Annotated in this window: 52 protein-coding genes and 3 pseudogenes (1 of these 55 only partly in view); 14 read left to right on the forward strand and 41 right to left on the reverse strand. The window is 72.6% G+C overall.

Features of this window, described 5'->3' with window-relative positions:
• Position 1 precedes the first annotated feature (1 nt).
• Together IF09_RS43885 and IF09_RS0134965 are read left to right on the forward strand one after the other, a co-directional pair.
• Positions 2–151: a response regulator transcription factor gene (locus tag IF09_RS43885; protein WP_078613495.1), complete on the forward strand. Its 150-nt coding sequence runs from the start codon at positions 2–4 to the stop codon at positions 149–151.
• Between the two features lie 47 nt (positions 152–198).
• Positions 199–906 carry an SDR family NAD(P)-dependent oxidoreductase gene (locus IF09_RS0134965; protein WP_030302819.1) on the forward strand — a complete coding sequence of 236 codons (708 nt, stop codon included), beginning with the start codon at positions 199–201 and terminating at the stop codon, positions 904–906.
• A gap of 179 nt (positions 907–1,085) precedes the next feature.
• Here IF09_RS0134965 and IF09_RS0134970 read toward each other — a convergent pair whose 3' ends face one another.
• Positions 1,086–2,162: an alpha/beta fold hydrolase gene (locus IF09_RS0134970; protein WP_030302821.1), complete on the reverse strand. Its 1,077-nt coding sequence runs from the start codon at positions 2,160–2,162 to the stop codon at positions 1,086–1,088.
• Positions 2,163–2,280: 118 nt separating this feature from the next.
• On the opposite strand from IF09_RS0134970, the gene IF09_RS0134975 reads away from it, so the two are divergent.
• Positions 2,281–3,009: a TetR/AcrR family transcriptional regulator gene (locus IF09_RS0134975; RefSeq protein WP_051833456.1), complete on the forward strand. Its 729-nt coding sequence runs from the start codon at positions 2,281–2,283 to the stop codon at positions 3,007–3,009.
• A gap of 4 nt (positions 3,010–3,013) precedes the next feature.
• On the opposite strand, the gene IF09_RS0134980 is transcribed toward IF09_RS0134975, so the two are convergent.
• The 11 genes from IF09_RS0134980 to IF09_RS0135035 form a co-directional block, all read right to left on the reverse strand.
• On the reverse strand, positions 3,014–3,238 hold the full coding sequence (locus tag IF09_RS0134980; RefSeq protein WP_030302825.1) for an acyl-CoA carboxylase epsilon subunit: 225 nt from the start codon (positions 3,236–3,238) through the stop codon (positions 3,014–3,016).
• Complete coding sequence (locus IF09_RS0134985) at positions 3,235–4,884, reverse strand: acyl-CoA carboxylase subunit beta (RefSeq protein ID WP_030302827.1); 1,650 nt, start codon at positions 4,882–4,884, stop codon at positions 3,235–3,237. The genes IF09_RS0134980 and IF09_RS0134985 overlap by 4 nt, the downstream gene beginning before the upstream one ends.
• Positions 4,885–5,187: 303 nt before the next feature.
• A complete protein-coding gene (locus IF09_RS0134990; protein WP_030302829.1) occupies positions 5,188–6,021 on the reverse strand; it encodes a 4'-phosphopantetheinyl transferase family protein in 834 nt (277 codons plus the stop codon).
• A gap of 86 nt (positions 6,022–6,107) precedes the next feature.
• Positions 6,108–7,859, reverse strand: coding sequence for an acyl-CoA dehydrogenase family protein (locus IF09_RS0134995; protein WP_030302831.1), 1,752 nt, complete (start codon positions 7,857–7,859; stop codon positions 6,108–6,110).
• A gap of 191 nt (positions 7,860–8,050) precedes the next feature.
• Positions 8,051–8,950 carry an acyltransferase domain-containing protein gene (locus IF09_RS0135000; RefSeq protein WP_030302833.1) on the reverse strand — a complete coding sequence of 300 codons (900 nt, stop codon included), beginning with the start codon at positions 8,948–8,950 and terminating at the stop codon, positions 8,051–8,053.
• Between the two features lie 326 nt (positions 8,951–9,276).
• Entirely contained in the window at positions 9,277–11,418 is a 2,142-nt protein-coding gene (locus IF09_RS0135010; protein WP_030302834.1) for a condensation domain-containing protein, read from the reverse strand.
• A gap of 138 nt (positions 11,419–11,556) precedes the next feature.
• Positions 11,557–12,513 (reverse strand): aromatase/cyclase, encoded by a 957-nt coding sequence (locus tag IF09_RS0135015; RefSeq protein WP_030302836.1) that lies wholly within the window; start codon positions 12,511–12,513, stop codon positions 11,557–11,559.
• Positions 12,514–12,590: 77 nt separating this feature from the next.
• A complete protein-coding gene (locus IF09_RS0135020) occupies positions 12,591–13,550 on the reverse strand; it encodes an aromatase/cyclase (protein ID WP_030302838.1) in 960 nt (319 codons plus the stop codon).
• Positions 13,550–14,368, reverse strand: coding sequence for a 3-oxoacyl-ACP reductase FabG (gene fabG / locus IF09_RS0135025; RefSeq protein WP_051833460.1), 819 nt, complete (start codon positions 14,366–14,368; stop codon positions 13,550–13,552). The genes IF09_RS0135020 and fabG overlap by 1 nt, the downstream gene beginning before the upstream one ends.
• The gene (locus IF09_RS0135030; RefSeq protein WP_063607467.1) at positions 14,365–16,182 is read right to left on the reverse strand and encodes an FAD-dependent oxidoreductase; all 1,818 of its coding nucleotides are present in this window, start codon (positions 16,180–16,182) and stop codon (positions 14,365–14,367) included. Before IF09_RS0135030 ends, fabG begins: the two co-directional genes overlap by 4 nt.
• Positions 16,183–16,241: 59 nt before the next feature.
• Entirely contained in the window at positions 16,242–17,834 is a 1,593-nt protein-coding gene (locus IF09_RS0135035) for a class I adenylate-forming enzyme family protein (protein WP_030302845.1), read from the reverse strand.
• Between the two features lie 157 nt (positions 17,835–17,991).
• On the opposite strand from IF09_RS0135035, the gene IF09_RS0135040 reads away from it, so the two are divergent.
• Positions 17,992–18,453, forward strand: coding sequence for a nuclear transport factor 2 family protein (locus tag IF09_RS0135040; RefSeq protein WP_030302847.1), 462 nt, complete (start codon positions 17,992–17,994; stop codon positions 18,451–18,453).
• Positions 18,454–18,712: 259 nt separating this feature from the next.
• Here the strand turns inward: IF09_RS0135040 and IF09_RS45210 are convergent, their stop codons facing one another.
• The 8 genes and pseudogenes from IF09_RS45210 to IF09_RS0135070 form a co-directional block, all read right to left on the reverse strand.
• Entirely contained in the window at positions 18,713–19,075 is a 363-nt protein-coding gene (locus IF09_RS45210) for an FAD-dependent monooxygenase (protein WP_051833462.1), read from the reverse strand.
• Positions 19,063–19,641 (reverse strand): annotated as a pseudogene (locus tag IF09_RS45215) (FAD-dependent monooxygenase); the annotation flags it as partial. The gene IF09_RS45210 and the pseudogene IF09_RS45215, both read right to left, overlap by 13 nt.
• 136 nt (positions 19,642–19,777) lie before the next feature.
• Positions 19,778–19,885 (reverse strand): annotated as a pseudogene (locus IF09_RS48140) (FAD-dependent monooxygenase); the annotation flags it as partial.
• A 4-nt stretch (positions 19,886–19,889) separates the two neighbouring features.
• Entirely contained in the window at positions 19,890–20,153 is a 264-nt protein-coding gene (locus IF09_RS0135050; RefSeq protein WP_030302849.1) for an acyl carrier protein, read from the reverse strand.
• A gap of 46 nt (positions 20,154–20,199) precedes the next feature.
• The gene (locus IF09_RS0135055; RefSeq protein WP_030302851.1) at positions 20,200–21,471 is read right to left on the reverse strand and encodes a ketosynthase chain-length factor; all 1,272 of its coding nucleotides are present in this window, start codon (positions 21,469–21,471) and stop codon (positions 20,200–20,202) included.
• On the reverse strand, positions 21,468–22,733 hold the full coding sequence (locus IF09_RS0135060; protein ID WP_030302853.1) for a beta-ketoacyl-[acyl-carrier-protein] synthase family protein: 1,266 nt from the start codon (positions 22,731–22,733) through the stop codon (positions 21,468–21,470). The genes IF09_RS0135055 and IF09_RS0135060 overlap by 4 nt, the downstream gene beginning before the upstream one ends.
• Positions 22,730–23,500 carry a thioesterase II family protein gene (locus tag IF09_RS0135065; protein WP_051833465.1) on the reverse strand — a complete coding sequence of 257 codons (771 nt, stop codon included), beginning with the start codon at positions 23,498–23,500 and terminating at the stop codon, positions 22,730–22,732. The genes IF09_RS0135060 and IF09_RS0135065 overlap by 4 nt, the downstream gene beginning before the upstream one ends.
• Positions 23,501–23,677: 177 nt before the next feature.
• Positions 23,678–24,499, reverse strand: coding sequence for an AfsR/SARP family transcriptional regulator (locus IF09_RS0135070; protein WP_030302856.1), 822 nt, complete (start codon positions 24,497–24,499; stop codon positions 23,678–23,680).
• A 245-nt stretch (positions 24,500–24,744) separates the two neighbouring features.
• Here IF09_RS0135070 and IF09_RS41120 point away from each other — a divergent pair, with 245 nt between their 5' ends.
• The gene (locus IF09_RS41120; RefSeq protein ID WP_234321268.1) at positions 24,745–25,824 is read left to right on the forward strand and encodes an AfsR/SARP family transcriptional regulator; all 1,080 of its coding nucleotides are present in this window, start codon (positions 24,745–24,747) and stop codon (positions 25,822–25,824) included.
• Between the two features lie 65 nt (positions 25,825–25,889).
• Here the strand turns inward: IF09_RS41120 and IF09_RS0135080 are convergent, their stop codons facing one another.
• The 8 genes from IF09_RS0135080 to IF09_RS0135115 all read right to left on the reverse strand — a co-directional run bounded on the left by IF09_RS0135080 (position 25,890) and on the right by IF09_RS0135115 (position 34,367).
• Positions 25,890–26,795 carry an MBL fold metallo-hydrolase gene (locus tag IF09_RS0135080; protein ID WP_030302861.1) on the reverse strand — a complete coding sequence of 302 codons (906 nt, stop codon included), beginning with the start codon at positions 26,793–26,795 and terminating at the stop codon, positions 25,890–25,892.
• A 196-nt stretch (positions 26,796–26,991) separates the two neighbouring features.
• Positions 26,992–27,813: a 4'-phosphopantetheinyl transferase family protein gene (locus IF09_RS0135085; protein WP_030302863.1), complete on the reverse strand. Its 822-nt coding sequence runs from the start codon at positions 27,811–27,813 to the stop codon at positions 26,992–26,994.
• Entirely contained in the window at positions 27,810–29,711 is a 1,902-nt protein-coding gene (locus IF09_RS0135090) for a polyketide synthase (RefSeq protein WP_030302865.1), read from the reverse strand. Before IF09_RS0135090 ends, IF09_RS0135085 begins: the two co-directional genes overlap by 4 nt.
• A 33-nt stretch (positions 29,712–29,744) precedes the next feature.
• A complete protein-coding gene (locus IF09_RS0135095) occupies positions 29,745–30,620 on the reverse strand; it encodes a phosphopantetheine-binding protein (protein WP_051833468.1) in 876 nt (291 codons plus the stop codon).
• Between the two features lie 33 nt (positions 30,621–30,653).
• Positions 30,654–31,358, reverse strand: a complete 705-nt coding sequence (locus IF09_RS0135100; RefSeq protein WP_158710140.1) for a ScbR family autoregulator-binding transcription factor — start codon at positions 31,356–31,358, stop codon at positions 30,654–30,656.
• An 88-nt stretch (positions 31,359–31,446) separates the two neighbouring features.
• On the reverse strand, positions 31,447–32,310 hold the full coding sequence (locus tag IF09_RS0135105; protein WP_030302870.1) for an AfsR/SARP family transcriptional regulator: 864 nt from the start codon (positions 32,308–32,310) through the stop codon (positions 31,447–31,449).
• 313 nt (positions 32,311–32,623) lie between these two features.
• Positions 32,624–33,274: a ScbR family autoregulator-binding transcription factor gene (locus tag IF09_RS0135110; protein WP_234321269.1), complete on the reverse strand. Its 651-nt coding sequence runs from the start codon at positions 33,272–33,274 to the stop codon at positions 32,624–32,626.
• Between the two features lie 418 nt (positions 33,275–33,692).
• Complete coding sequence (locus IF09_RS0135115) at positions 33,693–34,367, reverse strand: ScbR family autoregulator-binding transcription factor (RefSeq protein WP_037636883.1); 675 nt, start codon at positions 34,365–34,367, stop codon at positions 33,693–33,695.
• Between the two features lie 160 nt (positions 34,368–34,527).
• Here IF09_RS0135115 and IF09_RS0135120 point away from each other — a divergent pair, with 160 nt between their 5' ends.
• Complete coding sequence (locus tag IF09_RS0135120; RefSeq protein WP_030302876.1) at positions 34,528–35,469, forward strand: NAD-dependent epimerase/dehydratase family protein; 942 nt, start codon at positions 34,528–34,530, stop codon at positions 35,467–35,469.
• On the opposite strand, the gene IF09_RS0135125 is transcribed toward IF09_RS0135120, so the two are convergent.
• Positions 35,396–36,715, reverse strand: coding sequence for a cytochrome P450 family protein (locus tag IF09_RS0135125; protein WP_063607468.1), 1,320 nt, complete (start codon positions 36,713–36,715; stop codon positions 35,396–35,398). The two genes, IF09_RS0135120 and IF09_RS0135125, sit on opposite strands and share 74 nt — an antisense overlap.
• A 281-nt stretch (positions 36,716–36,996) precedes the next feature.
• Here IF09_RS0135125 and IF09_RS0135130 point away from each other — a divergent pair, with 281 nt between their 5' ends.
• A complete protein-coding gene (locus tag IF09_RS0135130; protein ID WP_030302880.1) occupies positions 36,997–38,019 on the forward strand; it encodes a ScbA/BarX family gamma-butyrolactone biosynthesis protein in 1,023 nt (340 codons plus the stop codon).
• 224 nt (positions 38,020–38,243) lie between these two features.
• Here the strand turns inward: IF09_RS0135130 and IF09_RS0135135 are convergent, their stop codons facing one another.
• The 4 genes from IF09_RS0135135 to IF09_RS0135150 all read right to left on the reverse strand — a co-directional run bounded on the left by IF09_RS0135135 (position 38,244) and on the right by IF09_RS0135150 (position 42,623).
• A complete protein-coding gene (locus IF09_RS0135135) occupies positions 38,244–38,633 on the reverse strand; it encodes a DUF6009 family protein (protein ID WP_030302882.1) in 390 nt (129 codons plus the stop codon).
• The gene (locus tag IF09_RS0135140) at positions 38,630–40,072 is read right to left on the reverse strand and encodes a DNA primase family protein (RefSeq protein ID WP_418953097.1); all 1,443 of its coding nucleotides are present in this window, start codon (positions 40,070–40,072) and stop codon (positions 38,630–38,632) included. The genes IF09_RS0135135 and IF09_RS0135140 overlap by 4 nt, the downstream gene beginning before the upstream one ends.
• A gap of 101 nt (positions 40,073–40,173) precedes the next feature.
• A complete protein-coding gene (locus IF09_RS0135145) occupies positions 40,174–41,286 on the reverse strand; it encodes a bifunctional DNA primase/polymerase (RefSeq protein ID WP_030302886.1) in 1,113 nt (370 codons plus the stop codon).
• A 482-nt stretch (positions 41,287–41,768) separates the two neighbouring features.
• Entirely contained in the window at positions 41,769–42,623 is an 855-nt protein-coding gene (locus IF09_RS0135150; protein WP_051833472.1) for an alpha/beta fold hydrolase, read from the reverse strand.
• A gap of 117 nt (positions 42,624–42,740) precedes the next feature.
• Between IF09_RS0135150 and IF09_RS0135155 the strand changes: the two genes are divergently transcribed.
• The 3 genes and pseudogenes from IF09_RS0135155 to IF09_RS43895 all read left to right on the forward strand — a co-directional run bounded on the left by IF09_RS0135155 (position 42,741) and on the right by IF09_RS43895 (position 44,595).
• Positions 42,741–43,193, forward strand: coding sequence for a MarR family winged helix-turn-helix transcriptional regulator (locus IF09_RS0135155; RefSeq protein ID WP_030302890.1), 453 nt, complete (start codon positions 42,741–42,743; stop codon positions 43,191–43,193).
• Positions 43,194–43,256: 63 nt separating this feature from the next.
• Positions 43,257–43,892, forward strand: coding sequence for a VOC family protein (locus IF09_RS0135160; RefSeq protein WP_030302892.1), 636 nt, complete (start codon positions 43,257–43,259; stop codon positions 43,890–43,892).
• Between the two features lie 87 nt (positions 43,893–43,979).
• Positions 43,980–44,595 (forward strand): annotated as a pseudogene (locus IF09_RS43895) (IS5 family transposase).
• Between the two features lie 113 nt (positions 44,596–44,708).
• Here IF09_RS43895 and IF09_RS0135170 read toward each other — a convergent pair.
• Positions 44,709–46,061 carry an AMP-binding protein gene (locus IF09_RS0135170; protein WP_030302894.1) on the reverse strand — a complete coding sequence of 451 codons (1,353 nt, stop codon included), beginning with the start codon at positions 46,059–46,061 and terminating at the stop codon, positions 44,709–44,711.
• Between the two features lie 176 nt (positions 46,062–46,237).
• On the reverse strand, positions 46,238–47,593 hold the full coding sequence (gene gdhA, locus IF09_RS0135175) for an NADP-specific glutamate dehydrogenase (protein ID WP_030302897.1): 1,356 nt from the start codon (positions 47,591–47,593) through the stop codon (positions 46,238–46,240).
• Between the two features lie 227 nt (positions 47,594–47,820).
• Here gdhA and IF09_RS0135180 point away from each other — a divergent pair, with 227 nt between their 5' ends.
• Entirely contained in the window at positions 47,821–48,315 is a 495-nt protein-coding gene (locus tag IF09_RS0135180) for a DUF1772 domain-containing protein (protein WP_030302898.1), read from the forward strand.
• A gap of 21 nt (positions 48,316–48,336) precedes the next feature.
• On the opposite strand, the gene IF09_RS0135185 is transcribed toward IF09_RS0135180, so the two are convergent.
• Positions 48,337–48,864, reverse strand: a complete 528-nt coding sequence (locus IF09_RS0135185) for a DUF1772 domain-containing protein (protein WP_063607469.1) — start codon at positions 48,862–48,864, stop codon at positions 48,337–48,339.
• A 113-nt stretch (positions 48,865–48,977) separates the two neighbouring features.
• Here IF09_RS0135185 and IF09_RS0135190 point away from each other — a divergent pair, with 113 nt between their 5' ends.
• Positions 48,978–49,475, forward strand: a complete 498-nt coding sequence (locus IF09_RS0135190) for a GNAT family N-acetyltransferase (RefSeq protein ID WP_030302901.1) — start codon at positions 48,978–48,980, stop codon at positions 49,473–49,475.
• An 8-nt stretch (positions 49,476–49,483) separates the two neighbouring features.
• Here IF09_RS0135190 and IF09_RS0135195 read toward each other — a convergent pair whose 3' ends face one another.
• The 3 genes from IF09_RS0135195 to IF09_RS0135205 all read right to left on the reverse strand — a co-directional run bounded on the left by IF09_RS0135195 (position 49,484) and on the right by IF09_RS0135205 (position 51,670).
• Positions 49,484–50,488: an AraC family transcriptional regulator gene (locus tag IF09_RS0135195; RefSeq protein WP_030302903.1), complete on the reverse strand. Its 1,005-nt coding sequence runs from the start codon at positions 50,486–50,488 to the stop codon at positions 49,484–49,486.
• A 40-nt stretch (positions 50,489–50,528) separates the two neighbouring features.
• Positions 50,529–51,368: an NAD(P)H-binding protein gene (locus IF09_RS0135200; RefSeq protein ID WP_030302905.1), complete on the reverse strand. Its 840-nt coding sequence runs from the start codon at positions 51,366–51,368 to the stop codon at positions 50,529–50,531.
• Between the two features lie 86 nt (positions 51,369–51,454).
• Positions 51,455–51,670 (reverse strand): DUF4287 domain-containing protein, encoded by a 216-nt coding sequence (locus tag IF09_RS0135205; RefSeq protein ID WP_030302906.1) that lies wholly within the window; start codon positions 51,668–51,670, stop codon positions 51,455–51,457.
• Positions 51,671–51,883: 213 nt separating this feature from the next.
• Here IF09_RS0135205 and IF09_RS0135210 point away from each other — a divergent pair, with 213 nt between their 5' ends.
• Entirely contained in the window at positions 51,884–52,438 is a 555-nt protein-coding gene (locus IF09_RS0135210; RefSeq protein WP_030302908.1) for a flavoprotein, read from the forward strand.
• A gap of 7 nt (positions 52,439–52,445) precedes the next feature.
• Here IF09_RS0135210 and IF09_RS0135215 read toward each other — a convergent pair whose 3' ends face one another.
• Positions 52,446–52,952, reverse strand: coding sequence for a DinB family protein (locus tag IF09_RS0135215; protein ID WP_030302909.1), 507 nt, complete (start codon positions 52,950–52,952; stop codon positions 52,446–52,448).
• Between the two features lie 295 nt (positions 52,953–53,247).
• Positions 53,248–54,504 (reverse strand): cation:proton antiporter, encoded by a 1,257-nt coding sequence (locus IF09_RS0135220; RefSeq protein WP_051833477.1) that lies wholly within the window; start codon positions 54,502–54,504, stop codon positions 53,248–53,250.
• A gap of 340 nt (positions 54,505–54,844) precedes the next feature.
• On the opposite strand from IF09_RS0135220, the gene IF09_RS0135225 reads away from it, so the two are divergent.
• On the forward strand, positions 54,845–55,470 hold the 5' portion of the coding sequence (locus IF09_RS0135225) for a ScbR family autoregulator-binding transcription factor (protein ID WP_030302912.1). Its footprint extends 49 nt past the window's final position; 626 of the gene's 675 nt are visible here — the first part of the coding sequence; the start codon lies at positions 54,845–54,847; its stop codon lies off the right edge, out of view.

The raw sequence follows: 55,470 nt of genomic DNA on the forward strand, positions 1-55,470 counted from the left end.
CATCGCCGCCGGCCGCACCTACCTGCAGACGGCCCGCCACATGGGACTCTCCAAGCACACCGTCGACGCCTACCTCCGCCGCATCCGCGCCAAGCTGGGCATCAACAACACCGCCGAGCTCACCCGACTGGCCATCTCCATGGGTCTGTGACCTCCTGGACAAAGAAACAGGAACGGCTGAACGGAAACTGGAGCGGCATGACGGGTGGCGAACGCACCGTCTCCTTGGTCACCGGCGGCAACAGGGGCATCGGACGGGAGGTGAGCCGGCAGCTCGGCGCGCTCGGACACACCGTCCTGCTGACCGCCCGCTCCCTGCCCGCCGCCGAGGAGGCCGCGGCGGAGCTCCGCGCCGAGGGAGGGGACGTCCACCCCGTGGCCCTCGACGTACGGGACCGGGCGAGCGCCGAGCGGGCCGCGCGCGAGACGGGCGAGCGCTTCGGGCGGCTCGACGTCCTGGTCAACAATGCGGCCATCGCGTACGACACCTGGCAGCGCGCCGTGACGGCCGACCTCGACGTGGTCGCGGAGGCCGCCGACACCAACCTGTACGGCCCCTGGCGCACCACGCAGGCGTTCCTCCCGCTGCTGCGGGCCGGCCGGCACGGGCGGATCGTCAATGTCAGCAGCGAAGCCGCGTCCTTGACGAGCATGGGCGGCGGGACCCCCGCCTACACCGCCTCCAAGACCGCCCTGAACGCCCTCACCCGCATGCTCTCGGCCGAGCTGCGCGGCGACGGCATCCTGGTCAACTCCGTCTGCCCGGGCTGGGTCGCGACCGACATGGGCGGCCCCGGCGGCCGTCCCCTGCGGGAGGGCGCGGCGGGGATCGTCTGGGCCGCCACCCTCCCGGACTCCGGACCCACCGGCGGCTTCTTCCGCGACGGCCGTCCCCTGCCCTGGTAGCGGACGACACCCCCCTAAGGGCTGTTCCCGTAATCCCCGGCGGGCGCACGACGACAGCTACGGCGCCTCGCTGCGTTGTCGGAACGTCCGCATACGCCCAGTATGCGGACGCCCCTCCGCCTTGCGATGCACCGCATCTGACGCCGTGCGCTGATCCGCCGGGGATTACGGGACAGCCCCTAAGCCCGCGCGGCCTCGGCCAGCACCGGCCGGACCCGGGTCAGCATCAGCTGCAGGAACCGGTCCGGGTGGCGGAACGACGCGAAGTGGCTCGCGTCCTCGATCAGCGCGAACTCCTTGGCCGGGGCCTCGACCTCGTCGAAGAACGCCCGGGCGCGCCCGGCCGGGGTGATGACGTCCCGGTCGCCCTGGAAGATGAAGAACGGCAGCTCGAAGCGGGTGCCGTCGGCCCGGTCGTCGAACGCGGCCAGGGCGGGGGTGAGCTGCGCGGAGAACTTCATGCCCGCGAAGTACTGCCCCAGCTCGCGCAGCGAGTGCAGCGGCGAGAACCACAGGGACCCCAGCACGACCCTCTTGAGGGTGTCGAGCGTCAGGGGATCGGAGGCCACGGTCAGCTTGTCGTACGCGGCCCTCTGCTCGGCGGTCACCCGGTGCGGGTCGCTGCCCGTCTCCGCGACCGCGGCGGCGTCCTTGTGTCTGCCGGCGGCGCGCAGCCGGGCCAGCAGCGCCTCGTGGACGGAGGTGTCGCGCCCGGCGTCCAGGATGTTCTGGTCGGTGCCGACGTAGGCGGAGTACAACTCGGGGTGGCTGCGGGCCAGGCGCAGGCCGAAGACGCTGCCGAGCGAGCTCCCGACCAGGACGACCCGCTCGGCGCCGAGCCGCTCACGGGCGTACCGGGTGACTTCGAGGGCGTCCTCGTACAGCCGGGCGAAGCTCATCTCGCCCTGGCCTGCGGGACCGGAGCGGCCGAAGGTCTTGCCCGCGCCGCGCATGTCCCAGCGCACCACCGTGAAGTGCTCCTCCCAGGACCGGGTGCGGGTGGCGAAGACCGAGTGGGAGGCGCCGGGGCCGCCGTGGATCTCGACCACCACCGGGTTGGCCGTGTCCTCGCCGCGGATGGAGATCCACTGCTCGATGCCGCCGATCCGGACGAAGCGCTGTTCGTCGATGCCGCGCGGGCTGTCGATGCGCAGGATCCGGGCGTTGTCGGCGCGGCGCAGGGCGCGGTGGCCCAGCAGGCCGGCGACGGGCGTGGCGAGGAGGGCGGCGGAGGTGGCGAGGACGGTGGCGAGCATGGTGACCCCTCACGACGAGAACTGTGTATGCAATAAGCGATTTCGTTTATGTTATATACAGTTCCAGGGCGTGCCGTCAACGGGTCCGGTACGCGAGCGATCCGAGGAGCGGGGCCGCATGGCCAGGAACAGGGACGAGAAGCGCGATCCGGCGGTCAGCCTGGCGCTCCTGTGGGGCGAGCAGGAGCAGCCCAGGCGCGGCCCGAAGCCCTCGCTGAGCGTCGTGCGCATCGTGGACACCGCGCTCGCCATCGCCGATGCGGAGGGGCTGGACGCGCTGTCCATGCAGGGCGTCGCCGCGCGCCTGGGCGTGACCACCATGGCCCTGTACCGCTACGTCCCCGGCAAGGCCGAACTGACCGACCTGATGGTCGACGCCGCCTTCGGACCGGCTCCCGACGTCACCGACGTGCCGGGGGGCTGGCGTCCGCAGCTGGACGCATGGGCGCGTGCGTGCTGGGAGCAGTACCGGCGCCGGCCGTGGATGGTGGCCGCCACCGGGATGCGCCGGCAGCTCATGGGACCCCGTCAGCTGGCCTGGCTCGACTCCGCCTTGGCCGCGCTGTCGGGGACGGGACTCCCGTACGCACAGCAGCACGCGGCCTTCCTGCTGGTCATCGGGCACGTCCGCAGCCTGGCGCAGCAGCTCGTCGACGACGACGAGGAAGGCCGTCAGGAGTGGAACCGGCTCACGGCGGACGTGTGGAAGCGGCACGGCGACCGGTTCCCGGCACTGACCGCGGCCATCGCGGGCGGAGCCTTCGCCCCCCGCGCGGAGGATCCGCTCGAGTTCGGGCTCGAGCGGATCCTGGACGGTGTCGCCGCGCTGATCGGGAGCGGGGGGTAGGTGCCTACGAGGCCCAGGCGCCCGGCGCCGTGAAGGACGGCCGGGGGCGCAGGGGCAGCTTCTCCACCCGGCCCTCCGCCTGCGGGGCCTGCGGCGGCGGGGCCTGCGCCTCGCGCCGGAGCCGGGAGGCGAGGAGCACGGCCAGCGCCGCGACGTCCTCCGCCGTCGGGTTGCCCTTGGTGATGCGCATCGCCGCCAGGGCCAGGGCGGTCCTGTCGTCGGCGGTCACAGCGGGAGGTTCCCGTGCTTGCGGCTCGGCAGCTGGGCGTGCTTGGTGCGCAGCATGTCGAGGGTGGAGATGAGGCGCGTGCGGGTATCGGCCGGGTCGATGACGTCGTCGACGAGGCCGCGTTCGGCCGCGTAGTACGGGTGCATCAGCTCGGCCTGGTACTCCTTGATCTTCTGCGCGCGCGTGGCCTCCGGGTCGTCCGAGGCGTTGATCTCGCGGCGGAAGATGACGCTGGCCGCGCCTTCCGCGCCCATGACGGCGATCTCGTTCGAGGGCCAGGCCAGGGCGACGTCCGCGCCGATGGAGCGGGAGTCCATGACGATGTAGGCACCGCCGTAGGCCTTGCGCAGGATCAGGCTGATGCGCGGCACGGTGGCGTTGCAGTACGCGTACAGGAGCTTCGCGCCGTGCCGGATGATGCCGTTGTGCTCCTGGTCGACGCCGGGCAGGAAGCCGGGTACGTCGATCAGGGTGACCAGCGGAATGCTGAACGAGTCGCAGAACTGGACGAAGCGGGCCGCCTTCTCGGAGGCGTGGATGTCGAGGACGCCCGCGAGGTGGGCCGGCTGGTTGGCGACGATGCCGACGACCTGGCCGCCGAGGCGGGTCAGGGCACAGACGACGTTGCGGGCCCACTGGGCGTGGACCTCGAAGTAGTCCCCGTGGTCGGCGATCTCCTCGATGACGTCGCGGATGTCGTACGACTGCGTGGGCTTGCCCGGGACGATGTCGAACAGGCGCTCGCAGCGGCGGTCCACCGGGTCCCCGAGGTCGCCGGCGGGGGCGGACTCGCGGTTGTTGGAGGGCAGCAGGGACAGCAGGTGGCGTACGTCATCGAGGCAGCTCTGCTCGTCGTCGTACGCGAACGCGGCCACGCCCGAGGCCCCGACGTGGCTGTCGGCGCCGCCGAGGTCCTCCATCGTGACGGCTTCACCGGTGACGGTCTGGACGACGTCGGAGCCGGTGATGAACATCTGCGAGGTGCCCCGGACCATGAAGACGAAGTCCGTCAGGGCGGGCGAGTACGCGGCGCCGCCCGCGCAGGGCCCGAGGATGACCGAGATCTGCGGGATGACCCCGGAGTTGCGGACGTTGCGCTGGAAGATGCCGCCGTAGCCGGCGAGCGCGGTGACACCCTCCTGGATGCGGGCGCCGGCGCCGTCGCACAGGCCCACGACGGGGGCCCCGACCCCTTCGGCCAGGTCCATCAGCTTGTGGATCTTCTCGGCGTGGGCCTCGCCCAGCGCGCCGCCGAAGATGCGGAAGTCGTGGGCGTACGCGAAGACCGTACGGCCGTGGACCTTCCCCCAGCCGGTGACGACCCCGTCCGTGTAGGGCTTCTTGTCCTCCAGGCCGAAGCCGGTGGCGCGGTGCCGGCGCAGCTGCTCGACCTCGCTGAACGTACCTTCGTCGAACAGGAGCTCGATGCGTTCGCGGGCGGTCAGCTTGCCCTTGGCGTGCTGGGCGGCGGTGGCCCGTTCGCCGGGGCCGGCCTCGGCCAGCGCGCGGACGGCGTGCAGTTCCGCCGTGCGCTCGCGCAGGGACGCGAAGCGGACGCCGTCCTCGTGGTGACGGGCGGAAGGCGCAGTGGGCCCGTCGTCCGGTGCGAGCACGCTCTCCAGTGGTCTTTCCTCGACGATGCTCATACGGGCCCTTTCGACACAGAGGCACCGGGTCCGGCCGGTGTCGCGTCGTCCAGCATCGACCGCGGTGCTACAGCCCGGCTCGAATTCCGTACGGGCCGCCCGCGCCGCGGGCCGGGCGGGGGCCCGGACATGCCTGTGCCCCGCTGCCCGGGCGTGGGTGTTCGGGCAGCGGGGCAAGAGGAGCGGCATGCTCCCGGCCGGGGGGTGGACCGGTGGCCGACCGCAGGAACGACTCTCCTCCGCAGACCTCGGACCCGCCTACAGCGCCGGTGTGGCAGCGGTGGTGCCGCTCGCGGTCCGGTGTCAGGCCCGGTCGAGGAGGCCTGCCACCGTCGTCAGGAAGCCCTCGTCGAGCATCGTGGAGACGGCCGTGTCACGCGAGGTGTTCAGGCCGGTGTCGTGGCAGGCGATGCTGACCAGGTAGCGGTCGAGCACCGGATACGTGCCGAACGCCCACTCGCCGCCGGCCGCGGGGGTGCCGTCCGGGGCGAGCAGGCCCGCGTCGCCGCCGCTGCCGGTCTCGAAGCCGAACTCCGAGAAGCCCAGCCGCAGTCCCTGGCCGAGCGCCTTGGTGTAGGCCTCCTTCAGGGTCCACAGCCGCAGCATCGCCGCGGGCTGCTCCGCCTCGGGCAGCGCCGCGAGTTCGGCCTGCTCGGCGGCGGTCAGCACCTGGTCCTGCAGGAGCTGCAAGGAGAGCCTGCGGTCGACGGGTTCGGTGTCGATGCCGATCCTGCCGGTGCGGCTGATGCCGACGGCGATCAGGTCGTCGGTGTGGGTCAGGCTGACGTCGATCTGGTCGAAGCCGCGCAGGTACGGACGGCCGCCGATCTTGTACGCGAGGTCCAGGTCGGCGGGGTCGACGCCGAGCGCGGCCGCCGCCGTGTACTTGACCGCCAGCCGGGAGGCGACGAAGCGGTACCGGATCGTCGGGTCGACGGTCTGCCGGTAGCGCAGCCAGTCCCGGCCGAGCAGCGGGCGCAGCGCGGGTTCCGCGAGCGCCGCGGTGAGCCACTCGCCCCAGGTGGTGAACACCGAGGCGTTCCCGCGCAGGGCCATGCCGTCCTCCACCTCCTGCCAGGGACCGGCCGGCCCGGTGACGTGGACCGGGGTGGTGATGCGCTGCGCGCCTTCCGTCATCGGGCTGTCCTTCCCTGGTGCTGGATGTGCTGGACGTGCTGGACGGTGAGCAGGCAATGCCGTGGTGCCGTGCCGGGGCGGCTGGGTCACTGCGCGAGTTCCGTCGCGTCGAGGTCGCAGCTGCGGCCCGAGCGGTAGCGGCGCATCAGCTCCTCCAGCACCTGCTCGCGGCAGCCGTCGGGCAGCTCGGGCACGGGGATGCCGAGCCGGCCGCCGAGCCGGGAGAGCGCGAGCACCGCCCAGGCGGGGGCGGCCAGGAAGGGATCGCTGCCGTCCTGGCCCTCCCAGGTGCCGAGGACCGAGGCGGCCGCGAGGACCAGGGCGTAGCGGTCGCTGAGCACGCACAGGGCGGGGTCGGACAGGGCTGCGGGAGTGCCGTGGGCGGGGATGGCCCGGCAGCGTTCGCGCAGGGCGCGCAGTTCGGTGACGAAGCCCTCGGCGAGGTCGGCGAGGACGGCCAGCTGGCCCCCGACCCCGCGCACCCCGGCCAGCCGCGCGGCGGACTCGACGAGCGATGCGGCGAGGAAGTCGCCGCCGTCGGCGATGCCGAGCAGCCGGTAGTCGAGGGCGGGCAGCGCGGCCCCGGTGCGGAACAGCTCCGGCGGCGGCTCCTCCTCGCGGAACCACGCGCGTTCGGCGAGGGTGCGCAGCTGGGGGACGATCACGGCCTGGCAGGCGGCGGTGCCCGCGTGCCCGAGGCCGGCCACGGGCAGATCGCGTCCGAGCTTGTCGAGGGCGCCGTACGCGGGGGTGCCGCGCTGGTAGCCGCGGGAGCCGAGGACGGTGGCGAGTTCCTCGAGGTCCTCCCGCAGCAGGTCGGGGACCACGTACTTGACGGCGGCGGCGAGCACATGGGTGCGGTCGGGCAGCAGGCTCAGGGCGCGCAGGGCGACGGTGGCCATGCTGTCGCAGGCGAGCATGTCGGCGAAGACCCCGGCGAGCGGCTTGTGCCAGCGGCGGGCCAGCGGACGGCTGCGGCCGGTGGTCGCGGACCGTACGGCGGAGTGCAGCACGGTGTCGACCGCTGCGACGGCCGTCGAGGCGATGACGCACCGGTTGACCTGGTACGTGCGCAGGGCGAGGGCCACCCCTTCGCCGGGGCGGCCGACGAGCGCATCGCCGGGGACGGCGCAGTCGGTGAACTCCAGCCCGGAGAACAGGTTGCCGCGCATGCCGGTGGTCGGGACCCGGGGCAGGTGGTTGATGCCGCGGAGTCCGGCCGGGTCCACGAGCAGCACGGAGTGGCTGTACGGGCTGCGGGCCTGGTCGGTGCGCGCGTAGACGACGTACGCCTGGGCGCGGGCGGCGTTGATGATGACGTCCTTGCGGCCGTTGAGCTCGTAGCCGCCGCCCGGTGCGGCGCCGGCGGTGAACTCGTCGCGCAGGATGTCGTTCGCGTGCGCCATCTCGTGGTGGACGATCGAGGCGCGGCCGCCGCCGAGCAGCAGGTCGGCGGTGAACCGGCGCTGGGCCTCGGTGCCCGCCGCCCAGACCGCGGAGGTGGCGAAGAGCGAGGTGATGCCGAAGCCGAAGCCGAGGGCGAGGTCCCGGCGGAAGACCGGGCGCAGCACCTTGGCCAGGTGGTCGGCGCGGGTGAGCCGGCCGCCGTACTCGACGGGCACGAACTCGGCTCCGAGCCCGGCCTCCATGAGCAGCTGCTCGGTTGCCTCGGGCGGTTCGCGCCGCTCGTCGGCGGCGAACAGGGCACCCAGCCCATGCGGGTTGGCGGGGTCGTACGGGTCGCCGAGCTGCGCCTCGAGCCGCGCGGCGCGGCGCAGCGGGGCGATGGGCTCGGCATGTCGGGTGGCGGGGTCCGCGTGGATCTCGGTGGTGGCCATGGTCGCGGGATCAGCTCCTTCGTCGCGGGACTCGCCGTTGCTGGTGGTCCGGGGCTGGTCCGTCCGTGTGCACGGGTGTCCGGGCAGCCCCTAGCCTCACGGGGATCGCTCGACAGTCGCTCGAGCCTTCGTACAGCCGGGCACGGGAGTTGGCGGAAACCGCCGGGAGCGGCGGCTTCCGGCGCCCGGCCTCAGGCCGGCGGGGTGGCCTCGGCGAAGACCCTGGGCCAGGAGATCGGGTGGCCGTGGTCGTGGAGGCGGCCGAGGGAGGCCAGCACGGAGTCCACTTCGCTGCCGAGGGCGGTGCTGCGCGCGTCGGGTCCGCAGGGGTGGGCGCGGGGGAATCCGGCGGCTTCGAGGGTGCTCTGCGCGGCCGCGGGCGAGGGTGTCGCACGGGCCTGGTGCAGGAAGTGTCCGGCGGTGAGGGCCCGCTCACCGGGGCGGGGACCGAGCAGGTCGCCGGTCGTCGTGCAGATCAGGGTGAGGCCGGGCGCGTTGACGCGGCAGCTCTTGGCCACCCGGAGGAACCGCTTCTCGGAGGCGGCGCGGGCCTTGAGGGGTGCGTCTGCGGGGGCGAGCCGTCCGCGGGCGACGACGAGGCGCGCCGCATCGTCCAGGTCGAGCGCGCCGGCCAGGTAGGCCGCGGAGATCTCGCCCGCCGCGTGTCCCGCCACGGCCCGCGCCTGCATGCCCCAGGACTCCCACACCCGGAACAGGGCGACCTGGTAGGCGAACAGGGCGGGTTCGGCGAACGCGGTCTCCCGGATCAGGGCGGCGTCGACCCCCTCACGGGGGGCGAACACGACGGCGGCCAGCGGCAGGGGCAGCCAGAGGTCCAGAGCCTCGGCGACCTCGTTCCACGCGGCGGCGAAGGTGCGGAAGGTGCCGTAGAGGTCCCGGCCGAGGCCGGGCAGCAGCGGGCCGTGCGTGGTGAACAGGACGGCCTGGTCCGCCGCCCCGCCCGCAGGTGCACCGGGCGCAGGGCCGGCCCGGCCGGCCGGGCGCGGAGCGGAGGAGGAGCGTCCCACGGCCCTCGGCGGCGCGGCACCCAGTCCTGCGAGCAGGCTGCCCGGGGAGCGCTCATCGGACACCGGGCACCGCCTCCGTGGTCGCGCGGCGGTCCTTCGGGGCAGGGCACTCGTCGGTGTCACCGTGCACGGTCCGCTTGTTGAGGAAGGTCACCATGGTCGTCTCCTCGGCTCTGCTCGGGGTGTGGGGCAGCGGGGTGCCGCCGCCCGGGGGTGACGACTGCTGTGCACACGGTCCGCGGTGGGGCTCAAGGAATCTTCGAACGCCGCTCGAGAAATCCCGCAGGAACGGCACGGGGCCGACGGACCGGAGCGTGCCACGGCCGCGCGGCCGGACCGGGGCGCCGCTCCGCTCCGTGCGCCGACTGGCCCTTGGACACGCCCGGCGTTCAGCCGGGCTGGCCGGCCGCGGCCTCCAGGGTGCGCGCGAGGTCGCGCGCCGAGGCGGAACTCCCGTCCGCCGTGCCCGCGATGGCCACGAGCGGAGGCAGCCAGCCGTGGGCGGCGATGCGCTGCGCCACCTCGTACGCGACGCTCCCGCCTCCGGAGAAGCAGCCGAGGAGCAGCGGTTCGCCGGCCGCGAGCGCGGGTCGCACCGCGGCCAGGCAGGCCGCCGTATCGGCCGGCGCAGTGACCGTGGTGAGCGCTTCCGGGCCCGGATAGGCCTGTACGAGGGCGTCGTAGCAGGCCTCGGGCGCGGCGGGCGGCGGTACGAGCAGGATCGTGCCGGCGTCGGGCCGCGCGGCGGCGCGCAGCGTGCGCAGTCCGCCGCCGGGCGGGACCGGGGCGGCCGCCACGGGCCCGGGCAGGGGCAGGCCGGCCAGGATCTGCAGGGCCTCCCCGACGCTGGTCGTGCCGTCGACGAGGCCCGGGAACTCGCGCAGCAGCCGCGCGGTGCGGGCGAGCACCGCGGCCGCTTCGGGATCCGCGATCCGGGTCCGGTCGTTGACCGCCGTCAGCACCAGGGCGCCCTCGGCGTCGTGGTACGCGCTGATGGCGATGGGCTGGGGCGTGTGCGGGCCCACGGCCTGCGGGAGGTCCACCCGGACGCCCTCGGCGTCGAGTTCGGTCCACAGCGGGTCCCGGCCGTCCGGGGCGGGCGGCGGGCCCTGTGGGGCCTCGAAGGCGACGATCGAGTCCGTGAGTTCGTCGGGGACGGCCCGTCCGCTCCACTGGTGGACCTGGCCCGCCGAGACCCATTCGTACGCGGCCGCGCCCAGGGCCCGGTCGCGCAGGTCGGCCAGCAGCCGCTCCATCGGGGCCGCGGGGTCCACGTCGACGTGGACGGGCAGCGCATTGCGCAGGGGGGCCGGGATGCTCGCGGCGCCCTCCAGCGCGATACCGCGGCCGGAGACGGCCATGCCGAACGCGACGGGCGCGGGTGCCGGGCCCGATCCGCCGTCCCGGTACAGCAGCAGCGCCCAGGCCGCGTGCAGCGCGGTGCTCTCGGTGGCGCCGAGCCCGGCGGCCCAGTCACGCAGCCGGGCGGCCTCGTACGGGGTCAGCCGCTGGTGCGCGAGCCCGTGGCCCCAGCGGGCCCCGTCGCCGGCCGGCAGCCCGGCCGCGGCCGGGCCGGGCAGGGTGCGGGAGCCCACCGGGGGCGTGGCGGCGGACCAGAAGTCGCGGGGCGGGGCGAGGTCCTGGTCGCCCAGCCAGCGCAGGTGGTCGCGCACATCGGGGCGGCGCTCGCCGCCGGTGGTACGCCCCTCGGCCAGGTAGGCGCGGTAGAAGGCGCGCAGCAGCAGGCGCACGCTCCAGCCGTCCAGCATGGCGTGGTGGTAGGTGAGGACGATGCGGGTCGGGCCGGCGGGTCCGGCCTGTTCGTCCAGGAGCGCGATGCGCAGCAGCCCGGGCCGGTGCAGGTCGAAGGCGCGCAGCCGCTCGCTCACCAGCAGGGAGTGCCAGTCGGCGGATCCGTGGTGGTGGCGGACGAGCTCCGGCGAGGCCTGCCGGTGCACGGCGACGCGTGGGGCGGTCCCGGGGCCGTCCGTGCGGGCGCGGTCGGTGAACGCGGCCCGCAGCACCGGCTCCTGCAGGAAGACGGCCTGCCAGGCGGCGTGGAACCGCCCGGTGTCCAGCGGCCCGTACCAGCGCCAGTGCAGCTGCTCGACGTGCAGGCCGGCGCCGGGCCGGCCGGTCAGGACGTCGAGGAGCACGTCGCGCTGGCGCGCGCTCGCGGGGAGTCCTCCCGCCGGGTGTACGGCCGCGCTGTCGAAGGGGCCGGGTGTGGCCTGCCCGCCGGATTGTTCCGGGGCCGGGCCCTCCCACGCGGTCCGCAGCGCCTTCGCCTGCGCGGGCGTCTGCCGCGGCCGGGATCCGGGGGCGGTCAGCAGATCGGCCACCGTGCCGGCCGGGGAGTGCTGCGGGGGCAGGTGCAGGGTGTGGTGCGTCGCCGTGTGGCGGCGCAGGGTGGGGGTGCCCGCAGGCAGCGCGGTGAGGGCCGCCGCGAGGGCGTCCTGATCGAGGGGACCGCGCAGGTCCAGCGCCGGGGCGAAGCCGGGCGCGATGACCACGGTCATGGAGACGCTCATCCACTCCCCCTCGTCTCGGCGGCGCTCGCCGGGCGGCGTCACAGTTCAAAGGGGTCGAGTATGCGTGGCACGCCCACGTTTCGCTGACGCGCCGCTGACACGCCGCCGGAGTCCCGCCGGAGCACCGCGGGCAGGCGGCTACAGCGTGCGGATGGCTGTCTCCGCGTACCGCTTGGCGAGGTTGAGGGTGGCGGTGCTGTTGCGGCCGAGCGCCTCGCGTACGTACGTCCTGGCCTGCGCGAGGTCGGCGCCGGGGCCCAGGACCGGCTCGACGGCCTCCTCCCGCAGCAGCACGCTGTGCTGGGAGACGGCGGTGACCCCGGTCTCGTCGGGGATCAGCGACCACTCGCCGGTGTGCGCGGTCATCAGGGCCGGGGTCGCGGTCTGCTTGTAGACGATGCGGCCCGCGTGCGGGAAGCACACCCGTACGGACTCCGTGGTGTGCACCGCTCCGTCGGAGGTCACGGTGTCCATGCTCAGCAGCTGGACACCGGGCTCGTCCTCGGTGACGACGACGCGGGAGACGTGGGGGACGCGCTCCGGCCAGTCGGCGACCCCGTAGAGGAACTGGTAGACCAAGTCGGCCGGCCCGTCGATGCGTACGGAGTCCTCGAAGGACAGCATCAGGCCGTCGAGCCTGGTCCAGCGCTCCGCGGCCTCCTTCAGCTGCGCCAGCTCGGCGCGGCTGTTGGTGTCGGTGGCCTCCTTGGTCCAGGCGACGTCCGCGGGCCGGTCGCCGGCGACCGCGAAGTCGTGGAGCAGCGTCAGCCGCGAACGGTCGGTGCCCCGCGGCTCCACGATCCAGCTGCCGCCCATCGCGACGACGGGGGCGGCGGGGACCTCCTGGCGGAAGTCGATCCGCAGCCGGGGGGCGTCCAGGGTGCGGCGCGAGAGCCAGGACCTGACGCTCCCGTTCGCGGTGACCCACATGTGGAAACGGTCCCGGGAGCCGTCGAAGTCGAGCCGTTCGACGTGGATGCTGGGCGGAATGAACAGCGGCCACTGCGTCGTGTCCGCGATCAGACCGTAGACCACGCCCGCGGGCGCGTTCACATCCACGGCATAGGACGTCCGGTGCACTTGCTGGACAGACATCACCACACCCTTCCCTCACGCTTGGGTACAGAGTCTGTCCGCGACCGCCGGAGTCCGGCTCGAGAGAGCCTGGAGGCTCAGCTCGCGAGCGCCGACTCCGCGTGCTGCTTGGCGTACGTCATGGTCGCGGTGCTGTTGCGGCCCAGCGCCTGGCGGACGTACCTGCGGGCCGCCGCGAGATCGGCGGCGGCGCCCAGCACCTGGGTGACGGCCTCCTCGCGCAGCACGACGCTGTGCTGCGAGGTGACCGTCGAGCCGTAGGCGCCGCCGGTGACCGTCCACACGCCGGTGTGCGCCGACATCAGCGCCGGGGTGCGGGTCTGCTTGTAGACGATGCGGCCGACCGCCGGGAAGCACACCCGCACCGATTCGGTGGTGTGCGCGGAGCCGTCGGCGGTGAGCGTGTCCATGGCCATGACCTGGACGCCGGGCAGCTCCGCGGGCTCGGTGAGCTCCAGCCGCGAAACGTGCGGCAGCAGCTCCGGCCACTGCTCGGCCCGCTCCAGGAACGCGTAGACCAGCTCCGGCGGGGCGTCCACGTCGACGCGGTCCTCGAAGGACATGACGAGCTCGTCGAGCTTGCCCCAGCGCTCGCCCAGCTGCGCCAGGTTCGCCAGCTCCGCACGGCTGTTGGTGTCGGTGGCGCGCTCGACCCACTCCACGTCCTGCGCCCGGTCGCCCTCGACCGAGAAGTCGTGCAGCAGCGTCAGCTTCGAGCGGTCGGCGCCCAGCGGCTCGACGATCCAGGTGCCGGTCATCGCCGACAGCGGGGCCGCGGGGATCTCCTGGCGGAACTCGATGCGCCGCGCTGCCGCGTCGAGCACACGGCGCGAGGTCCAGGACTTGACCTGGCCGTTCGCCGTCGCCCACATCCGCAGCCGCTCCTGCACGCCGTCGAACGCGAGGCGTTCCACGTGCACGTTGGGCGGGAAGTACAGCGGCCACTGCACGGCGTCCGCGATCATTCCGTAGACCAGGCCCGCGGGGGCGGCCACCTCGGTCTCGTGCACGGTACGGTGCACCCGCTCGGCCGCCATCAGAAGTTCCCCAGTCCGCCGCAGACGTTCAGCGCCTGCGCGGTGACGGACGCGGCGAGGTCCGTGGTCAGGTAGCCGACCATGGCCGCCACCTCCTCCGGGGTCGCGTAGCGCCCCAGCGGGATCTTCGCCTCGAACTGCTCCTGCACGTCCTCGGTCGTGGTGTCCCAGGCCGCCGCGTAGCCGGCCCGAACGCGCTGCGCCATCGGCGTCTCCACGTAGCCGGGGCACACCGCGTTGACCGTGATCCCGGCCGGGGCCAGCTCCTTGCCGAGGGCCTTGGTGAAGCCGACGACGGCGTGCTTCGACGCCGAGTACGGGGCGCCGAGCAGGACGCCCTGCTTGCCCGCCGTGGAGGCGATGTTGATGATCCGGCCGTAGGGGGCCCCGGCCAGGCCGCCGTTCTTGAGCACCTCCCGGGTCAGCAGGAAGACGCTGTTCAGGTTGGTGTCGATGACGTCGTACCAGAGCTCGTCGCTGATGTCGGCGGTCGGACCGCCGCCGCTGCGCCCGGCGTTGTTGACGAGGACGGAGATCGGGCCGAACTCGGCGACGGCGGCGGCCACCAGCTCCGCGATCGCCTCGCGGGAGCGGACGTCGGCGGCCAGACCCGAGACCTCGAGGCCCTCGGCGCGCAGCTCCTCGACGGTCTGCCTGACGGTTTCCGCGGTCCGCGCGCACAGGAACACCCGGTGCCCGCGCCGGCCCAGGTCGCGTACGACCGCCAGGCCGATGCCGCTCGTGCCGCCGGTGACCAGGGCGACCGGCTTCTGCGGCGCCGCCTGCGGCTGCGCTGACGGTGTGGTCGGTGTGTTCAACGTGTCCCCTCCAGTACCCGTGGTGAGGTCTCGACCGTGTCGCGGAGCTCTGGAGACGTGGTGGAAGCAGGGTCGAGGAGCGGTACGGACGAGCGGGTTCCGTAGGACGCGCCGACTGTCCCGGCCGCCGCCTGCGGTGCGGACACCCGGGGTGCGCGCACCGCTTCGCGGATCACGTCGGGCAGCGCGGCGGGCGCGCCCAGCGGTGCGAGGGCCCGCGCGAGCCCGCGCCGGGTCAGCTCCGTGCCGCTCGCGGCGATGTAGCCGTCGGGCCGGATCAGCACCCAGCCGCCCGGCCCGAGGTCCAGCGAGCGCCGCAGCAGCCCGTTCGGGTCGGGCAGCGGGGCGGGACCGCCGCCGAGGCCGTCGCCCGCGGTCCGTACCGACAGCCACGCGCCGTGTGCGGCCGCGGCGGCCGCCGCGACCCGTCCCGCCTCGCCGGGCTCTTCGTGCGCCGCCCACACCAGGGACCAGCGGGTGTCGCGCAGTTCGGCGCGCAGCGCCTCGGAGCCGGGGTCGTCCGGGTGGCGGCCGGCCGCAGCGGCGGCGCGCGAGCCGGCAGGCACTGCCATGAGCGGGTCGGCCGTGGTCAGTGGGGACTCGGGGTAGGACAGCAGCAGCCCGGACATGCCGCCGAGCACCTTGCGCTGGATGGCCCGGCGCAGCGGCCCGATGTTGCGTACGAAGGTGAAGGCGATCGGCAGCCCCACACCGGCCATGGTGTTCTTGAACTGCACCAGGAAGGTGGCCTTGCGGACGGAGCCCAGCAGCTTCTTGCCGATGGGGACGCGCTCCTGCCCGTACGTGGCGAGCAGTTCGCGGCCCGCCTGCCCCAGGGCGGCCATGGCGAGCTTCCAGGCGAGGTTGTAGGCCTCCTGGATGCCGGTGTTCATGCCCTGTCCGGAGGCGGGGCTGTGCACGTGGGCGGCGTCGCCCGCCACGAAGCAGCGGCCGTCGTGCATGCGGGGCACCATGCGCTGCTGGAAGGTGAAGACGGAGGTCCAGTCGGGTTCGGCGACCTGCACCGGGCGGCCGAGCCCCGTGCTGAGCTTCTCCGAGAACCGCTCCGCGGCCTCGCGCGGGGACTCCGGCCGGCCGGCGGGGGCGGTGTCGAGCAGCCGCCAGTACCCCTCGCGCTGGTACGGGACCATCATCATGGCCTGGCTGCCGGTGTGGGCCCAGTAGATGGTGTCCGGCGGCAGGTCGAGGGAGACCGCCGCGTCGGCCAGCGCCCAGGTCTCGCTGGACTCGCCGAGCAGCGGGAGCCCGAGCTTCTTGCGCACCGTGCTGTGGCCGCCGTCGCAGCCGACCAGCCAGGGCACCTCGTACTCCTCGGTGGAGCCGTCGGCATGCTCGAGGCGGGCGCGTACGGTGTCCCGGTCCTGCTCGAGGGAGGTCAGGCGCACGCCCCATTCGACGCGGACGCCGAGCCGTGCGACGGCCTCGCGGAGCACTTCCTCCGTCTCGGTCTGGCCGATGACGAGGGTGAACGGGAACCGGGTGGGCATCGAGCGGTAGTCCGCCTCGAGCCGGACCAGGCGCCGGCCGCGCGCGAACATCGTGAAGGCCCTGTTCCTGCGGCCGCGGGCGAGCAGCCCGTCCACGAGGCCCATCTGGTCGAACGTCTCGAGCGTCCGCGGGTGGACGGCCACCGCCCGGCTGGTGGGGGCCGGGCCGGGGGCGCCGTCCACGACGCGCACGCGCAGTCCTCGGCGGGCCAGTTCATGGGCGGCGGTCAGGCCCACGGGGCCCGCGCCCACCACGAGCACGCGGGGGGACCCGGCCGTGGGGGATGTACCGGCGTTGGTCGCCACAGTGGTCGCTCCTCTGGTCGTACGGGATGTGGTGCGCGGGCCGTGCGGGCGGGGCGGTCTCACGCCGCCGTCTCCGCCTCGGCCCGGCTGCGCAGGGTGTGGCGCAGGGTGCGCCGCTCGGGCTTGCCGACGTGGTTGCGCGGCACGGCGTCGATCACTTCGACGCGGCGGATCTGCTCGAACCAGTTCAGGCTCCCGTTGGCGCGCTCCACGACGGAGTCGATGACGTCCAGGAGGCCGGGGGCGGTCGGGTCGCGCAGCACGATGCCGGTCCAGACGACCGCGCCGTGCACCGGGTCGGGCCAGCCCGCCGCGATGCACTCGGCGACGCGCGGGTCGGCGCCGACGACCCGTTCGACGGCGGTGGGCGAGACGAGTTCGTTGTCGTACTTGAAGACGTCGCCGAGGCGGTCCACCAGGAACAGTTCGCCGTCCTCGCTGAGGTAGCCGACGTCCCCGGTGGAGAACCAGCCGTTCTCGTCGACCGGCGAGGCCGCGCTGTCGTCGAGGTAGCCGGCCATCAGCTGGGGACCGCGGACCTGGACCTCGCCGGTGGCGTAGACGTCGAGCGGGGTCCGCGCGGCGACGTGGACGATGCGGCATTCGGTGCCCGGTACGGCGGGGCCCACGGAGCCGCTCTTGGGGTGGTGGGGGTCCTGGCAGTGGGAGAGCGGGGAGAGTTCGGCCAGCCCGTAGCCCTGGATGACGGGCACGCCGAGGCTCTCGCGCAGGGCGCGGGCGGCGCTGGGGGACAGGGCGGTGCCGCCGGAGAGCACGGCGGTGAGGCGGCGCCCGGCCGGGAAGTCGTCGGTGAGCCGCTCGTCCTGGGCCAGCGCGTGCAGGCGGGCGGGCAGCCCGTAGTAGTGGGTGGCCTCGGCCTGCGCCGCGACGGCGAGGGAGGCGACCGGGTCGGGGTCGGTGCACAGTACCTGGCAGGCGCCCGCGTAGACCCCCGAGTTGAGGTGCATGGTGTGGTAGAGCGGCAGGTGGTTGAGGGTGACCGAGTCGCTGCCGAGGTCGTGCGCGGCGGCGGTCTGGGCCGCGTTCGCCACCAGGTTGCGGTGGGTGAGCCGGACGCCCTTGGGGCGGCCCGTGGTGCCGGTGGTGAACTGGATGCACGCGTCGCCGTCGAGGTCGACGGGGCCGGGCAGGGCCGTCCGCTCCAGTGCCGAGTCCAGGGCCGCGGCCAGCGGCAGGGCGTCGCCGGGGACGATCCCGTCGGGCGCGTCCGTCACCACGACGGAGCGCAGGTCCGGCAGCTGGTCGCCCAGTTTGATCAGCAGCTCGGCGGTGGCGACGGGCACGAAGGCCACTTCCACGGCGGCCGTCCGCAGGACGTGGACCAGGCCCGTCTCCTTGATCAGCGGGTTGACCAGCACGACCGTGTTCCCGCTGCGCACCGTCCCGTAGTAGGCGGCGGCGAAGACGGGGTCCAGGACGTTGGCGACGCCGATCCGTGCGCCGCGGCGGCCGCACGTGTGCTCCAGGTAGGAGGCGAAGCGGTCGGCCTGGCTGTCCAGTTCGGCGAAGGTCACCGTGCTCTTGACGCCGGTCCGGGTCGCGGTACAGATCGCCCGGCCTGCAGGGTCGCGGACCGCCGCCCGGCGCAGCAGGCCGTCCAGCGGGAGTTCCGGGTACACGAATCTCGGCATGATGCTGTCCTCCTGGCTCCCGAAGGGGCGGCCGCGGCTGCGGCGGCACCCCTAGACCCTGTTGGCCCAGCCTGGGCAGGAACGCTTGAGGAGTCTTCGAAGAATGCTCGATCTGCGCCGCAGAAGCTGTTCGGGAACCGAAGAACGGAGTCCCGCGATGACCGCGACGATCGCCACCGAGGCGTCCCCCCGCCCGCCCCAGGGGCGGGAGTTCGGCCTGCTGTACGCGGAGGTCCAGCAGTTCTACTCCCGCCAGATGCAGCTCTTCGACTCCTTCGAGGCCGAGCCGTGGGCGCGGACGTTCACCGAGGACGCCGTGTTCGACGTGCCGACGCTGCCGGCGCCGGTGGTCGGCCGCGCGGCCCTCGCCTCGAACGTCCGGCGCAACGCCGAACTCCATGCGACCAGCGGTGAGCGGTTCCGGCACTGGCTCGGCATGCTCGACGTGCAGCCGCAGCCGGACGGCTCGCTGCACACCCGCAGCTACGCCCTGGTGTACCTGACCCCGCGCGGCGGTGAGTCGAAGGTGCACCGGGTGTGCGTGATGGAGGACGTGCTGGTCCACGCGGCCGGCACCTGGCAGGTCGCCCACCGCCTGGTCACCCGCGACGACCTCTAAGGGCTGTCCCGCAATCCCCGGCGGGCGCATGACGCCGGCTACGCCGCCTCGCCGCGTTGTCGCAACGCCCGAATACGCCCAGTATGCGGACGCTCCTCCGCCTTGCGATGCACCGCATCCGACGCCGCGCGCTGATCCACCGGGGATTACAGACAGCCCTTAGCGGGTGCCGTCGAAGTCCCGTCCTGCAGATCGGGCAGGACGGTGAACAGGTCGGTGCGGACCCCGGCCGGGTCGGGGCCGTGCGCGAACCGCCGCGTCATCCTCGCGCCGAACGGGGCGCGGGTGACGATCCCGCCGCGCGGGCCCGCAGCAGCGCTGCGGCCGGCGGCCCCCCGCCGAACACCGCCCGGCTCTGCACGACCTGCATCCGGTGCACGGCCGAGGCCGCCGGGGCCCGCCGCTCCCGATAGGCGGCGAGCCGCTGCGCGGTGGGCTCCCCCGCGTGCAGCGCGGCCACGAGTACGGGGTGCAGCGCGGCGGCGTCCTGCAGGGCCGGGTCGATGCCCCGGGCGCCGAGCGGACCGTGCGTGTGCGCGCTGTCGCCGACGAGGACGAGCCCGTCGCGCACCCACTCCCGGGCGGGCGAGGCGGACACGTCGAGCACGGTCAGGCCGGCCATGGAGCCGGGCCGGGCGTGCAGCAGCCCGGCCGGCTCCCGCCGGTTCTCCCCGATGCCGCGCCCGGCGGCGCGGGCCCCGCCCCGATCCGGTCGGGGTGGGTGTCGTGGACCAGGACGGCGCTGTCCGGCCCGCGGTGCACCCGTACCCGCCCGGTGGCCCGGGGGGGTGCGTGCAGCGAGAACCGCACCACGTCGCGGGCGAACGACGTGCGGCCCGCGTCGATGCCCGCGAGGGCACGCGTCTTGGAGGACCGGCCGTCGGCGCCGACGACCACGGCGGCCCGTACGGTGACCCGCGCCCGGTCGGGGCCGTGCACCACAGCTCCCTCGCAGGGGCTGCCGGGCCGCTTCTCCGGGAGCGCGGCGATCCGGTGCCCCTCGAGAGGGATGAAGCCGGGCAGCCTGCGGCAGGCGGCCAGGAGTTCCTGCAGCACGTGCGGCTGCGGGAGGGCGAGCAGGTGGTCGTACGGGGCGGGCAGGCGCCCGTAGTCGATGTCGAGCAGCACCTGCTCGCGCTCGACGACCTGGACACCGCGCAGGCTCGCCGCCCCGCGGGCCGCTGCTCCGGCGAGGACGCCGGGCTAAGGGCTGTCTGTCCCGTAATCCCCGGTGGATCAGCGCGCGGCGTCGGATGCGGTGCATCGCAAGGCGGAGGAGCGTCCGCATACTGGGCGTATTCGGGCGTTCCGACCCGGTGGAGCGCTCGACGAGTGGCACGCGGATGCCGGAACGCAGCAGCATGAGCGTCAGCGCGAGCCCGGCGGGGCCGGCGCCTATGACGCAGACGTCGGTGTCGAGCTCTTCACCCACCGGCTCAGACCGCGGCCCGGGCTGCCAGCATCTCGTTGACCATGGCGAGGTAGCGGCGCGGGGTGTCCGCGTCGTCGAGGCCCTCCTCGTCGAGCAGGACGTCGTACTCGCGCTCGATGTATCCGGTGGTCTGCAGGACGGCCAGCGAGTCGTAGCCCAGCTCGAACCAGCTCAGGTCCAGGACGTCGCCGTCGAGGTCGACGCCCTCGTCCTCGCCCGCGCACTCGCGCAGGATGCGCTTCAGGTCGTCGAGTTGCAGCTGTTCCATGGTCTCCCTCTGTTCTGGCGGGTGATGTGAGTGGGGTGGGTGCGGGTCAGGCGCCCGCGGCGCGGACGACGACGGCGGAGTTGAAGCCGCCGTGGCCGCGGGCCAGTACGAGCGCGGTCCGCAACGGCATCCCCAGGGCGGGGCTGGCCGCTCCGGTGACCAGGTTCAGCGGGCAGTCGTCGGCCGGGATCTCGGTCCCGGTCGTCGGCGGGATCACCTGGTCGCGCAGGGCGAGCAGGGCGGCGGCCACGTCGAGGGCCGCGCCGCCGGCGGCGAGCCGCCCGGTCATCGACTTGGGCGCGGTGACGGGCACCCCGCGCGGGCCGAACAGTGCGGTGATCGCCGCCGCTTCGGCGCGGTCGGCGCCGCGCTCGCCCGCCGCGTCGGCGAAGACGACGTCGACCTCGTCGGGGTGCACGCCCGCATCGGCGAGGGCGAGCTCCGCGGCCACGCCGAGCCGGGAGGTCCCGTCGGCGTCGAAGGTTGCGGCGTGCCCGGCGATGCTCCCGTAGACGCGGGCGCCGCGCCGGCGGGCCTCCTCGGCGCCCTCGAGGACGAGGAGGGCTCCGCCCTCGCCGGCCACGTGGCCGCTCGCATCCTGGGAGAAGGGCAGGTAGGCGCGGGCCGGGTCCTCCCGGTCGGTGAGCCCCCCGCCGGCCAGGTAGGCGGCCCAGCCCCAGGAGCACAGCGCGGAGTCGAGGCCGCCGGTGACGACGAGCTCGGCGCCCTTGCGGATCTGGCGGCGGGCGTGGGCCATGGCGTCGAGGCCGCCGGCCTGCTCGGAGACGATCACTCCGGAGGCTCCGCGCAGGCCGTGCCGGATGGAGATCTGGCCGCTGTTGACGGCGTAGAACCAGGCGAAGGACTGGTACGCCGAGACGTGCTGGCCGCCCTTGCTCCACAGCGCCTGGAGCTCCTGCTGGCCGAAGTCGAAGCCGCCGAAGGAGTTGGCGGTGACCACGCCCGCGGCGTAGTCGGGCAGCTGCGCGGGGTCGGCCCCGGCGTCGTCGAGCGCCTCCTTGGCCGCGGCGAGCGAGAGCCGGGTGACGCGGTCGGTCTGCGGCAGCAGCCGGCTGGAGACGTGGTCGGCGTCGACGAATCCGGGGACCTCCCCGGCCAGCTTCGCCGGATAGCCGCTCGCGTCGAAGCGGCTGACGGGGCGGATGCCCGATTCGCCGCGCAGGACGGCGGACCACCAGGCCTCGGTGCCCAGCCCGTTGGGGGCGGCGACACCGATGCCGGTGACGACGGGCGCCGCGGTGCGGGAACCCGAGGCGGCGGAAGCGGCCGGGGCGGGGGCGGCGACAGCGGTGTTCATCGGTCCGCCTTCAGGTTCGGGCTGGTCAGGATCATCGCGCTCTGGAACCCTCCGAAGCCGCTGCCGACGGTCAGCACCGCGTCGGTGCGCCGGCTGCGGGCGGTCAACGGGGTGTAGTCGAGGTCGCAGGCCGGGTCGGGCTCGTGCAGGTTCGCCGTCGGCGGGACCGTGTCGTGCTCGATGGCGAGGGCGCAGGCGGCCACTTCGAGGGCCCCGATCGCGCCGAGCGAGTGCCCGATCATCGACTTGATGGAGCTGACGGGGACCTCGTACGCGCGCCGGCCCAGGCTGAGCTTGAAGGCCTCGGTCTCGTGCTTGTCGTTCTGCTTGGTGCCGGAGCCGTGCGCATTGATGTAGTCGATGTGTTCGGGCAGCAGCTGCGCCTCGTCGAGCGCGGCCGTGATGGCGGCGGCCATCTCTGCTCCGTCGGGGCGCAGTCCGGTCATGTGGTACGCGTTGCTGCGCGAGGCGAAGCCGGAGATCTCGGCGTAGACGTGCGCGCCGCGGCTGCGGGCGTGCTCGTACTCCTCGATGACGAGGACGGCCGAGCCCTCCCCCAGGACGAACCCGTTGCGGGTGCGGTCGAAGGGCCGGGAGGCGGTCTCCGGCTCGTCGTTGCGCGTGGAGGTGGCGCGGATGGCGTCGAAGCAGGCGGCGGTGATCGGCGTGATGGGCGCCTCGGCCGCGCCGGTGACCATCACGTCGGCGCTGCCCTCGCGGACGAGGTCGACGGCGTGCCCGATCGCGTCGAGACCGGAGGTGCATCCGGTGGACACCAGCGCCACGGGCCCCTGGGCACCGACGGTACGGGCCACCTCGGCGGCCATCGAGCTGGGGACGAAGTGGTCGTACAGGTGGGGCACGGCCTTGGTGTGGTCGACGAGCGTACGGCTGCCCTGCTCGCTGACGACCCCGTACTCGGCGTCGAGGCTGGTGGTGCAGCCCAGTGCGCTGCCGAGGGTGACCCCGGTGCGCGTGGCGTCGTAGGAGCCGGCCAGGCCGCTGTCGGCGAGGGCCTCGCGGGCGCTGACGACGGCGAACTGGGCGGCGCGGTCCAGGCGCCCGGCCTGCTCGGCGGTGAGCCCGGATTCCTGCGGGTCGAAGTCGGCCTCGGCGGCGATCCGGGAGCGGAAGCCGGAGGCGTCGAAGAGGGTGATGGCGCGGGTGGCCGTACGGCCGTCGGTCAGCAGCGACCAGAATTCCTTGGTGCCCGGGCGGCCCGGGGCCACCACCCCGATGCCCGTGATGACGACTCGTCTCATCGCCCTTCCCCCTGTCCTGTCTGGTCGCGGTGGCCGCGCTGCACGATGTGGGCGGCCCGGCCGAGCATCCGGGGCAGTTCGCCGCCCCGGACGAAGAAGTGGTCGCCGGGCACGGTCCGCTGGACGAACCGTCCGGTGGTCCAGCGGCGCCAGCCCTCGGCGGCCTCGGCGCCGACGAGGGGGTCCTGGTGGCCGGTGACCGCGAGCAGCGGCACGGGCACGGGTCCGGGCGTGGCCGGCCCGGTGGCGGCGGCCCGCAGGTTGCGGGCGAGCCGGAGATCGGCGCGGAGCACGGGGAAGACGGACCGGAACCAGATGTCCCCGGGCTGCACGCCGGGCGGCAGTGCGTCGAACCGGTCCAGGACGCGCAGCAGTTCCGCCTCCGGCAGTTCCGCGGAGTCCGCGAAGACGGCCGGGGTGTCCGGCGGCGGGCTGGCCCCGACGGCCAGCAGTGCGGGCATCGGCAGCCCTTGTTCCAGCGCGACGTGGGCGACCGTGAGGGCGACCGTCGCGCCGAGGCTGTGCCCGTAGAGGATGTAGGGGGTGCCGGGCTCGTCGGCGATCTGCTCGAACAGCGGCTTGAGGTCGGCCAGGAGCTCTTCACGGCCGGTCAGCCGGATCTCGCGGCGCCGCTCGTCGCGTCCAGGCAGCAGCCAGGACGTGGTCTTCACCCCGCTCCCGGCGAGCCTGTCCCACCGGTAGAACGAGGACACTCCGGCCCCCGCATGTGCGAAGCAGTGCAGCCGTACGGCCTGCCTGTCGCCCATTGCCACCTCCCAGGAACCGAACCCACGTAGACCTCGACCCTCACCGACCTCGCTGGAGACCGGCTCGAATCGGTGTGCAGGGGACGGAGGAAGGGTTCGGTCCGGCGGGGAGCCGAGGCGGACGGCCGCCCGCCTCGGCTCCCCCGCGAGGCGGACGACGCTACTTCGACGACACCCCTAGGCCGCGTACAGGTCGAACGTCGATCCGCGGCGCGGGCCCGCCACCACGTCCAGCGCCGGATCCACCGTCAGCATCGCCTGGTGCAGGCGCTGCAGCTGGGGGGACGGCTCCACGCCCAAATCGTCTATCAGGCGGTTGCGCAGCCTGCGGTAGACGTCCAGGGCCGTGGCCTGGCGGCCGGAGCGGTACAGCGCGACCATGGCCTGCGAGTGCAGGCCCTCGTGCTGCGGATGCCGGGCGATCAGCTCGGTCAGCTCGGCGATGACCTCGACGTGGCGGCCCAGGCGCAGGTCCGCGTCGATGCGCCGCTCGACGGTCACGAGCCGGCTCTCCTCGAGGCGCATGACCTCGATCTCGAGGATCGGCCCCACCCGTACGTCGACCAGCGCCGGACCGTTCCACAGTCCGAGCGCCCTGCGCAGCATGTCCGCCGCGCGCTCGTCGTCCCCCTCCTCATACGCGTTCTGCCCGCCGGCCACGAGCGTCTCGTACGCGTGGACGTCGACCGCGTCCGGCGGAATCTGCAGCAAGTAGCCGCCGTGCCGCGTCGCGAGCACGTCCTTGGCGCTGCCCGGGACCCCCGGGCCCATGGCGGTGCCCAGCCTCCTGCGCAGCTGCAGGATGTACGTCTGCAGGGTGGTGAGCGCGCTCTGCGGGAGCTCGGTGCCCCAGATCTCCTCCATGAGGGTCTGTACGGGCATCACCCGCCCCGGGTAGAGCGCGAGCAGCGCCAGGATCTGGCGCGGCTTGCCGGCCGTCGGAACAATCGAGCCCCCGTTGACCTCGGCACTCAACGGACCCAGAACCTGAATCTGCACGGTCTCCTCCGTATTTTGTCGAGTTCTCATCGATTTTCAGCCCTCGACTCCGGCACGCTAGCGGGATCCAGTGCCGCGCCCCCGAATTCTCGAGCAGCTGTCGAGCCGCCCTCCGTCCAAGGCGGTTGCAGGTTGAAAACACGGTGGTAGATTCCGCTCAGGGGATTAAAACCGGCGCCATTTCCCACCGCCGCCGGTCTTCGTGTCTTTCCGCAGATCCCGCGAGATCGCCGGGAGGAGGCACCATGGATTTCGGCGCGCACAGTGCCCGGGACGTACCCGGCGACGCAGGGGTGGACTTCCGCATCCTGGGCCCGGTCGAGGTGTTCGACCGGCGTACGGGGGCGTGCATCGTGCCCTCCGGCTCCAAGCAGCGGGCGCTGCTCGGCGCCCTGGTGGTCCGGGCGGGCCATGTGCTGTCCGCCGACCGGCTCATCCACGAACTGTGGGGCGACCGCCCGCCCGTGAGCGCCGCCAACGCGCTGCAGGCCCACGTGGCCCGGCTGCGCCGGCTCCTGCAGGGCGGGGCTCCGGACGCGGGCGGCCACGAGTGGATCGCGACCCGTTCGATGGGCTATCTGCTGCACCCGGGCCGGGCCACCGCCGACGCCCAGCGCTTCCACCGGCTGTCCGCCGAGGGCCGCGCGGCGCTCGGCTCCGACCCCGTGCACGCGGCCGAACTGCTGCGCGGGGCCCTCGCCCTGTGGCGCGGCCCGGCACTGGAGGGCAGTACGCAGGGGCCCATCTGCACGGTGGAGGCGGACCGGCTGGAGGAGCTCCGGCTGACCACACTGGAGACGCTGTATGACGCGAAGTTGCGCAGCGGGCGCCATGCCGAGATCACCCGGGATCTGGAACGGCTGACGGCCGGCCACCCCATGCGCGAGCGGCTCTACGACCTCCACATGCTGGCCCTGTACCGGTGCGGCCGGCAGACGGAGGCGCTGGGCGTCTACGAGCGGGCCCGCCGGCGGCTGGTGGACGAGCTCGGCGTCGAGCCCGGGCCGGCCCTGCGCGAGCGCATGGAGGCGATCCTGCACCATGCGCCGTCGCTCGCGGTCCCTCAGCCCGCCCCGCTGGTCCCGCTCACCCCGCCCGTTCCGCTCGCCCCGCTCGCGCCGCTCGCCCCGCTCGCGCCGCTCGCGCCGCTCGCCCCGGCTCCGCCGGCCGCCTCGCCGGACCATGAGGCGGCCCTGCTCGAACTCGGCCGCGAGATCGCCCGTCTCGGCGACCGGATCGAGTCGCTCAGCCGCGAGCAGGAGGCACTGATCCGGCGTTTCAACCTGCTGGCCGCCGTTCCGGTGCCGGGCGGGCAGCTCGTCTGACCCGCGCGCGTCCGTTCGCGAAACCCCCTGCCGGCGGTCTGCGGCAGGGGGTTTCGTGCGCGGGCTCAGGCGAGGCACTCCGAGGGGCGGCCGTGGTACGCGGTCATCTCCTGGAACAGGGCTCCGACGTCCAGCGGCGATCCCTCGGGCAGGCCCTGTTCCTCGGCGTATCCGCGGTGGAGGTTGGGCAGCAGGCGCTCGTTGTCCAGCAGCTCGGCCCAGGGGCCGAGGTCGGTGGCACGCGCCAGCTCGAGCGGGGTCGCGCCGGCTGCGGCGCCCTCCTGGGCGAGGCGCTGGATCCAGCGCAGGTAGGCCTCGTTGGCGTCGAGGAGCTCCGGGCCGCCGACCGGGCCGTGGCCGGGGACGACCGTGGTGGCGCCCAGTGCGCGCAGCCGGTCCAGCGCGCGCAGGGAGCCCGTCACCGACCCCATGACGCAGAACGGCGTGACCCCGTTCATCACGAGGTCGCCGGTGAACAGCACGCCCTGGTCGGGCAGCCAGACGATCGTGTCGTCGGTGGTGTGGGCCGCCGGGCCGATGTGCACGAGCTCGGCCCGGATGTCGCCCACGTGGAGGGTCGTACGGTCCCGGAAGGTCAGTTCGGGCGGAGTGACCTCGATGTCGCCCCAGCAGACGTCCGGCCACAGTCCGGCCATGTGCAGCCCTGCCGCCCGGACCATGGCCCGGGTGCGCTCGTGGCCGATGGTCAGGGCTTCGGGGAAGACGAAGTTGCCGTAGGTGTGGTCGCCGTGGAAGTGCGTGTTGACCACGGCGCGCGGCGGCCGCGGTGCCAGGCGCAGCGCGGCCCGGCGCAGCTGCCGGGCCCGGCTCTCGGTGGCGGCGGTGTCGACGAGCGCGCTGTGTCCGCCGTCGCTGAGGATGCCGGCGTTGTTCAGGCACCAGCCGCCCTCGGGCTGGACGTACGCGTGGACGCCCTCGGCCACCTCGATGACGGCGCTCTTGGCGTCCACGGGCCACCTCTTTCTACGAAGATCCGGAAGAGGAATTCTCGGTCTCCGCGCCGCCGCGCCGCTCGATTTTCCCTCGATCTTCGCCGGATTCCGGACTCCGGTTCGGTTTTCCCGACCCCTCTCGAACGAATGTCGAGCGGATTTCCAAGGAAATCATTTGCGCCACCGGATTTCCCACGGCGGGCCGCGCGGACCGTCAGACCCCGGCGAGTTCCGGAAGGACCAGGCGGCGCGGCGCGGCGCGCCCCCACGGGAATCCGTGGTGCAGGTGGACGGCCGGCGGCCGCGTGTCGTCGACCTCGACCGCGACCGCCGCCAGCACCTCGGGCACCGGCTCGACCTCGAGGAACCGCCAGCGCGCCGCCGAGTCGTCGGCGGGCGGCCGGAAGGAGAGGACGCCCCGGTCCTCGGCCAGGGTGAACACGAAGGAGTCGAAGGGCAGGCCGAGTCCCAGCCCGCGGGCCTTGGAGTACGCCTCCTTCAGGGTCCACAGGCGCAGGACGCGCCGGTCGCGCGGCCGCCCGGGGGCCGCACGGGCGATCCACTCCTGCTCCTCGCGGGAGAACGTGGCGATGATGCTCTCCAGGCCGCGCTCACCGCGGTCGAGCCGCTCGACGTCGACCCCGATGCGCAGGCCCCGGGACACGCCCAGCAGGTTGTACGCGTTGGCGTGCGAGAGGTTGAAGTCCAGCGTGTCGGCGCCGCGCGGCAGGCCTCCGGCGGGCGTCTGGAGGAACGGCCGGCCGCGCGAGGAGCGCCAGATGATCGCCTCGGCCTCGGGAATGCCGGTCTCCAGAGCCAGCACCCGGCGCACCAGGGCGTGGGCGACGAGGTACTGGCGGCGGTCGCGTTCGAACAGGAAGCGGCTGGCCACCTGCTGCTCGTTCTCGTCGAGCCAGTACGAGGCCAGGGTGGCGGCGATCCCGGGCGCGAGGTCCTCGTTGGGGCAGAACCACAGGTTGACCGGGGCCGGCTCGTTCTCCCCCTGCCCCGGCGCGACGGAAGACAGCGTGGTCATGCCGGACCCTCCTCGCCGCCCAGCCACAGCGGTACGCGCAGGAATGCGGATGCGGGCAGCGGTACGGCCACGGTGGCTGCCCCGTGGGCCGGTTCGAGCGCGGTCCAGTCGACGTCGAGCCCGGACAGCCACAGGCCGCGCAGCTGGTGCAGGTGCCCGGCCTGCCAGAGCGCGGCGAGGTACCCGTCCGTCTCCGGTACGCCGCCCAGCCCCAGCGGGTCGGCGCCGCCGTCCCGCAGATCGGCGCAGGGGGCGCCCTCCCGTACGAACCGCTCCAGGACCCGCACCAGTTCGCCGGTGTCGGCGACGACGGCCGCGAACCGGCAGTCCATGGCGGCCCGGCCGGTGCGCAGGGCGCGGGCGAGCGCCTCGAGCGGGGGCACCGGGCCCGGGCCGCCGAGCAGCTCGGCGAACCGCCGTGCGGTGGCGGCCAGGTGGGCGGGGGTAGGGGCGGACAGCACGAACAGCTCTCCGGCCGCGGGAACCCGGTCCGGGGCGGATCCGGCGGCGGGGGCCGGCACGTACTCCTCCAGGACCACCTGCGCGTCCGCGCCGCCGGCCCCGCGCACACCGACACAGATCCGGCGGGGCGCGCTGTCCCCGCTCTCCCCGCTCCCCCAGGGCTCCGCCTCGGCGCGGCCGGGGCCGGGCGCCAGGATCCGGTGGCGCAGCTGGAGCACGGCCCGGGTCAGGGCGGCGGCCCCCGTCGCGGGGCCGGCGTCGCCGACGAGGGCGCGTACGGATCCGGCGTTCTCGCGGACGGCGACGGCCGACGCGTCCACCCCGGCCGCGCGCAGGGCTTCGCGCAGGACCCGCTGCGCGGGGGCGTCCGCCGGGGCCTCGGGCTGTGTACCGCGGTCGGCGCAGGACTCGCGCAGGGCGGCGGCGGCGCGCGCGGCGGCCCCCGTACGGGCGTCGGCTGTCCGGGACCTGCGGCCGGGTCCGGCTGCCGACGGATCGGGGGCGGTGTGGCCGACCGCGCTGCCGCGGACCACGCAGTGGACGCTGTCCCCGTCGGCCAGCGCCCGGGCCAGGGGCTTGAGCAGCAGCGCGCCGACGCCTTCGCCCGCGCCGGGGTGCCGGCTGGACGGGTGCAGCAGCAGCCGGACCCCGCCGACGAGCGCGGCGGCGCATTCGCCGCGGTGCAGGGCGGCGACGGCGAGATGGAGGGCGACGAGCACGGAGGATTCGGCGGTGTCGACCGACTGGCTGGGGCCGGTGAGGCCGAGCAGGGCGGAAAGCCGGTTGGGCAGGCTCCACTGGCCGCGCGGGGGCAGCGGCCGGGGCCGCTCGGGCGTCCACGTCCGGGCCGCGAGCAGGACGTAGTCACCGCTGCCGGCGCCGGTGAACACCCCGACGCTGCGCGGCGTCCCGTCGCGTGCGGTCAGGGCGTCCAGGCGGCCGCCGGTGCAGCCGGCGTCCTCGAGGGCCTCCCAGGCGGTCTCCAGGAACAGCCGCTCCTGGGGGTCGATCAGGGCGGCCTCGTGCGCGTCGATCCCGAAGAACTCCGGGTCGAAGTCCTGTACGCGCTCCAGGTAGTGCCCCCGCTCGGCGCCGGGCCGGCCGGACGGTGGCTCGGAGGCGCTGTCGTGCCCGCCGCGCGCGTGCCGCCAGAAGGAGGCGAGGTCGGGGGCGCCCGGGTAGCGGCCGGCCATCCCGACCACCGCGATCGGCCCGGCGGGCGCGGAATCCGCACTGCGGCCGGCATCCGGGTGTGCCGCGGCCGGGGACGGCTCCTCGGCGTCCTCCTGCGGCCAGGCCTCCGGCAGTGCGAAGACCACGGGCCCCGAACCGTGGGTGGCGCCGGCGCCGCCCACGGCGCCGGTCAGCAGAGCGGCCACCTGGGCCCGGTCCAGATGGCCGTTCTTGAACCGGGTCAGGACTTCCTTCTCGTCCATCTGGACGCGCTCCTTCTCAAAGGTGAAACAGCTTCAGCCGCGCCGGGCGAGCAGGACGAGTGCCTCGTCCACGGTGAGCCGGTCGTCGCGGATCGCGTCCAGCAGGACGTCGAGATCGCCGCCCGGCAGGGGCCGTGCCGCAGGGGCTGCGGCGCTCGTGCGGGCGGGGGCGGCGGACAGCGGCCCGGCGGCCGGGCGGAACGCCGGCTCCGGCGCCTGGGGAACGGGGCTCCCGGGGGCCGCCGGAGCAGGGGCGAAGTCCTGCGCGGCCGCCCCGGTGTGCGCCGCGATGTATGCGGCCATGGCAGCGAGGTTGGGGTGCTCGTAGAGCAGTACCGACCGCTCCTGGAGACCGAAGGTGCGGTTGACGACCGCGATGAACTCCGCGCCCACGATGGAGTCCACACCGAGCACGTTGAACGCTGCGGTGGTGTCGATGTCCCAGGGGTCGCAGCACAGGATCCCCGCGAGCTGCTCCCGCAGCACCTCCGCGATCCTGGTCGCCGCCGCCGCTGCCGGCACCTGCCGCTCGAGGCCCGTGGCCGGCGCCGGGCCGGCAACGGCGGCGGCGGTGGCCGTGGCGGCGGGGACGGCGGCCGCGACCGGCGCAGCTGCGGCCATGGCGTGGGCGAGGGGGGCGGAGACTGGGGCCGCGGCCGCGCTGCTCGCCGCCCGCGCGACCTCGCGCGCGAAGGACGCCGGCGTCGGGAAGTCGTACAGGTCGGTCGCCAGCACCCGCAGCCCGTACCGGGCGTTGACCACGGCCACGAACTCCACGACCAGCAGGGAGTCGAGCCCCATGGACTGGAACGTCTGCTCGGGGTCGATCTTCTCCGGCTTGATCCGCAGCACGTCGCCGAGCACGCCGATGAGGTCCGTCAGTACGTCCGCAGAGTGTTCATTCGTCATCGCAGGCTCCTCCAAGTCGTCGGTGGCACACGGTCACGCGGTGCTGCCCGAGAACACCGGCCGGGTCCGGCGGGCCGTGGGTTCGCCGAGGGCTTCGCCCACGAGGCGGGGTGCGGGATCGCTGCCCGGCATCCCGACGCGGAAGCTCTTCTCCGCGCCCTCGGGCACCAGGCAGGGCAGCAGCAGCGACCACACCCCGGCCACTCGGCGCTGGAGCTCGGCGTACGGCATCCCGGTGCCGGCCAGTGACTCGATCCCGCAGCTCGCCGCGGCGACCAGCGACTCGATGCTCTCCCAGCGGCCCTCGGCGCGCAGTTCACCCGCGTCGCGGGCCTGGCGCAGCAGTCCGCAGACCTCCGCGAGCCAGATCCGGTGGAAGTCGGTGGCGAGCGCCGGCAGTCCCGCGCACTCCTTGGTGATGCGGAAGCTGGCCGGGATCGCCGGCTCCTCGCGCAGGTTGAGCGCGAGCCAGTGCGTCGTGTTGATCAGCGTCTGGAGCGGAGAGAGGCCGGATGCGCGCAGTTCGCGCACCGACTCGTGCAGCAGCTCGCAGCCGCGCCGCTGGACCGCCTCCGCCAGTTCGTCTTTGGAGGCGAAGTGGAAGTACAGCGCCCCCTTGGTCACTCCGGCGAACGCGGCGATCTCTCCCAGCGTCGCGTTCGCATAGCCGTTGCGGTGGAACATCTCGGCTCCCGCATGCACGAGCTTCCTGCGGGTCCGCTCCGACCTGTCCTGCATCGCGCTGCCTCCTCGGCCCGTGGTCCGGGCGCGCGTCCGGCCCGGCGAGCCGATCGCGGCCGCGTGCCTCGTATCGCGCAGGGCCATCTCAGCCCACGCGTACGAGTCGCTCGCTGTTCGTTTCCGTGGCCACCGGACTCTCGGGGCTGGCCATCAGGATCGAGCGCTGCAGCCGGCGCAACGCGGCCGACGGCTCGAGCCCGAGTTCGCGCACCAGGGTGGCGCGCAGCCGCTGGTAGACGTCGAGGGCCTCGCCTCGGCGGCCGGAGCGGTGCAGGGCCAGCATGAACTGGCCGTGCAGGTTCTCGTGGGTGCGGTAGCGGCTGGCCAGCACGGTCAGTTCGGCGAGCAGCTCGCGGTGCCGGCCGAGCCGCAGATCGGCCTCGATGCGCTGGTCGAGCGCGCAGAGCCGGGTCTCCTCGAGCCGCCGGGCCTCCATGTCCAGCTGGATCCCGCCGTGCACGTCAGCGAAGGCCGGTCCCGACCACAGGGCGAGCGCCTCGCGCAGCTGCCGGGCCGCGCCCGGGAAGTCGCCCGCGTCCATCGCCCGGTAGCCGATGCCGGCGAGCCGGTCGAACTCGCGGACGTCGCTGGTGCCGCCGCCGCTGTTGAGCAGGTAGCCGCCGGGCAGCGTGACGAGCACGTCCTTGGCGGTGCGCCGCTCCGCACCGCCCGCGGTGCCCCCGGCACCTTCGCCTTCGCCTGCGGCCGCGCCGTGCTCCAGTGCGGTCGCGATGAGGGCCCGCAGCTGCAGTACGTAGGTCTGCAGCGTGGTGCGGGCACTGCGCGGCGGTGTTCCCGCCCACAGTTCCTCGATCAGAGCCGAGACCGGCACGACCTGGTCGGCATGGAGTGCCAACAGCGCCAGCACCTGTCGCGGCTTGGGGGCCGTTGGCGTAACGGAGACTCCATGCTCCCGAACCGCCAGTGTGCCCAGTACTTCGATGTCCACGCCGTACTCCCCTGTCCGTGGATGAGCCGACCTCAGTAAAAAACAGGACCGGCGGTTTGTCAATACGAAACCGACCGTGCTGTTTTCATTGCTTAGCCCCTCTAACGATTCCTCGAAAATCCGCTCTGACCTGCTAAATCACCGTCCGCGAGGGACACGAGCTACCTTTGGTCATGCTCCACATCCCCTCCAGAACGGACCGAGGCGGACAAAAACAGACCGGCCGGTCTCACCCGGCGGGCGGGCCCCGGCACGCAAAAGCCCCGGCCCTCCGCACGGATGCAGAAGGGCCGGGGCGCAGTCGTCCCGTCCGCTACAGCGCGCGGGCGCCCTCGGCCTCGAGGTCCGCGAGAAGGGGAGCCGGTACGAGCGTCGGCAGCAAGAGCCGCCAGAACCGGGTGACCGTGGACGCCGAGAGCCACATCGCGTCGCGGGCGCCGAGCACCTCGAAGCCCACGGTCGCGGCCACGACGGCGCTCACCACGTCCCGGGCCGCCACCTCCGGGCGCAAATGGCCCTCGGCGTCAGCCTGTTTCAGGGTCTCCTCGACCCACATCTGCCAGCACTCGCGCAGGTCGGACTGCGGCACTCGGGAGGTCTCCCCACTCAGCTCGAAGCCGGCCCGCAGCACCACATCGGTGCGCAGCGCCGCGGCGAGCCCGTGGGTGACGTCGACCAGAAGCTGCACGCGGCTCGCCGCGGGAGGGTGCACGGCGTCGGTGACGGCCAGCAGTCGGGTGACCGCCTCCTCCTCGACGGCGTCCGCCAGTATGGCCTTGCTCGCGAAGTGGAAGTGCAGCGCCCCGTTGCTCACCCCGGCCAGAGCACTGATCATGGTGAGCGACGCCACCGAGAAGCCCTCCCGATTGAAGACCTCGGCTGCGGACCGGATCAGCGCTTCACGCGTGCGCGCCGCGCGCTCCTGTTTGACCATCGACTGCTCCGTCACTGCGAGGGATGCCACGCCTGCGCAGGGCAGGCGGCGTGGGTGTGCCGCGGAGCTGCGCGAGGGAGCTGCTTCCTGATGGCGCCTCGGCACCACCCCTCACAGCCACGATAGGCCTCTCCCCAAGATGCGAGCCCGCTCCGTGCAGCACTCTAACAAACCGCTCGTGCGGTTTTTGTCGCCATGCATGACTCGCCGCAAGTTCAGTCGTGGATGGATACCGCCAAAGCCTGCCCGCGTGCGATACGAAGTGCGGGATGCGGGTTGCCGGGTCGACGGTTCCCCCAACGCAGGGCTCCGCGCGCCATCCGGCACTCAGCTAAGGCAGTGCCACTGGAGTTTCGCTCGAGGAGCGGTGGAGACTGTCACCGGACATGCGAGAGCGCCGCGGCCGGTTGGGCCACGGCGTTTCGGAACATCGAGGGAGGACCGCCGGTCAGGCGTCCGCCTCGGCGGCCTCGGCGGCCTCGGCAGCAAGGCGCTCGCTCTCGGCGCCGAGCTCCAGAGCCCGGTCAACGGAGATGACCAGGCTGTTCAGCACGGCGGGCACCGCAATGCTGGGCAGCAGATGCTCGAAAAGCGAGACCACACGGGCCTCCAGGTCCTCTCGGCCCGCAAGCATCGTCGAATAGATCTGCACGCCGGTCCAGGCCCCGGAAAAGAGCCAGGCCGTGTCGGCCGGCACGACATGCGGCAGCAGCTCACCCTGCTCAGCGGCTTCGGTGAGCAGGTACTCGGTCGCCTTGATCCACTCGGTGAGGGCCGTGATCCCGAATTCCGCACGCATGTCCTGTTCCAGGGACAGCCGGGCCACGGCACTGACCATCGGGTCGCGCCGCATCTGATAGGCGACCATCAACCCGGTGTCGACGAGCGACTGCAGCCGGCATGCGCTGGGAGGGATGGAAACGGCCGCGAACTGCTGACGGAGCACACCCTCCGCAAGCGCCTGCTTGGAAGGAAAGTGGAAGTACAAGGCTCCCTTCGTGACGCCCGCCCTGGTCAGGACCTCGCCGATGGTGGCAGCTTCATAGCCGCGCTCGTCGAATACCGCCGCCGCCGCCTTCAAGATCGCGAGCTTGGTGCGGATCGCGCGCTCCTGTCGCGCCACGAGGCCTCCAGAGGTTGTAGCAGTTGGGATTTTACAAGACGTAGATCCACCCCCCTCTAGAAACAAAACCAGGTAGTCCGTATTTTCACAAGCTGGTTGGCACGCATGTGTCATATTCGGTCATCTCGAACGCCAGCGACCCACCCCAGGAGCCCGAAACATGCCCCAGAACATCCTTGTTTCCGGTGCCAGTGGGTTCATCGGACGGCATGTGGTGCGAGCTGCACGTTCGCAACCGGATGTCCGCCTTCGGCTGATGCGACACCGAGCCGCCTTCGAGCCATCGTCCGCCGACCGGATCCACTCCGTCTCAGCAGACCTACGGGACCCCTCGTCCCTGCGCCAGTTGTGCGAGGGCATCGACGCCGTGATCCACTGCGCCTCCGCCGTGAGCGGCGACGCGCAGACCCTGCACACGGTGAACGACCAGGGCACGCATGCCCTCGTCGATGCTGCACTCCAGCAGGGCGTGCGGCGCGTAGTCTACGTGAGCACGGCCTCCGTTTACGGGCGGGGCCCGTTCCGGGAGGCCGAGGCGCACACCCTGCCGGTCCGGCCCGGCTCCCCGACCAGTCACACCCGCGCAGCCGCCGAGCAGCACGTCCTGCGGGCGGGCGGCACGGTGCTGCGCCCGCACCTCGTCTACGGCACCGGCGACCGCTGGGTGATCCCCGGCCTGGCCGGACTGCTGCGGTACCTGCGCGCAGGAGTGGACTGCCCGTCGGTGCACTCCGCGGTGGACGCGGGCGCCCTGGCGTCCGCAGCGGTCGCGGCCGCGCTCACGGACCGGAACGTCGCAGGCGTGCACCACGCGAACCACCCCGTGCCCATCCAGGCTGCGGCACTGATGGACCTGGTGCGGAAACACCTGGATGTGTCCGCGCCCGGGACACTGGACGCCCAGCAGGCCAGGGCACGTGCGGCCGGCGCGCCCCAAGCCCTGCACCACCTCGACATGCTGCTGGTGGACCACTGGTTCGCCAGTGCCGACATCTGGCGCCTGCTGGACTGCGACCCGGGCCCCTCGCCTACAGATGGCCTGCCGGCACATCTTCCCTGGTACCGGGAGCTGCTGCGACCTGATCCTGCGCCGGGCCGGTGAACGACGCCCCGGCGTCGAGCCCGAGCAGTACGGGCAGCTCTCGGTGTCCGTTGGAAATGAACGACTCGAGCGGGCGCAGCTGCTCTGCCGGGACGGCGAGGGAGAGGTCCGGGAAGCGGCTGAATAGCTCGCTCAGGGCGATCTGCGCTTCCAGCCGGGCGAGCGGGGCGCCGAGGCAGTAATGCGTTCCGTGACCGAAGGCGAGGTGGTCACGGCGGGTGGACCGGGACGCGTTGAAGCGGTCCGCGCCGTCCCCGTGCACGGCGGCGTCGCGGCCGACCGCAATGAAGGAGATGACGAGCGGCTCACCTTTGCGGATTACGGTGTCGCCGATCTCCAGATCCTCGACCGCGTAGCGCAGGAGTCCGTTCGCCCCGGGCGTCTCCACGCGCAGGGTCTCCTCGACCACGTCTTCCCAGACGGCATCGCCGGATCGGACCAGGGCGAGCTCCCCCGGGTTGGTCAGCAGCAGGGCGATCGCGTTGGCCAGCAAGTTCACCATGGGCTCGTAGCCCGCGGTGTAGAGCAGAATCAGGTTGTCCACCAACTCCTTCTCGGTCAGCTGGGTTCCGTCCTCGTCCCGCACCGCGATCAGGGCACTGGTCAGATCGTCACCCGGCTGGCTGCGCTTGAGGGCGATGAGGCTGCTCATCGTCACGTAGAGGTCGATCCCGTTCTGCTGCGCCTCCTCCAGCGACACAGCCGTGTCGAAGAAGCCGGTGATGATCTTGCGCAGCGCGGCGCGGAACTCATCGGGGATGCCGAACAGTTCGGCGAGCACCAAGGCGGGGAGGTACTCGGCGAACTCCTTGCGCAGATCGACCGGGCTGTCGGACGGAAGCTGCGCGAGCGCATCGAGCAGGTCCTGCGCGATCCGCTCGATGCGCGGACGCAGCAGAGCGGTGCGCCGGGCGGTGAACGCCGCGGACACGAGCTTGCGCAGGCGCGTGTGCTCCGGGCCGTAGGCCGTCACCATGTTCTCGACCGAGACCCAGATGGCCAGGGGCCAGGTCTGCGCTATTTCGCCGTTGATCCAGGCGGGCCAGTGCTGATGGGCGTCCTTCGACACACGCGGGTCGGTCAGCAGTTTCTTGATCACTTCGCGGTCGGTCACCGCCCACGCCTCGACGCCGCCGGGCAGCTCTACCCGCGCCACGGGGCCCTGTGCGCGCAGGTGCGCGGCCTCACCGTGGACGTCCTTGCCTGACGGGTCAATCGCGTACGGGCACTGCTGCTGACGAGGCATCGGGGTCTCCAGGGAAAACGGGGGTCAGGACTTGCGGACCGCGTGTAAGAATAAAACCGGCTCCCCGGTTTTTCAAGGCGTCATGCCGCCTACCCCCGGGGCCCTGAAGTCGGGAAGGTCCCAAGCGGAAGCGCTCCTACCACTTCTATGACCGCTTCCAGCCCTCCAAGCCATCACACTTTTCAGCCTAGGAAAAAAACCGGTGAGTCTGTATCTTATGGCCCGGAACTCCTGAGCCATCCGACAACCCATCGCAGACGGTGGAGATAGGCGGTGCGAGCATGAGCATCCTCTCGATCCAAGAGGAAGATCTCGGGATACCTCGACAGGTTGCGCGCAGATCCGTAATCCGGACAGGCACTCACGCACTGCCGCGTCTGACCACCACAGTCCCTCGCGAGTACGTCCACCGCGCCAGCCACGCCGAGGTCTTCCTCACCGGCTGCGAGAAGCTGGACGAGAACAACTTCGCCCTCACCGGCCAGTGGCCCCGCGCCCATACGTTCTTCATCAGCACAGACGGGGTCCGCCATGACTCGATGCAGGCTGCGGAAACCATTCGGCAGGCTGGCCTGTTCCTCGCCCACTCCGAACTCGGCGTTCCCCTGGGCCACCACTTCCTCCTGTGGGACCTGAACGTCACCACACACCCGGAGAACATGAGGATCGGGCCCGGTCCGAGCGACTTGAGCCTGCTTGCCACCTGTACCGACGTGGTTCGCAGGGGCAAGCGGCTCGCGGAGTTCCGCATGGAAATCAGTATCGAGCGGGACGGCCTGCTGTGCGCCGTCGGTGGCGGCCGCTTCGCCTGCGTGTCCGAGACGACCTACCGGAGGCTGCGGGGAGCGGCGGGGAGCACCACCCGGCACTCGCGCCTCCAGCCGGACATCAAGGTCCTGCCGGCCACTGTGGGCAGGGCCCTGCCCAGTGACGTGGTGCTTTCCCCCACTGATCAGGCCAACCGCTGGCTGCTCGACCCGGATCCGCGGCATCCCATCCTGTTCGACCACGACGGCGACCACTTCCCGGGCATGGTGCTCCTCGAAGCCGCGCGGCAGGCTGCCGGAGCCTTGTGCTACCCGGCGTCGCTGACTCCGTCCTCCATCTGCACCGACTTCCAGCGGTACGCGGAGTTCGACACTCCCGTCTGGATCGAGGCGAGCGCCGCGCCCATGTCCCCCGCCGACATGCCGAGCATTCAGGTCACTGGCTGGCAGAACGATCAGACCGTCTTCACCGCTCTGATCTCCGGCCATGTCAGCCACCCGGACTCCGTGAGCGCGCCGGTTTCTCGTTTCGTGTAGCCACCGCAGCCGCGTCAGCTTCTAGCTCGTCGAGCGGCGGGTCCGTCGGCTGCTTTCCGGATGGCCGCCGTACTGGGCGGCATTGCGTATGGCTGCGAGGTCGGGACGATCACGGGCGCGGGTACAAGCCCCTACCGCACCCGTCTACCTGCACCTGATGCCGTTCGCATCATCGAGGTCGACGGGAAAACCCTGCCCAGAGAGCCTGGCACCTTGTAGCCGAATCACGGAAGCAGTTCTTTCATTGCCGAGGACATGGGGCCGCCCTCCGAGCGCTCGGTCTTGTGCCCCTTGATGCCCGGCGCCAGCGTCCGGGCGTCCACGGCCTCGGCCGGCGCCCCCCGCGCGTACAGCCCGTCGGGGGCGGTGTCCCGGTCGTGCGGCAGCAGCCAGAACACCCGCCGCCGGAAGGTGCCGGAGGAGCGCGACGGCTTGGCCTTCGGCCCTAGGAGGGCATACCCGACCATCCGGCCGTCACGGTGGTACGCGGGCCTGCCGCGCCGGGTCGGCAGCCGGTCCAGGCTCTGGCGGACGTAGTCGAGCCGGCTGATGTCCTCGAGCCAGACGAGGTCCACTTCGTGGACGATCTCGTCTTCTGCGATGAGGGCGCTCATGCTGTCTCCTCGTCCGCGAGCAGGCCGATGCCCGGGTAGTACTTGCGCTGGTTGGACAGGATCATTTCCTTCGGCGAGGCCAGTCCCACCACCTCGCGGACGCGTGCCGCGAAGGCCCGGGAAGAGATCGCCGGGGCCCCCTCATTCTGGCACCAGCCCCTGTAGGCCGCGTACAGCTGCGCTTGCTCCGCCCGTAGATCGGCCTCGAGGCGGCAGGTCTCGCCGATGAAACGCCCGGTGTGGTCCTCGGTCTCCGCGTACGCCGTGGTCGCGATGCGCACCCGCTCGGGGCCCGTGAGGTCCTTGTCGCCGCCGACGTACCGACGGGCGCCCTCGATGAGCCAGTTGAGGATGCCCGGGCCCTCCTGGGTGACGAGGATGTCCGCCAGGTTGTCTATCTTGCGGTCGTCGGAGACGACCCGCTCGAACGGGATCAGCCGCATCCGCCGCCAGAACGCGAACCCGCCGGTTCCCACTTCGGGCCGGTGGTTGCCCAGCAGCCACATCTTGTGCGTCGGCTCGAAGCTGAAGAAGTCCTGGCGCATCCTGCGGGCCTTGATGCGGTCGCCGCCGGTGAGCAGTTTGACGCGGGCCTCGTCGAAGCGGTCGCCCGGCTTGACCTCGCTGCACACGATCACGCGCCGGCCGTGCAGCTCCGCGAGGTCGGTCGGGTGCCCCTCGTACGGCCGTGACATCAGGAACCCGGGGGGCGCCGCGTCCGCGTAGTCCCCGAGCAGCTTCATCAGGACGTCGAGCAGCACGGACTTGCCGTTCTTGCCGGACCCGAACAGGAACGGCATGACCTGGGCGCCGACGTCTCCGGTGACGGAGTAGCCGAGCAGCAGCTGCAGGAAGTCGATCATCTCCGCGCCCTCCGGCCCCTCGCCGAAGGTGTCCGACAGGAAGCTGTTCCAGCGCGGCGTGGGCATCGGCTGCGGCGCGGCCGAGGTGGAGCGGGAGTGGAAGTCCTTCGTGGGCTCGGCCGGGCGTATGTGCCCGGTGCGCAGGTCCACGACGCCCGCGGGGGTGCACAGCGCGTACGGATCGGCGTCCAGCCGGGCCGCGTTGAGCACCATGCCCGGGGCGGACTTCGCCTGGGTGAGCATCGCGTTCATCCCGCTGGTGCTGAGCGTGCGGCGGCGGTGCTGCTGGAGCGCGGCGGGGGTGTAAATGCCCCGGGGGTCGGCGGTCGCGATGGACTCCGCGAGGTCGCCCGCGGACCACATCACGGTGTCGTCCTCGTCGATCTGCCAGCGCGTGCCGTCCCAGCGGAACCAGCCGATCCCGGGAACGTGCCGGTAGTCGTTGCGGTAGAGCTTGACGAACAGCTTGGCGTTGCCGCGGTCGGTGAGCGTGTCCGGCAGCAGCCCGTCCGCCGTCGCCTCGCCGGCCGCCGCCGGGGCAGCGCCGGCCGCCTCCCGGCCGGCAGAAGCCTCCATGGACTCCACCGACTCCCTGGGGGCCGGTACGGGCTGCGCAAGGATCTGGGCGGCGACGGCCTGCACGTCGAAGCCGGACAGCATGCTGTCGTTCTCGACGCTCACACGCGGCCTCGGAGGGTCAGCGGACGTACCAGTCCCGCGCTGAGGCCGCCGCGGATGATGGCGCGGCAGCGGTGCCCCTGCCCGGGGCGGGCCAGCTCGGCCGCCTCCTGCAGGGCCCGCAGGACCTCGGCCTCGCCGGCGAGCCCCCCGGCGACCAGTCCTCCGGCCGTGAAGGCGGCGCGGTTCAACTTCTCGGAGAAAGCGGCCCCTTCGGGTACGGCGGCGCAGGCGGCGACTTCGGCGAGCACTCCGGCCAGGACCCGCTCCGGCCCGCCGCGGCCCCCGCCCGCCGCGATCACGGCCTGCCGGGCGCGGGGCGGCACGGGGCGGGGCCCGTGGGCGGCCGCGGAGGGCAGGTGCCCGGTGCGCTCCAGCTCCCGGGCGAGCCAGGCCGGCAGCGGCGCGGGCACGCGCGTGGCCCCCACGGGCCGGTAGACGCCCGCCGGGGTCACGGTCCCCGGAGCCACGATGTAGCCGCCGTGCGCCCGTACGTCGACCTGCCAGGCCAAGGCCCGGCCACCGCCCGATCCCGCGGAACACTGCCACCGGTGGCCTCCGGCGTTGCGGTACCACACGTGCATGCCCCCGGAGGGCGTGCGCACGCGCAGGGTCGACTCGTCGTCGGCCGGACTGGCTGCGCCGCGCAGCGCCGCCAGCACTCCCAGCGTGTGGAAGCCGTTGGCCAGCCCGGTCAGGTCGACCGTGTCGGATATCCCGACGCCGGGCAGCAGCCGTTCGCGGTCGGGGAGTTCGCGCGCGTGCGCGTCGATGTCGATGACGACCAGGCCTGCGGGGCCCGTGGCGACGCCGACCCCGAACCCGGGGCGGGCGCCCCACCACTGCTCGATCCGTTCGAAGTCGAGCGTGGCTGCATGGAATCCGTGGCACCAGCCACCGGCCCGCAGACACTCGCACGCTCCGCGGTTGTGGCCCGGGACGCGGCACGCGTCGCAGTTGCCCACCGGCGTCTTGCGGCCCGGGGCAAGGGGATGAACCGGCCACCCCTGACGCGCACACCATCTGGCAGTCGTCAGAGGCTGCGATGCGACCGTTGCAGCTCTGGTGAACTGCCATGGGTCGCTGCGCGAAACCCGCAGCTCAGCTGCCATTCACTTCCCCCATCAGCGACTGAAGCGACTCAACGCCCAAAATCAGATTAGCGAAACCCCTGAGGGACGAGAGGCATGTGAGCCAGAACAGGTGTACGTGTCCACAGGGAGCCCCAGCGACCGAGCGACTGAGCGGTCAGCTACCGAATCTCTTTCAGTCGCTCGCCGAGCAGCTCACAGAACACCAGGTCACAGGCCTGCGCAAGACAGAACAGCGACCCAAGCGACTCAAGTCGCCTATATATGACGCACACGCGCACACACGCACACGCACGCCAATGTCTCCATATACCTGAGCCTTCAGTCGCTTCAGTCGCTGCCGTACCCAAATCAGCCCTCTGACCTGCACCTTTCCCCAACCACTCCCAGCGACCCAGCAATCGTTCAGTCGCTCCCGTTCAGTCGCTGCCCCCGCACCCACCGCTCCCGGGCCGTTCGAGCCCGCCTGGGCCCGGGATCTAGCGGGACGCAAGCGACGGGGGTCAACGCGTCGTGGCGAGCAGCGACCGGAGCTCCTGCGCGTAGGCCCTGGGGTGCGTGGTGTTCCCGTTGTGCCCGCCCGGGAAGGTCCGTATCCCGGCACCCAGGAGGTCCGCCAGTTCCATGGCGCACCGGTGGTCGAACACCCCGGCCGGGGTCCCGGCGCCGACCGCCGGGATGATCCGGGTCTGCGTGCGGGCCAGTCCGGCCGGGTCGAGGGTGTCCCCGATGACCGCCGAGAGGTCGTGCTCGATGAAGTAGCCGAAGTTGACGCGGCGCTGATCATCGATCGGCTGGGGGGTCAGGCCCGGCTCGGCGTCCTGCCGGGAGGGGTCTATGCCCACCACCCGGGCCATCTCCGCGAACACCCCGCCGAGCCCGCTCGCCCGGTACAGCTCCTGCAGCCCGGCGAGCTCCGCCTCGTGACGGCCCCGCAGCTCCGCGGGCAGCAGCCGCGGGGCCACCGGCTCGTGGGCCACCAGGGTGCCCACCTGCCCCGGATACCGCGCGGCCACATGCAGCCCGATCAGGGCGCCCATGCTGCACCCCAGCATCAGGGCGGGCTCGTCGGTGACCGCCGCCAGCAGCCGGTGCACGTCCTCGGCGTGCTCCGCGAGCGACGTGGTCCGCCCGGGCTCCTCGAGCCGGCTGCGGGAGAGACCGCGCCGGTCGTACGTCAGGACCCTGAACGTGTCGGTGAGATGGGGGACCATGTCGACCGTGCGGTCCGCATCCCCCTCCCCGCTCTGTGCGATGAGCAGCAGCGGGCCGGAGCCCTGGACCTGGTAGTGCAGCGTGGCGCCGGCCACCGCCAGGATCCCCGTGGTGCCGCTGCTGCTGTGAACGGTGTCGGACATGACGACTCCCCCAAGATGTCTGCCGCAACGGCCTTCGCCCGCTGCTCTGCGACCAGCCTAATCCATCGAAACAGATACATCAAGGGAGATGCATCTACCTTGATGTATCTTGCCTCCATGGATGGAATCGAACTGTTCCTGCTGGGCCGCGCCCTGATGAAGCTCGGCGAGGAAGCCCTGCCCGAACCCCCCGGCGGACCGGGCCAGTACGCGGGCAGCACCCGCTCCGTGGTCATCGTCGCCGGGGACATCGCCGCGCACCCCGACACCACCGTCGGCGAGACGGCCCAGCGCACCGGGCTGCCCCAGAGCCAGGTCTCCACCGCCGTCGCCCGCCTCCGCGAGGCCGGTTCGGTGCACACGGCCCCCGATCCCGCCGACCGCCGCCGCACGCTGGTCCGCCCGTCCCCGACGGTCTCCGACCGCGTGGCCGCCGTCCGGGCCGCGGGCTCCTCCAAGGTCGAGGAGGCCCTCGCGAAGGCCCTCGGCAGCACCGAGGCCGCGCGCCTCCCCGCGGTGACCGAGGCCCTGGAGCTCCTGGCCCGCCACCTCGTCCGGGAAGGTCACTAGAGGCGGCCGGGGCGGCGGGCGTGGCGTCGGGATTTGTACGGGTTGCCGGGTGATGATGGCGCCGTGCGACTTGATCACGTGTCCTATGCGGTGGCCCGCGACAGCTTCGTCTCGACCGTCCAGTGGATCGGATCGGCCCTCGGCGCCGGGTTCGTCGACGGCGGCGTGCACCCACGATTCGGCACCCGCAATTTCATTCTCCCGCTGAGCGGCGGCACCTACGTCGAGGTCGTCACCACACTCGACCACCCCGCCGCCGACCGCGCACCCTTCGGCCAGGCGGTCGCGCGCCGCGCCGCCGAGGGCGGCGGCTGGCTCGGTTGGGTGGTCTCCGTCGACGACATCGCCCCGGTCGAGGCCCGCCTCGGCCGCACCTCGGCCGAGGGCCACCGTGTCCGCCCCGACGGGTTCGACCTGAGGTGGAAGCAGATCGGCCTGCTGGAACTGCTGGAGGACCCGCAGTTGCCCTACTTCCTCCAGTGGTTGGTCCCCATCGAGGAGCGCCCGAGCGCCGACCCGCGCACCTCCACCACCATCCACGGGGTCTCCATCGCCGGCGACGCCGCCTCCATCTCCGAATTCCTCGGCGAACCGGCCGACCACCCCCTCGACCAGATCGACGTCACGTGGGTCGAGGATGAGGAACCGGGCCTGGTCTCGGTCGAGTTCGCCACCGCCCACGGCCCGGTCACGATCTGACCAGGGCCCGACTGCCCCGCGGGAGCAGCCGGCTGGGGTCTCCTGGCTAGCGCCTGTCTCTTTGATGGGTTGGTCAGTTGATCGGATGTGTCTGCCCGATTAGTGATCACTGATGCGCTGTGGGGCCGGATCGAGCCGCTGATGCCGGCCGATCCGGTCCGTGGACGGCGCTGGGCTGATCACCGCCGAACGCTCGAGGCCATCGCGTGGAAGTACGCACCCACTCGCCCTGGCGGGACCTGCCCAACGAGCTCGGCCCGTTCCAGGCCGCCCGCAAACGGCTGATCAGATGGGCCGTCGACGGAACCTGGCAGAACACCCTGACCGCCGTGCCGGCGGCCGCGGACGCCGATGACGACATCGGCTGGACCGTCTCGGTCGACTCCACCGTTGCCCGCGCCCACCAGCATTCCGCCGGAGCACGCGAAAGGGGGCCGAAGGCCGCAGCGAGCCCGCCGACCACGCCCTCGGCCGCTCACGCGGCGGCCTGAGCACCAAGGTCGGCCACCGCCTGCGGCGAGGACGCCGTGGCGGCCGCCCGCCCGGCTTCGACGCCGAGATCTACAAGCAGCGGAACAGCGTCGAACGCTGCATCAACCGGCTCAGGCAGTGGCGCGGCCTGGCCACACGATGCGACAAACTCGCCACCGCCTACCAGGCAGCACTCCACCTCGCCGCCATCCTCATCTGGGCACGACGCTGACCAAAGAGACAGAGCCTAGGCCCACTGACGGCCCTGGGCCCCGGGCCCCGGCCGTGGCCCGGACCACAGCCCCCGCCCCCGCCACGGCCCCCGTCCCGGCCACGGCCCCGTCCTCAGCCCGCCTGCGGGTCGAACTCCCCCGTCAGCAGGAGCTTCTTCTGCGGCTTGCCCATCGCGTTGCGCGGGACCGCCGGCACGAACCGCACCTCGCGCGGCCGCTTGTGCACGGACAGGTTCGCGGCGACGAACTCCGTGAGCTCGGCGCCCGTCACCCCCTCCGCGACGACGAAGGCGACGATCCGCTGCCCCAGGTCCGCGTCCGGAACCCCCACCACCGCCGCCTCGCTGACCTTGGGGTGGTCCAGCAGCGCGTTCTCGATCTCCCCGGCGCCGATCCGGTAGCCGCCCGACTTGATCATGTCGATGGAGGCCCGCCCCACGATCCGGTGCACCCCGTCCGCCTCGTCCACGGCCGCGATGTCGCCCGTACGGAACCAGCCGTCCTCGGTGTACGCGGCCGCGGTGGCCTCCGGGCGGCCCAGGTACCCCGCGAACAAGGTCGGCCCGGTCAGCTGGAGTTCCCCGATCTCGGCGCCCGGCTCGGCCTCGACCCGGGTCCGGATCCCCGGCAGCGGGGTGCCGACCGTACCGGGCCGGACCTCGCCGCCGGCGCGCCCGCTGATGGTGATCAGCGTCTCCGTCATCCCGTACCGCTCCACGGGCCGCAGCCCGGTCAGCCGCTCCAGGTCCCGGAAGACCGGCGCGGGCAGTGCGGCGCTGCCCGAGACCAGCAGCCGGGCCCCGGACAGCGCGGCCGCGGCATCCGGAGCCCCGGCGATACGGGACCACACGGTCGGCACCCCGAAGTACAGGCTCCCGCCCGCCGCCGCATACGCCTCGGGCGTCGGCCGCCCGGTGTGCACGAGGCGGCTGCCGGTGCGCAGGGCCCCGAGCACGCCGAGCACGAGCCCGTGCACGTGGAACAGCGGCAGCCCGTGCACCAGCGTGTCCTCGGCGCTCCACTGCCAGGCTCCGGCGAGCGCGTCCAGGTCGGCGGCGAGCGCCGCGCCGGTCAGCACCACACCCTTGGGCGCGCCCGTCGTGCCGGAGGTGTACAGCACCAGCGCCGGGTCCTCCGGCGCGGCGGCGGGCCCGTTCCAGTCGGAGCGCCGGGTGAAGTCCACGTCCACGAGCGCCGCCCCGGAGTCACGCAGGATGTGCTCGCGCTCGGCGGGCCCGGCGTCGGGCGGCAGCGGTACGAACGGCACTCCGGCCAGCAGCCCGCCTACCACGGCGGCGACGGTTTCCAGGGAGGCCGTCGCGGTTACCGCGAAGGCCTTCGCCCCGGCCACGTCGGCGGCCACTGCGCGCGCCGCGCCCAGCAGTTCCTCGTACGAGGCGGTCCGCCCCGCGACGCCGATCGCGTCCTTCCGGTCGCCGTACACCCCGTCCAAAGCGGTCAGCACGGTCACGCTCCCTTGGTGTTCTCATCGCCTGGTCGGCCCCAGGCTACGGCCCGGCTCCGCCCCACCGGGCAAGACCGGTCCGCCTGCACTCGAGCCGGAGTCGAAGCCCGCCGCCGCCCGCCCGGCAGCACCGCACCCCCGCACGGGCCCGGAGCCGGAGCCCCGGGCCCGCCCGGTCAGATGACGCCCTGCGCCAGCATTGCGTCCGCGACCCGCTCGAACCCGGCGATGTTCGCGCCGGTGACGTAGTCGCCCGGGGCCCCGTACCGCTCGGCGGTCTCGTACGCGACGGCGTGGATCGAGCGCATGATGTGCGCGAGCTCGTCCTCGACGCGCTGCGCGCTCCAGGCCACCCGGCCGGCGTTCTGGCTCATCTCGAGGGCGCTGACCGCGACCCCGCCCGCGTTGGCCGCCTTGCCGGGCCCGAACGCGACGCCGGCCTCCTGCAGGATCCGTACGGCCTCGGGAGTGGTCGGCATGTTGGCGCCCTCGGAGACCGCTTTGATCCCGCCCGCGACGAGCGTACGGGCATCCTGCGCGGCCAGTTCGTTCTGCGTGGCGGAGGGGAAGGCGACGTCCGCCGGCACCTCCCAGACCCGCCCGCCGGGCACGAACCGTGCCGAGGAGCCACGGCGCTCCGCGTACTCGCTCACGCGCCCGCGCTCGACCTCCTTGACCTGCTTGAGCAGGGCCAGGTCGATGCCCTTGTCGTCGACGACGTAGCCCTTCGAGTCCGAGCAGGTCAGCGGGTTCGCGCCGAGCTGCTGCAGCTTCTCGATCGTGTACAGCGCGACGTTGCCGGAGCCCGAGACCACCGCGGTCAGCCCGTCCAGCGACTCGCCGCGGACCGCCAGCATCTCGGCGGCGAACAGCACGCTGCCGTAGCCGGTCGCCTGCGGCCGGATCGCGGAGCCGCCCCAGCCCCGGCCCTTGCCGGTCAGGACGCCGGCCTCCCAGCGGTTGGTGATGCGCCGGTACTGGCCGAAGAGGTAGCCGATCTCGCGGCCGCCCACGCCGATGTCCCCGGCGGGCACGTCGGTGTGCTCGCCGATGTGCCGGTGCAGCTCGGTCATGAAGGACTGGCAGAAGCGCATGACCTCGGCGTCCGACCTGCCGTGCGGGTCGAAGTCGCTGCCGCCCTTGCCGCCGCCGATCCCCAGGCCGGTCAGGGCGTTCTTGAAGATCTGCTCGAAGCCCAGGAACTTCACCACGCCGATGTCCACCGACGGGTGGAAGCGCAGGCCTCCCTTGTACGGGCCGAGCGCACTGTTGAACTCGACGCGGTAGCCGCGGTTGACGTGGACGCGGCCCCGGTCGTCCTGCCACGGGACGCGGAAGACGATCTGCCGCTCGGGCTCGGTGAGCCGCTCCACCAGGGCCACGGCCGGGTCGGCGTACTCGGGCCGGGCGGCGAAGACGGGGGCCAGGGTCTCGAGGACCTCCCGTACCGCCTGGTGGAACTCGGGCTGCGCGGGGTTGCGGCGCTCGATCTCGGCCCGCAGGTCTTCCAGCCTGTCCTTCGAGTCCTTCACGTGTGTCCCTCCAGGGAGTGCGCGGTGTGTAGACGACGGCAGGTGCATGGTGCCCGCTCAGAGAGTCGTTGCGGGGAGGGATTCCGTTCCCGGGACGGCGGACCTCCCCGTGAATCCCCCGCGACACGCGGCCGTGTGGCCCCTACGATCGGCAGCCTTGACGATTCGATGACCCGTGCATGACCGCGAACAGACCATGCGCAGACCACCAACAGGGGGAAACGGACGTGGACACCGCAGGGCTCGTCTCACTCATCGCCGCAACGATCACGACGGGCCTGATGGCGGGCCTGTTCTTCGCCTTCGACGTCTCGGTGATGCCCGCGCTGGGACGCTCGGACGACCGCACGTTCATCGCGGTCATGCAGCGCATCAACGTCGCCATCGTCAACGGCTGGTTCATGACCGGCTTCCTCGGCTCCCTGCTGTTCACCGGCCTCGCGCTGGCCCTGTGCCTCGCCTCCGGCGCGGGCGAGGTGGCGCCGCCGCTGATCGGTGCGCTCGTCGCGTACGCCCTCCAGCTCGGGGTCACCGGGAGGGTCAACATCCCGCTCAACGACGCCCTGGACCAGGCCGGCGCCGTCGAGCGCATCGCCGACCCGGCCGCCGTCCGGAACGCCTTCGCGTCGCGCTGGGTGCCGGCCAACCGCTGGCGGACGCTGCTGTGCACGATCGCCCTGGGCTGCCTGGCCTGGGCCCTCGTACTGCACGGCCGCCTCTGACGCCTCTGACACCTCTGCGGCTCAGCGCGCGGTGGCCCGCCCGTACAGCACCAGGGCCCGCGCGAGGGCCGTCAGGGCCGCCGTGCACAGCAGGGTGCGGATGACGTTCGTGGTCACCCAGGTCCCCTTGAACTTGTCCACGATCGAGAAGTCGGTCAGCTTCGTCGCGTCGCCCGCGTCGGCGAGCTCGTTGTTCAGCGGGATGTTCACGGTGAAGGTGATCACCAGGACGACGAGGTAGAGGGCGGCCGCCGCCCCCACCCACACCGCGACCCCGCGCCGGCCCCTGCGGAACTCGACGGCCGCCGAAGCGGCGGCGGCGAGCAGGGCCACCACGAAGACGGTGCCGAACAGCCCGTTCCCGTCGATGACCGCGTTGAAGTTCTGCATCGCGGTGACGTACGTGCGCTCGTCGCCCCGCGCCAGCCCCGGCATCACCGAGACGTCGAAGGCGAAGAACAGGCCCGCCATCAGGCCCACGAGCACGGTCGAGACCATGAGCAGGAAGGTAGCGGTCCGGTTGCTGCCGCCGGCTGTGTCCGTCTGCACGAGAGGCTCCCCTCTGGTCGATCCGATCGATCCGGTCGTACTGCCACGGGTTCTGATCTGATCTCGAAAATTTCCGGTGTCTGTGCAGGAGACGCCCTCGGTAGGGTGCGGCCATGAGCACCTCAGCACTCCGCCTGGAGCCGGTCACCGCAGCCAACTTCGACGCGGTGTGCGCGGTACAGGTACGCCCCGACCAGACCCACCTCGTCTCCCCCGTGGTCAAGTCCCTGGCCGAGGCCTACGTCCACGGGGACACCGCCTGGCCGCGCGCCGTCATCGACGGCGACGAGGTCGTCGGCTTCGTCATGGCCTTCGTGGACATCGCCTGGGACCCGGAACGGGACCCCGCCGACATCCGCTCGGGCATCTGGCGCCTGAACGTCGCCGCCGCCCACCAGGCCAAGGGCTACGGCCGCTTCGCGGTCCAGGCGGTCACCGCCGAGCTCCGGCGCCGCGGCGCCGACCGCGCCTACGTCACCTGGGAGCCCGGACCCGGCACCCCCGAGCCGTTCTACCGGGGCCTCGGCTTCCGCCTCACCGGCGAGCTGAGCGGCGGCCAGACCGTCGGCGTACTGGACCTCCGGGGCCCCGCCGGCCAGGCGGGACTTTGACGACACCCCTAGATCGCGTCCGCCAGGACCACCGTGCGCGGGGGCCCGGCGGCCGCCGGGGCGGCGACCGGGGCGGCGCCCCCCGTACGGAACTCCTGCGGGCTGACCCCGCGGACCCGCTTGAACGCCGTCGACAGCGCGAACGCCGAGCTGTAGCCCACCCGTCGGGCCACCGTCGCCACCGTGGCGTCCGGCTCCCGCAGCAGATCGGCCGCCAGCGCCAGGCGCCACCCCGTCAGGTATGCCATCGGCGGCTCCCCCACCAGGTCCGTGAACCGCCGCGCCAGCGAGGCCCGGGAGACCCCGGCCTTGTGCGCGAGCTCCTCCACCGTCCAGCCGTGCGCCGGGTTCTCCTGCAGCAGCCGCAGCGCCCGCCCGACCACCGGATCGCCCTGCGCCCGGTACCAGCCCGGGGCGCCCGACCCGGGGTCCGCGAGCCACGTACGCAGCACCCCGATCAGCAGCAGGTCCAACAGCCGGTCCAGGACCAGCTCCTGGCCCGGCTCGTCCCGGGAGATCTCCGAGGCGAGCAGCCCGATCAGCGTGGCGTCCGCGTCCGCCGCCGGCCGGACCAGGACCGTCGGCAGCGCGCCCAGCAGCCGGCGGCCGATCTCGCTCGGCGCCTGGTAGGTGCCGCTCAGCATCACCGCCGACCCGGCGTCCTGGAACTCCGCACCCCAGGTCCGCACGCCCAGCGCCATGGTCTCGCTGACGTCCTCGCCGGCCTGCGTGCTGCACCGCTGCTCCGGGTCCACCGTGATCTGCACCGGCGTCCCGGGGGCGTCCGCCAGCGTGTACGGCTCGGGCCCCCGTACGACGGCCACGTCCCCGGGGCCGATCAGCACGGGCGTGCCCCCGTCGGGGAGCAGCCAGCCCGTCCCGCGCACCATCGTGACCACCGACAGCGGGGCCCGGTCCTCGATCCGCACCGACCACGGCGGGTTGAAGACGGACTTGAGGAGGAAAGCGCCCCGGGCCTTGGGGCCTTCGAGGAGGCCGCTCAGCGTGTCCATGGGCCCATCCTCTCCCGGTCGCCTGCCCGGCGACAGGGACTCAGACGTCCCAGACACCGGTCGCCGCCGCCTCACGGGCGAACTCGGCGAAGTCCTTCGGCTTCCGGCCGAGCACCTCCTCCACCCCGCCCACCGGATGCGCGTTGCGCCCGTCCAGGATCAACGTGAACAGGTCGGCGAACTCCTGCGGCAGGCCGTGCTCGCGCAGCACCGCCCGGTACTCCTCCTGGGAGACGGGGACGTAGGTGATCGTGCGCCCCGTCGCCTTCGACAGCTCGGCGGCGACGTCGGTGAAGCTGATCAGCCGCGGTCCGGACAGCTCGTACGTCCTGCCGATGTGCCGGTCGTCGCTCAGCGCGGCCACCACCACGTCGGCGATGTCGTCGGCGTCGACGAAGGCCTCCACGGCGTCCGCAGTCGGCAACGCGATCTCCCCTGCCAGTACGGGCTCCAGGAAGAAGCTCTCGTCGAAGTTCTGGTTGAACCAGCTGGACCTGACGACCGTCCAGTCGGCCCCGGACGCCTTCAGGCTCTCCTCGGCGCGCTGCGCGGCCTCCTCGCCCCGGCCGGACAGCAGGACCAGCCGGCGCGCCCCGGCGGCCACGGCCGCCTGCGAGAACGCGCCGATCTGCTCGGCGGCCCCGGGGAAGGCGAGGTCGGGGTAGTAGGTCACGTACACCCGGTCGACGCCCTCCAGCGCCGGGCCCCAGGTGACGGGGGCGTTCCAGTCGAAGGCGGGGGCTCCGGTACGGGAGCCGATCCGCACCGGGCGGCCCCGGAGCCGGAGCTTCTCGGCGACGCGCCGGCCGGTCTTTCCGTTGCCCCCGATGACGAGGGTGGCGGGGGCGGCGGACTTCGTGTTCTGCGGTGTCTGTGTCATGCCTCCAGTCAAGCCCGCCGCCGCGAGACGGAACATCGCCGAAAAGCTCAGCTCCATACGCGTACGTCCAGCGCCGGCGCTGTTCCTCAGAGCCGCCCGGCGTCCTCACCGAGGGTGTGCGCGACGAGGGCGTTGGCGTGTCCGTGCCCCAGTCCGTGCTCGGTCTTGAGCCAGGAGACGAGCTCCATGTGCTTGGTCAGCGGAGAGGACCGGATCAGGTCCTTCCATTCCGCGACGGGCCGTCCGTACTTCTTCTCGATCGAAGGGAAGTAGCTGGCGGGGCCCTTCACCGGCTCGCTCATGTCTGCGGTGCTCCTGTCCGTACGTCGTGCTTCGCTGTCACAGAGGGAGACGCGAGCCGGGCCCGGAACTCATCGCCCGCAGCCGAAGATCTTGGAACGACCACCGGAACAACCATTCGCACAACGTCCGTACAGTCATCCGGCATTCGCCCATATGGCCGATCACGCCACCTCAACTATGGTCGAGATCAACTCATGTGATCACATGGCGGTATGACCCCCACGAGGACGCTCTACCTGCTCTGCTCCGCCGCCCCGCCCGTCTTCGACGTGGCGCACGTCATCGAGGACGCCCAGTCCCGGGGCTGGGACGTCTGTCTCGGCCTCACTCCCACCGCCGCGCACTGGGTCGCGGGAAGCCTCGACGGCCTGGCCGCGCTGACCGGTCACCCCGTGCGCTGGCAGTACAAGCTCCCCGGCGAGCCCGACGTATGGCCGGCCGCCGATGCCCTGCTCTTCGCCCCGGCGACCTTCAACTCCCTCAACTCCTGGGCCCTCGGCCTCACCGACCGCTTCGCCGTCGGCGTCGCCGCCGAGGCGATCGGCAAGGGCATCCCCGTCGTCACCATGCCCTGCACGAACGCCGCCCTTGCCGCGCATCCCCAGTTCGACCAGTCCCTGGCCACCCTGCGCGGCGCCGGCGTCAGCGTCCTCTACGGCGAGGACGGCTTCGTCCCCGGGCCGGCCGGCCCCGACGCCCCGGCCCACTTCCCGTGGCCGCGGGCCCTCGCCGCCCTGGACGCCGTGACCGCCCCGCACACCTCGTAGGGGCCGGCTACTCCCCCGTCACGCCGTCGATCGCCTCGCGCAGCAGGTCCGCGTGCCCGTTGTGCCGGGCGTACTCCTCGATCATGTGGGCCAGGACGTAGTGCAGCGAGTACGCCTCGTCGCCGTACTGCCCCGTCACATCGAGCGACTCGGCGGCGTCCACGATCGCCCGGGACCGGGCGCAGGTCTCCTCCCAGACCTTGAACGACTCGGCCGGGTCCGCGTCCTCGACGTGGAACTCCGTCCACTCCCCGGCCTCGTTCTTCGGGAAGTAGCCGCGTACGTCCTCGCCGTTCAGGACGTTGCGGAACCAGCCCCGCTCGACCTCCGCCAGGTGCCGCACCAGCCCGAGCAGGGACAGCCCGGACGGCGCGACGGCCTTGCGCCGCAACTGCTCGTCCGTCAGTCCCGCGCACTTCATCATCAGGGTGTCCCGCTGCCACTGCAGAACGCTGGTCAGGGTGGCACGCTCGTCGCCCACCAGCACGGGCCGGGTGCGCTGTTCATCGATCATCAGGCGATGATCACACCTGTACGGCACGCAGATCGCGCCATTCCACATGCCGGACCGCAGCTCCCGGACGTCCCCGGCCCCGCCCACCGTTAACGCCGTTAATGCCGGGCGCCCGACCCAGGCGTGAGCGTTAACGCCGTTAACGCCGGGGCCCGACCCAGGCGGGGACCATTAACGGCGTTAACGCCGGACGACCGGCTCAGCGAGGACCGTTACGCCGGACGCCGCCCGGGAGGCCCGGACCGTTAACGGCGTTAACGCCCCGGCGCTCAACTCCTGCGGACCATTAACGGCGTTAATGCCGAAGGGCGACCGCCTCCTTCACCTCCCGCTCCCGCAGCGCCCGTACCACCGGGCCCGTCACCGCGGTCGTCACCAACGCCATCAGCACCAGCGCCGTGAACAGCTCCGCCCCGATCACCCCGAGCCCGAGCCCCACGTTCAGCACCACCAGCTCCGTCACCCCCCGACAGTTCATCAGCGCGCCCAGCGTCACCGCGTCCCGTACCGGCTGCCCCGCCAGCAACGCCGCCCCGGTCCCCCCGCCCCACTTCCCGGCGACCGCGACGACCAGCACCACCCCCGCCCACCACCACGCAGCGCCGCCGCCCAGCAGCCCCACGTCCGTCTTCAGCCCGCTGCCGACGAAGAACAGCGGCAGCAGCACCGGCACCGCGAACTCCCGCATCCGCTCCGCCGCCTGCTCGACCACCGCCGTCCTCGGTACCACCGCCCCGAACACGAACGCCCCGAACAGCGCGTGCACCCCCATCGCATGCGTGGCGTACGCCGCCAGGCAGACCCCACTGCACAACCCCACGACCCCACCGGCATCCCCACCCGCACCCGCCGCCGACCCGGACCCCCACCGCCTCACACCCCACCCGAGCACGGGCCGCACCCCCCACCACATCCCCGCGAGGAACACCCCGGCCAGCACCCCCATCCCGAGGATCCCCCACGCGCTCCCGCCCCGGCCCCCTCCCCCCAGCGGATGCGCCATGGCCGTCACCAACGCCAGCAGGCACCACGCCACCACGTCCGCCACCGCCGCACACGCCATCGCCAGCGTCCCCACCGGGGTCCCGTACAGCCCCTGGTCCTTCAGGATCCGCGCCAGCACGGGAAACGCGGTCACGCTCATCGCGACGGCCACGAACAGCACGAACTCCGCGCGACCGACCCCCTCCGGCGCGAGCGACCCGTACATCGCCAGCGCCAGCAGACTCCCGAGCCCCAGCGGGATCCACACGCTCGCCTGGCTCACCACCACCACGGCCCGGCCGCGCCCCCGCAGCAGCCCTACATCAAGCTCCAGGCCCACCAGGAACATGAACACCAGCAGCCCCAGGTTCCCCAGCACCCCCAGGTACGGAAGGACCTCGCCCGGCAACAGCCACCGGCTCCCAGCCGGCCAGAGCCATCCCAGCAGCGACGGACCCAGCAGGATCCCCACCAGGATCTCCCCGACCACGGTCGTCTGCCCGAGCCTGCGCATCACGGCGGCCGCCACCCCGCACGCGAGAACGACGACGGGTACGGCAATCAGCACGGCTTCGAGCGGATCACGTGACGCTCCCACCACCACAGGCTTCCGCCGAGACCCCCACCCCGGCAACGAACCGCCCCACACTTCCAGGGGTCGGGGCGTTAACGCCGTTAACGCCGTTAACGGTCCGCCCTCCCAAAAAGTAATAGCGAAAACCGCCCCAGAACCCCACGAACCATCACCCGCCCCTCACCAAAAAGTACTTGTCGACTGGTTTTCTTTGCCGCCGCCCCACTAGATTGACCTTGCACGAGCATCCGCCGCAGCGACGACACCAGCTCGTAGCCCGGCAACAGGCACCAACCGTCAGGCAACAGCGGGCGGCAAGCGGCAGGGAGAGCAGATGGCAAGGGCCCGCCAGGAACGCGCCGAGATCACCCGGCAGGCGATCCTCGACGGCGCAGCCATCGCCTTCGACCGTTTCGGCTTCGGCGGCGCCAGCCTCAGCGACGTGGTCAAGCACGCCGGCGTCACCAAGGGCGCCCTCTACTTCCACTTCCAGTCCAAGGAAGCCCTCGCCCGCGCCCTGATGGACGAGCAGTTCCAGATCGCCGCAGGCGTCCCCGCCGTCGTGGAACCGGGTCTGCAGACCGTCATCGACCTGACGCACCGGATGGCACACGGACTGCGCGCCAACGTCCGCATCCGCGCCGGCATCCGCTTGGTCATCGAGTTCGGCTCCTTCACCAACCCGGACCCGACCCCGTACAACGCCTGGATCGACACCGCGCACAGCTGCCTGAAGCCGGCCCAGGAGCGCGGCGACGTCCTCCCGGCGCTCGACGTGTACGGCCTCTCGACGCTCCTCGTCGGCTCGTTCACCGGAATCCAGGTCACCTCACACGTCCGCACCGGCCGCGAGGACCTGCACACCCGGGTCGTCGACCTGTGGAACTTCCTGCTCCCGGGGATCGTGCCCGCGCACCGCATCCCCCACTTCGACCCGGCGGGCTCGCCCGCGTGCCGGGC

The organism is Streptomyces katrae (assembly GCF_000717655.1).
Taxonomy (GTDB): Bacteria; Actinomycetota; Actinomycetes; order Streptomycetales; family Streptomycetaceae; genus Streptomyces; species Streptomyces katrae_B.

What these genes read in the sequence shown, in the direction of transcription:
- IF09_RS0134965 (WP_030302819.1), top strand. Translation starts at nt 199, where the DNA reads ATGACGGGTGGCGAACGCACCGTCTCCTTGGTCACCGGCGGCAACAGG.
- IF09_RS0134970 (WP_030302821.1), bottom strand. Translation starts at nt 2,162, where the DNA reads ATGCTCGCCACCGTCCTCGCCACCTCCGCCGCCCTCCTCGCCACGCCC.
- IF09_RS0134975 (WP_051833456.1), top strand. Translation starts at nt 2,281, where the DNA reads ATGGCCAGGAACAGGGACGAGAAGCGCGATCCGGCGGTCAGCCTGGCG.
- IF09_RS0134985 (WP_030302827.1), bottom strand. Translation starts at nt 4,884, where the DNA reads ATGAGCATCGTCGAGGAAAGACCACTGGAGAGCGTGCTCGCACCGGAC.
- IF09_RS0134990 (WP_030302829.1), bottom strand. Translation starts at nt 6,021, where the DNA reads ATGACGGAAGGCGCGCAGCGCATCACCACCCCGGTCCACGTCACCGGG.
- IF09_RS0134995 (WP_030302831.1), bottom strand. Translation starts at nt 7,859, where the DNA reads ATGGCCACCACCGAGATCCACGCGGACCCCGCCACCCGACATGCCGAG.
- IF09_RS0135010 (WP_030302834.1), bottom strand. Translation starts at nt 11,418, where the DNA reads ATGAGCGTCTCCATGACCGTGGTCATCGCGCCCGGCTTCGCCCCGGCG.
- IF09_RS0135015 (WP_030302836.1), bottom strand. Translation starts at nt 12,513, where the DNA reads ATGTCTGTCCAGCAAGTGCACCGGACGTCCTATGCCGTGGATGTGAAC.
- IF09_RS0135020 (WP_030302838.1), bottom strand. Translation starts at nt 13,550, where the DNA reads ATGGCGGCCGAGCGGGTGCACCGTACCGTGCACGAGACCGAGGTGGCC.
- IF09_RS0135035 (WP_030302845.1), bottom strand. Translation starts at nt 17,834, where the DNA reads ATGCCGAGATTCGTGTACCCGGAACTCCCGCTGGACGGCCTGCTGCGC.
- IF09_RS0135040 (WP_030302847.1), top strand. Translation starts at nt 17,992, where the DNA reads ATGACCGCGACGATCGCCACCGAGGCGTCCCCCCGCCCGCCCCAGGGG.
- IF09_RS45210 (WP_051833462.1), bottom strand. Translation starts at nt 19,075, where the DNA reads ATGGCCGGCCTGACCGTGCTCGACGTGTCCGCCTCGCCCGCCCGGGAG.
- IF09_RS0135050 (WP_030302849.1), bottom strand. Translation starts at nt 20,153, where the DNA reads ATGGAACAGCTGCAACTCGACGACCTGAAGCGCATCCTGCGCGAGTGC.
- IF09_RS0135055 (WP_030302851.1), bottom strand. Translation starts at nt 21,471, where the DNA reads ATGAACACCGCTGTCGCCGCCCCCGCCCCGGCCGCTTCCGCCGCCTCG.
- IF09_RS0135060 (WP_030302853.1), bottom strand. Translation starts at nt 22,733, where the DNA reads ATGAGACGAGTCGTCATCACGGGCATCGGGGTGGTGGCCCCGGGCCGC.
- IF09_RS0135065 (WP_051833465.1), bottom strand. Translation starts at nt 23,500, where the DNA reads ATGGGCGACAGGCAGGCCGTACGGCTGCACTGCTTCGCACATGCGGGG.
- IF09_RS41120 (WP_234321268.1), top strand. Translation starts at nt 24,745, where the DNA reads ATGGATTTCGGCGCGCACAGTGCCCGGGACGTACCCGGCGACGCAGGG.
- IF09_RS0135085 (WP_030302863.1), bottom strand. Translation starts at nt 27,813, where the DNA reads ATGACCACGCTGTCTTCCGTCGCGCCGGGGCAGGGGGAGAACGAGCCG.
- IF09_RS0135090 (WP_030302865.1), bottom strand. Translation starts at nt 29,711, where the DNA reads ATGGACGAGAAGGAAGTCCTGACCCGGTTCAAGAACGGCCATCTGGAC.
- IF09_RS0135095 (WP_051833468.1), bottom strand. Translation starts at nt 30,620, where the DNA reads ATGACGAATGAACACTCTGCGGACGTACTGACGGACCTCATCGGCGTG.
- IF09_RS0135100 (WP_158710140.1), bottom strand. Translation starts at nt 31,358, where the DNA reads ATGCAGGACAGGTCGGAGCGGACCCGCAGGAAGCTCGTGCATGCGGGA.
- IF09_RS0135120 (WP_030302876.1), top strand. Translation starts at nt 34,528, where the DNA reads ATGCCCCAGAACATCCTTGTTTCCGGTGCCAGTGGGTTCATCGGACGG.
- IF09_RS0135125 (WP_063607468.1), bottom strand. Translation starts at nt 36,715, where the DNA reads ATGCCTCGTCAGCAGCAGTGCCCGTACGCGATTGACCCGTCAGGCAAG.
- IF09_RS0135130 (WP_030302880.1), top strand. Translation starts at nt 36,997, where the DNA reads ATGAGCATCCTCTCGATCCAAGAGGAAGATCTCGGGATACCTCGACAG.
- IF09_RS0135135 (WP_030302882.1), bottom strand. Translation starts at nt 38,633, where the DNA reads ATGAGCGCCCTCATCGCAGAAGACGAGATCGTCCACGAAGTGGACCTC.
- IF09_RS0135140 (WP_418953097.1), bottom strand. Translation starts at nt 40,072, where the DNA reads ATGGAGGCTTCTGCCGGCCGGGAGGCGGCCGGCGCTGCCCCGGCGGCG.
- IF09_RS0135145 (WP_030302886.1), bottom strand. Translation starts at nt 41,286, where the DNA reads ATGGCAGCTGAGCTGCGGGTTTCGCGCAGCGACCCATGGCAGTTCACC.
- IF09_RS0135150 (WP_051833472.1), bottom strand. Translation starts at nt 42,623, where the DNA reads ATGTCCGACACCGTTCACAGCAGCAGCGGCACCACGGGGATCCTGGCG.
- IF09_RS0135155 (WP_030302890.1), top strand. Translation starts at nt 42,741, where the DNA reads ATGGATGGAATCGAACTGTTCCTGCTGGGCCGCGCCCTGATGAAGCTC.
- IF09_RS0135190 (WP_030302901.1), top strand. Translation starts at nt 48,978, where the DNA reads ATGAGCACCTCAGCACTCCGCCTGGAGCCGGTCACCGCAGCCAACTTC.
- IF09_RS0135195 (WP_030302903.1), bottom strand. Translation starts at nt 50,488, where the DNA reads ATGGACACGCTGAGCGGCCTCCTCGAAGGCCCCAAGGCCCGGGGCGCT.
- IF09_RS0135200 (WP_030302905.1), bottom strand. Translation starts at nt 51,368, where the DNA reads ATGACACAGACACCGCAGAACACGAAGTCCGCCGCCCCCGCCACCCTC.
- IF09_RS0135205 (WP_030302906.1), bottom strand. Translation starts at nt 51,670, where the DNA reads ATGAGCGAGCCGGTGAAGGGCCCCGCCAGCTACTTCCCTTCGATCGAG.
- IF09_RS0135210 (WP_030302908.1), top strand. Translation starts at nt 51,884, where the DNA reads ATGACCCCCACGAGGACGCTCTACCTGCTCTGCTCCGCCGCCCCGCCC.
- IF09_RS0135215 (WP_030302909.1), bottom strand. Translation starts at nt 52,952, where the DNA reads ATGATCGATGAACAGCGCACCCGGCCCGTGCTGGTGGGCGACGAGCGT.